This is a genomic window from Orbus sasakiae, assembly GCF_039542345.1.
GTDB lineage: Bacteria > Pseudomonadota > Gammaproteobacteria > Enterobacterales > Orbaceae > Orbus > Orbus sasakiae.
Genome location: NZ_BAABHY010000001.1, coordinates 1,441,790 through 1,499,460, shown reverse-complemented (window position 1 = coordinate 1,499,460; position 57,671 = coordinate 1,441,790). Strand labels below are relative to the sequence as shown.

Genomic DNA, 57,671 nt, shown 5'->3' with positions numbered 1-57,671 from the left:
TAAACTAAGTATCCCTTTATCCACAGCAAGAGACTTATCTGGTTTATTTTTAACAAATTGATCGTCAAACATTGTTACATATGGGTTATCTAAGAGATGTTGGTATTTTTTATCATCAGTAAACCAATGAGAAAAATCAATTGCAATTAAACCTAGTCGCTCTAAATTATCAAGGTAGCTTGTTATTAATTTTTTTTGTTCACATGAGACATTTTTATCTAAATCTGTAAATTTTTTCATGAAAAATTTCGTACCATTACCGTTTGTGCGTAAACCAAAATTAACTATAGGTAACGTGTGATTGTGTTTAAAAAAGGATAATAACTTTGCTTCATCAGCGGTTAATTGCTTGATGATTTCAACAAAACAAGGTAATGCTTTAGATGATTTATTTTTATTCATTGATGACGCTAATAGATTAAGAAATAGCTCATGAAGCTCTTCTTCTTATGCTGTATATCGTAATGCTTCGATTGTCGGTACTGCAATAGATGGTTTTGGCGTTTGTATATCTTCAGGAGCAACTGTTTCTAATTTATGAGTTAATTTGGTAGTTATTAGTTTTTTAATTTTTTCATAGCTCCAAACCATTCCTTTGAATGGTTCCAAAGCTAATAATGCCGTACTTGTTATCGTTTCTAAGCCTTCACCGATTTTTTTTGCCGAAGGATGCACAACATCTTGATAAAATGGCACTGCGATCTCCTTGGGAACCGTTTTAAGCGCGGTTTCTTTTAGTTCTTGAAGTTCGTTTTTATCTGACATATTGTACCTCACTAATATTCACTAAGTAGATTTTTAACTTGTAATGATGATTAAAAAATGAGCTATATTCTTTTTGAAATTCTTTTTATTCTTTTTTGAAGTTTTTCTTGAGATTTGATTATTGCTGTTACGCCTTGGGAGAGAATGGCGGAAGCGCAGAGATTCGAACTCTGGGAGGGTTACCCCTCGCCGGTTTTCAAGACCGGTGCCTTCAACCGCTCGGCCACACTTCCGCAATGGCTGTGAATATTAAAGGAGACCGATGGGTTTGTAAATAGTTAAATTGCTATTTTTTTTTGTTTGCTTTAATTTTCACCAAAAAGTTCAATTGATAAACGAATGTTTAGATAATTTTTATCTGCAAAGATGTTGTATTTTCTATATTCTTGTATAATGAGCGCTAATTTTATTAGGATTAGTCCATTATGTTAGTATTAAACAATAAATCGATAGCAACCGATGAAAGTGGATATTTGAAAGATTGGCAAGATTGGTCGCCTGAATTAATCGCGGTTTTAGCTAATCAAGAATCAATTGAATTAACCGAGTCTCACCTTGAGGTTGTCTACTTTGTGCGTGACTTTTATCTTGAATATAAAACATCACCCGCAATTAGGGCATTAGTTAAAGCGATGGAAAAAAAATTTGGACCAGAAAAAGGCAACAGTCGTTATTTATATCGATTATTTCCTGAAGGTCCTGCGAAACAAGCAACAAAACTTGCTGGTTTACCAAAACCAGTTAAGTGTATATAGGTGTGGTTTGAACGTGTTAGCAAAATGGAAATTACCAATTTTACTGCTTATCATATTGGCATATTTACAGTATGCACTTTGGTGTGGCAAAAATAATGTGTTTGACTATCGACAAAATCGTACCACTGTACAACTTATGCAAGTTGAAAATGATAAATTAAAATTGCGTAATGAGCAGATGTTTGCTGAAATTTCGAATCTTTATGATGGGTCTGATGCTATTGAAGAACGTTCTCGATATCATTTAGGTATGATCAAACCTGACGAACATTTTTATCGAATTGTGAGTGATTCATCTTCCCAGCTAAGAGATTAACAAGTCAAGCTATGAATAACGATAATAATACGATTGTTGCCATCGTTCCTGCGGCAGGAAGTGGGCAAAGAATGCAATCCACAATGCCGAAACAATATATTAAAATTGGTCATGCAACAATTTTAGAACATACATTGCAAAAACTCTTATCAATACCCCAAATTAGTCAAATTATTGTGGCAATTAGTTCTGATGATGACTATTTTTCAACGCTTGAAATAGCCAGTCACCCCAAAATTAAAACAACGATTGGTGGGGATACGCGAGCTGCTTCCGTACTTGCTGGCTTACGACTTGCTGATGAAACATCTTGGGCATTAGTGCATGATGCAGCAAGACCGTGTGTTTGTGTGTCAGATATCGAAATGTTAATTAAAACGGTATTTGATTATCAGCAAGGGGCCATATTAGCCACTAAAATTACTGACACCATTAAAAAGTCGATAAGCAGTACTGATTGCACACCAGTTCAAATTGAACAAACCTGCGATAGACGCTTTTTATGGGCGGCTGCAACACCACAAATGTTTAATGTGAAAGATTTAACAACATGCTTAATTCGTGCAGAGCAACAACATGTTGAATTGACCGATGAAGCGTCAGCAATTGAGTATGGAGGCGGACACCCAATATTAGTTGAATGTAAACGCGATAATATTAAAGTCACGCGTTTAGAAGATTTGCCATTGGCAACTTTGTATTTACAAGAACAAGGTTATATACAAAAATAGCATTTATTTTGATGTTATTTTAAACAGATATTAAGGTTAATATGATAAGAATTGGTCATGGTTTTGATGTCCATCGTTTTGGTGGTGATGGGCCGTTAACATTAGGCGGTGTAAAAGTTCCTTACTCACAAGGATTTATTGCTCATTCAGATGGTGATGTGGTATTACATGCCGTCACGGATGCGATGTTAGGGGCTTTAGCATTAGGGGATATTGGAAAGCATTTTCCTGATACCGATAATCAATATAAAGGTATTGATAGTCGTTTATTGCTTAGGAAAGCCTTTGAATTAATCAAATCTAAAGGGTATGTATTATCAAATCTTGATATTACGATTATTGCTCAAGAGCCCAAAATGCAGCCACATATTCCGCAAATGCGTATCAACATAGCAGAAGATTTGCAGGCGCATTTCGAACAGGTCAGTGTTAAAGCAACAACGACTGAAAATCTTGGTTTTACGGGGCGTAAAGAAGGGATTGCTTGTGAAGCGGTACTGCTTTTAAAAAAAATAACAGATAAATAAAAGGGGCTTGCGTGCTAGATTCGTTATGTTACTTATATGGTCAGCCTACCACTAAAGGTGTGTACAAGCAAAATGATGAAGATTTTTTTGTTAAAGAAGATTTAGGCTACGAGCCAGATGGTGATGGTGAACATGTTTTCGTCTATATTCGAAAACAAAATTGCAATACGGCTTTTGTTGCTGAACAACTCGCTAAATTTGCAGGGATTTCACCTAAATTAGTCGGATATGCTGGATTAAAAGATCGTAATGCCGTAACCGAACAGTGGTTTGGTTTACATATACCGGGTAAGTTTACGCCAGACTTTTCATTATTTTCACTTGATGGTTGTGAAATATTATTGGTTAAGCGCCACAGTAAGAAATTAAGAATCGGTAACTTAAAAGGTAACTTTTTTTCATTAGTCTTACGTGATATTGATAATCAAGCAGATGTCGAAAAGCGCCTTAACTTAATTCAAGCTCATGGTGTGCCTAATTACTTTGGTGAGCAGCGTTTTGGTCGTGAAAATAATAATATTGATCAAGCCATGCAGTGGGCTAAAGGTGACATTACTGTCAAAGACCGTAAAAAACGCAGTTTTTATTTATCTGCAGCTCGTAGTGCAATTTTTAATGGTATTGTGAGTGAGCGAATTGCACAAAAAATCAATGCAACAGTATTAAATGGCGATATTTTACAATTAGCAGACAGAGGAAGTTGGTTTGTTGCTCATCAAGATGAGCTCTGTGATTTACAGCAGCGTGTTACTAGTGCTGAACTCAATATTACCGCCCCAATGATGGGTGATAATGGACCTCAAACCACGGAAGATGCTTTCAGTTTTGAACACGGTTATATTGAGGCAAATTGGCCTGATTTTATTCAATTGTTTCGTCAGGAACGTGTTGAAACAATGCGTCGTTCAATACTATTAAGAGCTAAAGAGGTTAAGTGGGAATGGCAAAGTGCAGCAACCTTAAAAATTGAATTTTGGTTACCCGCGGGTTGTTATGCGACCACCGTACTACGAGAATTAATCGCTTAATTGAGTGTAAAGGTTAATATCGATGTCACATGTAAAAATGAAATCATTACTCTCTCAATTAAAAGATTTGGGAATAAAAGATGCTCAAGTGTTAAAAGCTATGGCATCTGTGCCAAGAGAACATTTTATTGATGAAGCATTGTCCCATCAAGCTTATGATAATCGTTCATTACCCATTGGGGCTGGTCAAACTATTTCACAGCCCTATATTGTGGCTAAAATGACAGAGCTACTACAGTTAAAACCATCGTCAAAAGTACTGGAAATCGGTACTGGATCCGGTTACCAAACCGCCGTGTTAGCTCACTTAGTTGAGCAGGTTTGTTCGGTAGAACGCATTAAAATTTTGCAATGGAATGCTAAGCGTCGTTTAAAACAGCTTGATATTCATAATGTATCAACGCGCCATGGTGATGGCTGGCAGGGTTGGTCAGAGCGTGCCCCTTTTGATGGGATTATTGTAACAGCAGCTGCCGCAGAGATCCCTAAAGATTTGGTTTATCAATTAGCTGACAAAGGTCGATTGGTTGTACCAGTGGGTGAAAGTGAGCAATCATTACAAGTGATTGAGCGCAATAATGATAAATTTAAAGTGAGTACTATTGAATCGGTTAAGTTTGTCCCTTTAATTAAAGGCGAACTATTGTAAGTTTAAGTGATAATTTGACTTTAAACTTGTACAAACAACTTATTAATTTTTTTTAATATTTTCACCTAGTACCATTCCAGCGTGTTTTTAATAGGAGCAGTGGATGTCAGACATCAAACAGGATGACAATTTAGAAAGTAAGCTACGCAAAGATATTGGTTTAGTCTCGGCATTATCATTAGTCGTCGGCATGGTGTTAGGTGCGGGTGCATTTATGAAACCGCCTGCCGTGTTAGAAATTGCGGGCGATTATCACTATGCACTTTTGGCTTGGATCATTGGCGGTATTTTTTCAATTTGTGGTGGTTTGACGTTATGTGAATTGGGTGTGATGTTTCCACGCACTGGTGGGCTATTAGTCTACTTAGAAAAAATTTATGGACCCAAGGTGGCTCATCTTTATGGTTGGATGATTACCGTATTATTTGCACCATCGTTAGTTGGTGCATTAGTGGGTTATTTTAGCTCGGTGTTTTGCCTATTATTTTCAATAGCTGATTCTTACCGTTTAGTCGTTGGCGCAGGTGTACTTGGGTTTATTGCATTTATCAATTCTATTGGTGTAAAAGAAGCCGGCTATTTGCAAACGATTGCTACCATCTGTAAGTTGATCCCAATTTTATTACTTGCTGTGTTTGGATTAGTCAAAGGCAGCGGCCAAGTGGCTTTGTTTAGTGCAAGTGGGCAGGGTATTGAGTCAGTAGCCCCCTTTGCTGTGGCCATTTTAGCAACACTGTTTGCATATGATGGATGGGCTCAAGTAGCTTCGGTAGCGGGTGAAATTAATAAGCCAGCTAAAATTTTACCCAAAGCAATTATCTGTGGCATCATCTTTTTGGTCATCGTTTATGCCAGTATTAATATAGCTTTGTTTAAAATTTTCCCTGTTCAAGAAATGGTGAGTCTAGGCCATGATGCTTCCGCTATTGCTTCCCAACGGATGTTTGGGCATTTCGGGGGCAACTTAGTTGCAGTTGGTATTATGGTCTCGATTTTAGGGGGAATTAATGGCTATATCATGACATTATCGCGAACCATTTTTGGTATGGGGGAACGTGGTAATATTATGGGGGCGAAGTGGCTGAGCACCATTGATGACGATAGTCGGTCACCGGTTAATGCCATTATCTTACTGGCTATTTTGGCCTTTTTATATTCAGCCTTACTTGATGCTGATCGTTTGTCTGAAATTTCGATGTTCTCAATCTGGGTGTTTTATTTACTGACATTTGTTGGCGTGATGATTGCGCGGACCAAATATCCGAATGTCCCAAGGCCGTATAAAGTGGTTGGTTACCCCGTTGTGCCACTTATTGCGATACTTGGGGCTGGTTATGTAATTTACGGGATGCTAGTTTATCAAACATTAAATGGTATTATCTCGATCATATTGACCCTAGTCGGATTACCGTTGTATTTTTATTATACTCGGCAATCGCTAAAAGTGGATTTGAGTCATGGGCAAACTAAACAATATCGATTAAAACGTTGTTATTTTGTTGCAATTAATTCACTACTGATTATAGTGGCACTTATCATTATTATTTTTTGTTTATATTAGTGGCTAGCATAAAAAAGAGATTAACGATTTTTACCCATCGTTAATCTCAATAGATAAACAAGATTTGTTATTATTTTAATTGTAAAATTTGTCTCGCTTCATCTGGCGTTGCGGCTTGTTTGTTCGCTTCTTTAATTAGTCTTACTGCACGTTCAACAAATTGACTGTTTGATTTTGCTAATTCACCTTTTGAGTAATAAACATTATCTTCCATACCAATACGGATATGACCACCCATTGCAATTGTTGTATAGAGGATCGGTAAATGATTCGCGCCAATACCAAAAGCAGACCATGTGCAATCTTCTGGCAGTAAATTTTTCAAAAAGACTAGATTTTCAATGGTTGCAGCAATACCACCGGGTGCCCCCATGCAAAGTTGGAAATGTAATGGTGCTTTTAATACGCCTTTTTTCAGGTAATAAAGTGCATTATAAATAAAACTTGCATCGAATACTTCAATTTCAGGTTTAACGTTATGCGCTTGCATATATAAACCTAATTTTTCTAAAAACGGTGGAGTATTATAAAAAACAGTAGAATGCATCCAGTTCATTGTCCCGCAATCGTATGAGGCCATTTCAGGTTTAACTTTTTCTAAGTGCATCATACGGGTATCATCTGTTGCATTAAGATCGCCAGATGTGGTGCAGTTAAGGACAATATCACAATCTGTTTTACGGATTAATGCAACGGTTTCTTCAAATTTTTCAACACTCATTGTGCCTGCACCATTTTCATCACGCATATGAAGATGGGCCACTGCAGCACCAGCCTTCCAACAGGCATAAACATCATCAGCGATTTCTTGTGGTGTCATCGGAATTGCTGGGTTATGTGCTTTAGTCGGAAATGCACCCGTTGTCGCAACGGTAATAATAACTTTATCTTTCATAATATAATCCTAATTTATTCAATTCGAGTGTTAGGTAAAAATAACATGGCGATAGCGGCTAAAAAGAAGAATATCGCACATATACCAATACCAATCGTTAAACCATAATTTGCAGCCACAAAACCTAATACAAACGGTGAAAATGCTGAAACGCCTCGTCCTACATTAAAACAAAATCCCGCACCCAATGTCCTAACACGCGTTGGGTAAAGTTCGCCAAAATATGAACCAAAAAGCCCCGCAAATGAGATGAAGAAAGCATACACAGGACCCAACAATAATAGGGCAGTTGAACTTTCTGACATCACGTAAATAGGGAGTGTAATGGTGGTACCGAGGAACGATAAAATAATGGCTTTTTTACGACCGATAATATCGGCGAGATAACCAAACAAGTTATAACCAACAAACATACCAATATTCAGAATTAAGAAGAAAATTGACATAGTTTGCATATCCAGACCGCGCTCTTTAATTAAAAAGGTCGGAATCCAGGTTGTTGAGCCCCAGTAAGCAACTAATGCGAAGCTTGCGGATAACGTTGCAAAAAAGGTAATTTTAATTAGATCTTTCGAAAATATTTCACTGATTGAGACATTAACGGCCTCACCTTTTTGTTGGCGTTCTTGACGTTGTTGTTTCCAGACTTCAGATTCAGGAACAAAAAAGTAAATGTAAAGTGCCGCCAATAATGAACCTGCACCAGCAATAAATAGACCACGCCAACCGTATGTCGGAATAATCACTGATGCTAGAAAGGCTGAAATACCGGCACCCGCGGGGAATGAACTTAGTACAAATGCAGCTGCACGTCCACGCTGCTTAGCTGGCCATGTTTCCGCAATATAAGCTGCAATAATTCCCCATACGCCCCCTAAACCCAAACCAGCTAAAAATCTGAGGATTAAAATAGTGATCCAGTTAGGACTTAGTCCTATTGCGGCAGTTAAAATACCAAAGAGGGCAAGGCTCCATATTAAGGCTTTGCGTCGTCCATAATTATCTGAATACCAACCTACTACAATGCTACTAATACCAACACCAAGTAGTGTCGCCGTGCCGAGAAGTCCGCCTTCTGACATTGTCATGTCGAGTTCTTTCATCATGACGGGTAGTGCAACGGCTAATAGCGTAATATCCATAGCATCAAACATGTAGCTAAAGAAACCACCAGTTAACACGTGCCATTTATTAATAATTTTTTGTTTCATCGTGTTATCCTATTATTCAGGCATGATTGCAACAGTACGCGTCCAGCCAGCACTACCATTTTTGACTTTGACTGGCAGACATGAGACTTTAAAACCAAATGGGGGTAAAGTTTCTAAATTAGTCAGTTTTTCAAGATGGTAATATTCTTTTTCGATGCCCGCAAAATGTCCTTCCCAAATCAGTGAAGAATCATGCGTTTGTTTGAATTTTTCAGCAACAAGCGGCAATGGGCTATCCCAACTCCAAGCATCAGTGCCAACAACTTTAATCCCTTGATTAAGTAAAAAGAGTGTTGCTTCACGGCCCATACCACAGCCTTTAACTAAATATTCTTTTGTTCCCCAATATTTTTGTGCGCCAGATTGAATTAATACGATATCTAATGGTTTTAATTGATAACCAATTCGATCAAGTTCATTCTGAATGTCTTCTGGAGTGACAACATGACCATCTGCAAAATGTGAAAAATCAAGCATTACGCCATCAGAGATACACCACTCAAGTGGCATATTATCGATTGTTCTGGCTTTTTCACCATTATTCATCGTTGGATGATAATGCCAAGGCGCATCCAAATGGGTACCACTGTGGGTTGTTAATTGCACGTACTCGATCGCCCAACCTAGTCCTTTGGGTAAATCATCATTGGTTGCTTCCGGGAAAAACGTTTTGATATGGTCAGCCCCTTTAGTATGGTCCCAATAGTCTATTTTTGTTGGCATAGAGGGGGGATCACAAGGCGTACAGTCTTCGATTGCTACACTAAGGTCGATAATTTTCATAATTAACCCAATTATTGTTAGTTTAAAATTGGTGCTAAATTACAATTATTTGAACGTACGTTCAATTAAATAATTCATGTAATATGATCTGGATCACAAAATTGGTCGGTCGACCAATTAATTTTTAAGAGGAGAATGCTTGATGTTTGTAATACACTCTTTACAAACATCCGTTTGCATTAAGCAAAGTTAGTCTTGTTCAAATGACTGTAATAGCGAAAAGGAGCGAGCAAAACAATAAGGCGGTTGGGTCAAGATGCCTTGTAATCCAGATGAGACATAGTTATAAAGATATTGACAGGCTTGTTGGGTTTGCTCGATTGAACATAAATCTTTTGATAGACTCTTTATACGGTCAACTTCGGCAAACGTACTGCACATTGATGCCACTAAAAAATCAAATCCCCATTGAATTTGTTGTTCATTGGCTTGTGGCACCGTTTTACGCATTTGGGCAATAAACTGTTCCGCATAAGGGTCAAATTGATCAAGTAAAATGGATAATGAAATAGCAGATCCCGATGAAAGTAAGCGAGCAACAATTTTAGCGTAAGATTTCCAGCCTTCTTCGCCATATAATGTGTTATATAAGTACGGTGTAATAAACGCATCAACAATATTGCCAAGCGGGATGGGCTTTTCTCCTGCACGAATGGCATGGTGTTGTAAGAGTTTAATACGGTCAGATCCCAGTTTACCGATACGGCGTTTAATCAATTCACGATAGAGTTCTTCTTTTGAACCAAAATGATAGTGGACTAAAGCAAGCTTTACACCAGCATCATCCGTAATTTGACGAATAGACACTTCATTATAGCTATATTCTGCAAATAATTTTTCTGCAGAATTTAGAATTTTTTCGGCTGTTTTATTGAGGGTTGTTTTTTTCATTACACGTTCTTATGTGGTCTCTTTAATTAATATCATAACAAATCATAATTAAAAATATACCTTATAGTGTATACAGTCAAGGCAACATTGTTTCGTTATTTTTTTGTTATAATAGGTGATTATAGTGTAAAAATAGTCTGCTAGTGGCTATTATCTTATTCATTTTATACAAAATGGTCTGAATGAGCGACTTAAAGTTAGATTGTTTTTTAAGTAAGGTGAATTTTTACAATTAAATACAACTTGTTGACATATATCTCAGCAAACACTTTTATAATATACTCATTGTTAAATAATGTGATTAGCAATGGGAAAGAGAATATGTTGTATGGTTTTGATATTGGTGGAACCAAAATAGAATTGTCGGTGTTTGATGACAATCTCGATGCGTTATGGACTAAGCGTATTGCAACGCCATTAACAAGCTATCAGGACTTTTTGAATTGTATTACCGATCTCGTGCATGAGGCGGATGATAAATTTTCACAACAGGGGCTAGTAGGAATTGGTATTCCTGGTTTTATCAACAATCATCAACGCACAATCTATACGACGAATATTGAGATTATTCAAAATAAGCCATTTGTCCAACAACTTGAGGACAACATTAGAAGGCCTGTTGTCATGAATAATGATGCGAATTGTTTTACATTATCTGAAGCATTTCATACTGATTTTCAAGGCTATCACACGGTACTCGGTGTGATTTTAGGAACTGGCTTGGGGGGGGGGATTGTTCATCAGCAGCAGATTATCTCAGGGGCGAATGGCTGTACGGGTGAATTTGGCCATATCCGTTTACCGATTGATGCATTGGATATTTTGGGGTGGGATATTCCGATAATTGTTTGTGGATGTGGGGCGAAAGGGTGTTGCGAAAAATACTTATCAGGAAATGGTTTTGAATGGTTATATGCTCATTTTTATCAGCATGCGTTAAGTGCACCAACTATTATCAAACATTATTACCAAGGTCAGGCAGAGTCTGTTGCTCATGTTGAACGCTATGTTGAACTATTATCTCTTTATTTAGCCCATTTAAATATGATTGTTGATGCTGATTTAATTGTGATTGGCGGGGGATTATCTCAATTTGATGCACTTTATCAACTCATCCCCAAATGTATTGCTAACTATATGTTAAAACAGATGATCGTCCCACGTATTGAAAAAGCCCGATATGGTGATGCTGGTGGCTCGCGTGGTGCTGCATTATTGTGTAAAAATAATAAATAAATATTAAAGAAAGGAACTCAAATGATGAAACTAAAATACGTAATACCATCAATATTATTATGTTCAACACCATTTATCGTACCGTATGCGGTAGCAGAGCAGATTGAGGCAAAAGTTGAATTGACTAAGGTGACCTTATTTTTAAAAGGGGCAGAACTACAAGGCCGCACGTCAATCCATGTCCCTAAAGGTGAAACTGAAATTTTGCTTACCAATTTAGCCAATAACATTGATGTGAATTCTATCAATGTAGGGTTAGATGATAAGGCGATGATTCTTTCAACCTCATTAGTGGATAACTATTTAGGCGAAAAAGTACAGTCTGATACACTTAAATCATTACATGCTGCTTTAAAACAATTAGAAGATGAAGAAACCAAACTCAATATTAAATTAATTGCGGTGAATGAAGAAATAGCATTACTAAAGGGTAACCGTATTGATGCTATCACCGCATCGAATGGTTCGTTAACGGATGCTAAACAAGCGATCAGTTTTGTGAAGGACAATTTGGTGAACGCCTTAACAGAACAATATTTACTACAAACTCAAACTGATGATTTAAAACAACGTATAGTACAATATCAATCTCAAATTGATTTAGAAAGTGGATCAGCTAGGCAAACACAAAAAGCCATTAAAGTAAAAATTTATACGGAGCACGATAACACATTACCCGTCGTATTATCTTACTTAACAGAGGATGCAGGTTGGCAGCCCACTTATGATGTTAGGGTTAAAGATATCAACTCACCACTATTGTTAACCTATAAAGCCAATGTTTATCAACATAGTGGACTGAATTGGGATAATATTGATTTTATCTTATCGACAGCCAACCCAAGCCAAGGGATCACAGCACCCGAGCCAACACCTTGGAATATTTACGTAAATGAAGGAAAATCATTTTATGGTTCAATGTCTAAATCAACGGCTGATTTGGCTACCATGCCGCAACCTGTAATGTATGAATTAAAAAGCAATACATTCAGTGATTATGTTGTGATGAATCACAACGGCTTGAATATGCAATTTAATGTTAAACTACCTTATAGCATTGCGGGTCAAAGCCGCGATAATGTTTTAACTTTAAAAGAGCAAGAAGTGGCCGCAACGTATCGTTATACTGCAACACCTAAACTTGATGATAATGCCTTTTTACAAGCACAAATCACTGACTGGGATAAATTATCGTTATTACCCGGTAAATCAACGGTATTTTATGCTGGTCATTACATTGGTGAGGGGTATATTACAACACAAGGTTTAAAAGATAATTTGAATATTTCGTTAGGCCGCGATAATGCAATTGTGGTTATGCGTAATCAGGATATCAATGAAACGTCTAAACCTTCTTTTTTTGGCAATGACGTTTCTCAAAAATTTGCATATACTATTCATATTCGAAATACAAAAGACGTGCCAATTGATATTACAATCTACGACCAGTTACCGGTGATTTTGAACAAAACGATCACACTGGAAGAGGCAAAATATCAAGGTGCAGATTATAAAAAAGACACGGGTCTATTAACATGGCAATTAAACATAAAAGCGAAAGAAGTTAAACAATTGCCATTTAGTTTTAAAGTGTCTTATCCAAAAGATAAGGCTGAAAATATTATTGGTTTATAATACGGTTAGGTACCCATCACATTAATGATGAATTCGATTACGCTGTTAGACAAACTCAAATCGAGTGGCATGATTGTGCCACTCGATTTGAGTTTAGCGATGTTCTTTACTCGTCAATCGACGTTAACTGACGCACTGGCCAAAGCAAGATTTGCATTTTTAATTACGTGGTTAAGTATTGAAGTAAGAGCTGGGCATGTCTGTATTAATATCGCCGATTTGAACAAGCAACATTTAGAATATCGTTTTGGTCGTGAACTGGCCAATCAAATATTAACTGATTTAGATTCACCTACCTTTGCCGATTGGATGCACTTAATCACACAACTTGGAATGGACATGATTAGTGATGGCAGCTTGCTTTCGCCATTCATACTCAATAGAAATCGTCTTTATTTCCAGCGTATGTGGCTTTATGAAACACATGTTGCTCAATATTTTAATCATAGCTTGCAAAATACCACTCCAAGTGATGCCGTGAAACAATGTTTAACATCGCTATTTGATGAGGAGGACGATAACGCTGAAATTGATTGGCAAAAAGTCGCGACAGCGACCGCAACGACTCGAAAAGTGACCATTATCTCTGGCGGTCCCGGAACCGGGAAAACGACGACGATCAGTAAAATTTTGGCAACATTAGTCGTGGTTCATCAACAACAATCATCGGTACCATTAAAAATTATTGCTGCAGCACCAACGGGTAAAGCTGCAGCAAGATTAACTGAATCATTAGCTAAAGCGATTGCAACGCTACCTGTCTCAGCATCAACTAAAGCTGCGATTCCGGTTGAAGCAATCACTTTGCACCGCTTACTCGGCGCAAAAGCTGGTAGCAATAAATATCGTTATGATGCTAACAATCCACTAAACCTTGATGTTTTATTAATTGATGAAGCGTCTATGATTGACTTGCCGATGATGTCGAGTGTGATTGCTGCATTACCCAAGCATGCACGTTTAATTTTACTTGGTGATAAAGAGCAGCTTTCCTCGGTTGAAGCCGGGGCCGTATTTGGTGATCTTTGTGAATTATTAACACGTGGTTATAGCTCTGAACATGTTGCATTAATTAAACAATTGACGGGATATGATTTAGCTGCCAAAGCAGATAAGTTGTCGATTGCGGATAGCATTTGTTTATTACAAAAAAGTTACCGTTTTGATAGCCAGTCAGGTATTGGCTTATTAGCAAATCTTATTAAAGAAGGGCAAGCAACAAAAGCATTAACGTTACTTAATGAAAATATTTATACTGATATTACATTAAATATAATGAACAATAACCATCAATATCAAGCAGCAATTGATTGGTGTTGCAAGGGGTATCAACATTATTTACAAACAATCAAATCGGCAGAGTATGATACAAAATATATTCTTTCTATTTTTAGCCAGTTTCGATTACTTTGTGCATTACGAGAGGGGCCATTTGGTGTACAAGGATTAAATAAAATTATTGAAAAAGGGCTTCATCAAAAAGGGATGGTTTCTATTAAGAAACATGACCCTTGGTATATTGGTAGGCCTGTTATGATTTTAAAAAATAGTTTTTCATTAGGACTGTTTAATGGTGATATTGGTATCACTTTACCGTCTGCAGACGATCATCATAAACTGAAAGTCTATTTTTTATTGCCCAATGGTGAGATAAAAGGTTTTACTCCATTCCGGTTGCCTGAACATGAAACAGCATATGCAATGACCATTCATAAATCGCAGGGCTCTGAATTTGAACATGTCGCAGTTATCTTACCCAATGAATATTCACCGTTACTCACGCGTTCACTACTGTATACTGCAATTACACGGGCTAAAGAGAACGTCACGATTTTTGCATCAACGGCAATTATCGAAACAACCATTCATAGCCAAATTAATCGGCAAAGCGGGTTAGTTGATTTATTGATATAAAATTGATGAGATAAAAAAAGCGAGTTATTCGAACCCGCTTTTTTATTTAGTGAATGATTTTTGCTAAAAAATCTTTTGCACGATCTGTTTGTGGATTATTAAAGAACTGTTCTTTAGAGGTATCTTCAATAATTTCACCGGCGTCCATAAAAATAACGCGATGGGCAACTTTACGAGCAAAGCCCATTTCATGCGTAACTACCATCATGGTCATGCCTTCATAGGCAAGTTCAACCATAACATCTAAAACTTCATTAACCATTTCAGGATCCAGTGCAGATGTAGGTTCGTCAAATAACATAACAACTGGGTCCATACATAACGCACGGGCAATCGCAACACGTTGTTGCTGACCGCCAGAAAGTTGACCTGGTAGTTTGTTTGCATGATCAGATAAGCCTACGCGCTCAAGTAAAGATAATGCTTTTTCTTTTGCTTCTTTATCTGAACGACCAAGCACTTTGACTTGTGCTAATGTCAGATTTTTTAATATGGTTAAATGTGGAAAGAGTTCAAAATGCTGGAAAACCATACCAACTTTAGAACGCAATTTAGCTAAGTCGGTTGATTTGTTAGTCACTTCGCTATCACCAATGAAAATTTGACCTTTTTGTACAGGTTCAAGCCCATTAACTGTTTTAATTAAGGTTGATTTTCCTGATCCAGACGGACCACAAACGACGACAACTTCGCCTTTGTTAACTTGGGTTGTACAGTCTTTTAATACTTGAAATTTACCGTACCATTTTGAAACATTTTTTAAGGAAATCATTTTTAGTCCTTCTTCATATAACTAACTAAACGTGATGCACCAAAGCAGATAATAAAATAACTTACCGCGGCAAATATCACCATTGAATATTTAGCAGTACCACCTTGAGCCATACCAATTTGTGTTACGCTTGCACCAAATAAATCGATCAAGCTCATGACATACACTAATGAGGTATCTTGGAATAAGATAATACCTTGCGTTAATAATAACGGTACCATGGCTCTAAAAGCTTGAGGCAATATAATTAGACGCATTGCTTGGCTTTTGGTCATACCCAGTGCAAACGCAGCGTGATATTGACCTTTATTCACCGCATTGATACCTGCACGAATTATTTCAGAGTAATATGCGGCTTCAAAAAGCGCAAATGCGATCATTGCTGATGCAATACGGACATCTGCATAAGGTGGCAGATTAAATAGATATTTAATTGCTTGCGGTAATGCCAAATAAAACCATAACAGCACTAATAAAAGTGGTATTGAGCGGAATAAATTCACATAACTACGCGCAAAAATATTTAATATTTTAACATTTGATAAACGCATTAACGCCAGAACAGTACCTAATGCAATACCGAATATTACCGCAGTAACCGTAATTTTGATCGTTAGCCATAAACCATCTAACAATAGTCCTGAATGATCAATAACAAGTGCAGGAATATTTGCAATCCATTCAAATAACTCCATATTAACCTCCACTCATCATGTTAGGTAAACGTGTTTTTTTCTCAACTAATCGCATAATGGTAATAACTGAGTAGTTAATAATCGCAAAGGCAATAGTTACACCACAGAGTATTTCGACAATACTATTGGTTGATTCATTTATACGATCTATTTGACCAATTAAGTCAATTAAACCAATCGTCGAAGCAACGGACGAGTTTTTAATAATATTCGTCATTTCTGATGTTAATGTTGGGACTATTTTACGATAAGCATTAGGTAATAATATATACCAATAAGTCTGAGTAAATGATAATCCTAACGCCAATGCAGCATATTTTTGGCCTTGTGGTAGGGTTTGAATTCCTGTGCGTACTTGCTCGGCAATACGTGCTGATGTAAATAGTCCAAGTGCAATAGCAGCAAGAATGAAACAGTGAATATTCGGATCTAGATCCTCCACAAACCAAGTTTTAAAAGGGCCAGACAGCATTTCTGGCATAAGCATATACCACAAAAACATTTGCACAAGTAACGGAATATTACGAAATAGCTCGATATAAGATTTAGCAAACCCTTTGATAAATCGATTATCGAGTGTACGCATGATACCGATTAAAGAACCAATGACAAAGGCAATAATCCATGCCGTCACTGCGAGTGAAACAGTAACAATAATACCGTCCCATAACCAGTCTAGATAAATACCATCACCATACGGCGTGGGTTCAAAGAACAATGTCCAATTAAAAGTCATAATCTATTATTTGTTCACTAATATTGAGTTGGTACTGAATGCTTTATTCAACATTCAGTACATTTTAGATAGTACAAAGCAAATTAATCTAACGCTTTATCATTCGGTGCAGCAAAAAGCTCAACCATTTTAGGCGAAATTTCAAGATCCATATTTGCCCCTTTAGGTGGAACAGGTTGTGTAAACCAACGGTTATACGATTCTAATGCTTTACCTGAAGTTTGTGCATCAGCAATGGTTTTATCCATTAATTTTTTAAATTGCTCATCACCTTTTCTTAGCATACAGCCATAGGCTTCATAAGATAAAGGTTCACCAATAATTTTCCATTCAGCGGGATTGATTGCTCTTGAGCGCTCACCTGCAAGTAATGCATCATCCATTAAGAATGCAACAGCTCGACCTGTTTCAAGTGCATTGAATGCATCACCATGATCTTTTGGTGTAATAATACGGATTTTAAGTTTATCTTTACTGTTAATTTGATTTAAACGAATTTCAGATGTTGTTCCAGCGGTTGTCGCAACATTTTTACCTTTAAGATCATCAATGCTGTTAATGTTGCTGTCAGCTTTGACTAAAAAGCGTGTACCGATAATAAAGATTGTATCAGAGAAATCGACAACTTTTTGGCGCTCAAGGTTATTGGTTGTCGAACCACATTCAAAGTCATACGTATAATTGTTTAATAATTGAATACGTGTTTTAGACGTTACCGGTAGGTACTTAACTTTAAGATCTGGTAGATTGAGTTCTTTTTTAACAGCGTCAACAATTAGGTTAGAATAGTCTTGTGAATAACCTATCACATTTTGATTATTATCATAATAAGAAAAAGGTATTGAGGATTCACGGTGGCCAACAACAATCACGCCTGTTTCTTTGATTTTAGCCAATGTCCCAGTTAATTCTTCAGCATTTGCTGCAGAGTGAACTAATCCAAGTAAAGCAAAAGATAACATTAACTTGCTTAATTTACTTTTGGATTTTTTTTGATTCATCATACTCATCTCCTATTTTCTAAGATTATATTGCCCTAAAAATATTGAATATTTTACCAGCAGCCGACTATTATAACTGATTTTTGCTTACAGATGTATTATTTTTGCATAATTATGCTTTTTGAGGCCTAGGATTACCTATCAATAACTGCCTCTATCATCAAAATATAAGCAAGAAATATGCCATAGATCGTATTAATGTTTTCGACGTAGAATAATGATGATAGCAAGTACCATTAAAGCGAAATAGTAAGGATAGTTCCCCCACTTAGCATAAGGTGTTAACCCGATACTTGGATTTACCGTCGTGGTTAATGTCGTTGTTTCGAATTGTGGGATTTGTTTGATAATGGTACCTTGCGGATTAATGACGACAGTTATGCCATTGTTGGTGCTACGCAGTAGGGTACGACCAAATTCTAAAGCTCGGGCTCGAGCCATTTGCAAATGTTGCCATGGTCCAATCGTATCACCAAACCAAGCATCATTTGAGACTGTTAATAGAAAGTCAGTGTCTGTCCCAAAGTTTTGCCAGACTAAATTGGATAAGATGACTTCATAACAAATTACAGTGGTAAATTTAAATCCCTTTATCTCGAGGGGTTTTTGAATTGCTGGCCCCTCTGTCATTGATGACATGGGGACACTTAATAAGTTGGCAATCGGCTTAAGGAGTGACTCTAATGGCGTATATTCACCAAACGGCACTAAATGATGTTTAAGGTATCGATTACGTGTTGGATATTGATAGGGGACATTATCTCCTAATACAATTAGTACATTGTAGATTTGATAATCATTAAACTGTCTTTCTAAATCAATAATGCCCACCGCTACCGCTGTATTATTAGCACTTGCGTATCGGTCAAGAGCAATAAGATACGCTTGTTGATTGACTTCAAAATCAGTAATTGCTGCTTCAGACCATATGACAATGTCGCTGCTTTTCATATTTTGCTCAGTCAGTGAGCGATAAGTATTTAGCGTATTATCTAATTGTTGACTATCCCAGCGAAGTGATTGAGCAATATTTCCTTGCGCGAGCGTAATTGTTGTTTGGCGGGTTGTATCAATTTGAGTCCAATGAATTTTATTGAGCCAAAATGACGCAAAAAAAATCACCAAAATCGCACACGTTGCACTAAAGTTGTGCAATTTTGGTCTATGACCAACTGCTTTGCGATATTTAATACCGTGATAAATAAGGTAGGCAAATAATCCACTGCAAATTGAAAAAAACAGATTAACACCGTTTATACCAATAACTGGAAATAGGCCGTTAAGAGGAGCATTTAGCTGAGTATAACCTAACTGTAACCAAGCAAAGCCATTTAATAAGGTACCACGTAAGAATTCTGTTATTTGCCAAAGTAATGGTGCCAAGATAATCAGTTGTTTGAATGAATAGGCTGGGCAAATTTTATGACATAATCGCAATAAAATCGCAAATAACATTGGGTAAAGCGATAAATAAGCAATTAATAGACTTAAAACAACCAGTGACAAAACGGTGGTTAGCTCACCATATTGCTTGATACTGACATATACCCAATGCACACCCGATACAAAATAACCAATCCCCCAAACAAAACCAATTAATGCTGCGCGTTTTGAGCTCGGTTGATTGGCGAGTAACAGTAATCCGATAAACGAAATAAAAGCAAGTGGCCATATATCAAAAGGTGAATAGCTAAAAACAGCTATCCCACCTAATAATAAACTGACTATTAACTGGATTAATAACGAGTTGGCCATCTTAATCATTATTTGTCTAAATCAGGTTCGGTTACACCATCGGGCAGTGTGACATGTAATTGAATGATACGGCGTTTATCAACTAATACAACTTTAAATTGATAACCTTGAATTGTCGTCGTTTCACCTTTAATAGGCAAGCGCCCAAATTGCTGCATGACAAGTCCGCCAACAGTATCGACATCCTCATCACTAAAACGGGTTTCAAAGATTTCATTGAACTCTTCAATTGGTGTTAAAGCTCGAACAGTGTATGCCGATGGAGCTAATTTACGTATATCACGATCTTCTATTTCGTCGTATTCATCTTCGATATCACCAACGATCAGCTCAAGAATATCTTCAATGGTGACCAGACCAGATACACCGCCAAATTCATCAATGGCAATTGCCATATGATAGCGTTGCATACGAAACTCTTTTAACATGTGATCAACACGTTTGCCTTCAGGTACGACGACGGCAGGTCTAAGAATTTTTGTAATATCAAATGATTCACTACCTTGTTTCATAAAAACGAGTAAATCTTTAGCTAATAAAATACCTTCAATATGGTCTCGGTCTTCACTGATAACAGGATATCGAGAGTGGCCATATTCAAAAATGACATCCAAACATTCATCAAGAGTATAATTGACTTTTATAGGAACGATTTGCGTGCGGGGAATCATAATATCGCGAACACGTTGCTCTGCAATATCCATAACACCTTCAATCATATCTAATGTGTCTGGATCGATAAGCTTATTTTCTTGCGCGTCACGAATGAGCTCAATGAGTTCATTACGATTTTGTGGCTCTGAATTGAATAATTGACTTAACCATAACGTAAATCCTTTTTTCGATCTCCGGTGATTGTCATCGTTCATTTTACTTTTTTCCTCTCAAGTGATGTTTGTTAATGTGTATAACCGTTATCATTCATTTTACGCATTCAGTTAAATATTAACTAAGTCAATATCCCTTTTGTTGGATTTGCGGTTTGAACGATTACGGGTATAAACATTTGGATGAAATAATATCAATATCACTAACTTACTGCAAGGTTGATTTATGCAGTATTTTCAGTATCGTGCAATTATAAATAGGCTTACTTAAAAATAAATTTACTTTTAAAGTTAGTCTAGAAATAATGACTTAAATCGTTTTAATTAATTATTCACGGGGAAGTTCAATTTAATTTATAGGGTAGTACTTTATTTACTACCCTTATTTTAAATGCTAATTACTGATTCAATAAACACCAAACCATTGCAGTTTTACTAGTAAAGCCAGCACCAGAGTTAGAACTATAAATACCTGATATAGACCATTCCCCCGTGATTCTGTAATAACCAAAACCAGCGCTTGAGGTTGAACCATATAGGTATTTAGGTCCTCGATCAGTTGACGTTTCACCTGTCACTGCATATATACCAGTACGTCCAAAATTAAAAAATAATTTATTTGATTGTGATGCGGTTGGATATGCGTAACCCGTTGGACATGAACCTATCCTTAAATTCATACCTTGATATCGCCAGTAGTTTGATAGATTCCAACGCCATAGACGAGATGGTTTTTTATCCGAGCCTGTATATGTCGCTAACACAAACATGGTCGTGATTTGTGACGTTGAAGTCGGTTCAGCTATGACCGATATCTTACCTGTTGTTGAATCAATGGATAACAATGAGGATGAAGTCGGCTGTAAATTTGGTTTAACAAAGGTATAGCTGTAATTACTGCGATCATTATTGCTGCTATCGGTTGGTGCATAAATCAATATTTTATCAGTGTTGACCATTCTATCAGATATATATGCTGGAGTGCCTGCATTACTTGGCCAACTAAGTTGACTTAAATTCGTTGTCACATAACCTTCAGCAGCTTGATACCAGAACGTGTAGACTAATTCGAGTTGTTCATAATCCACGACTGAGTTAGCACTATTAAGGACGTCAACTTGCAAGGTAGTTTTGCCATTGGTATAACTATTAACATAAAACGTTGCCAGTCCATCGGCATTTGTTTGTACTGTTAATGTTTGTACACTGTGTGAAGTATCGCCACTTGAACTATTGCTAATATAAGATTCTGCACCATTGGTTACGCTTAATCTTACTGATGCGGCGTTGGCTGGGGCTCCATTAATATCCACGATTTTAACCGAGACAGCACGCGTAGTTGTACCATCAGCCATCACATTTTTACCTGACGCATCAACCGATATAATATTGAGTTCAGATAATGATGATAAAAAGCGTACGGTTTTCGGATCATCAATTACTTTAAGCAATGCATTACTATAAGGGGTAATCGTCACTGACTCAGCAACAGTATCAGTCAGTAATAAACTGTAATTATTCGATTGACCATCAAATGTTATGGTGTTTGATGGGCTTAAGTTAGTATTGCCGCTTGATGAATTGAAAGTAATACTGCCACTGAGTTTATTACCGTAACTATCTTGTAAAAGCGGCATCAGATCAAAGTCCTGATTAATCGATCCAAGATTTGATTGATTACCCCATACAACAACGGGTGAATTGGCATCAGCAATAAATGACAAAGTTTTTGTTTCTGCGACATATTTACTTTTATCACTCGCTAATCCCAAATTAATATTGACATTTTTATCACCAATTGACGTTGCCGAGACATTAAATTGTGCCGCCGAGGTATTTGGAATATCACTCGTAATAAGCGAAATGCTAACATCAGATGTCCCGCTTACGGCGGACATTGAAGCCACTAAGTTATTAATATCACTGTTATCTTGGCTGTCACCTTGTGCGGAGAGTAAATACTTATTGTTATAAGCATCTTGATAAGTCACATTTAATGTATAAAAATCATCACTATTAGCGATCACACTTTCGGTTGGCGTAATTTGTACTGAAACTTTAGCTGTATTCGGGTTTGGCCTAATCTTAATCGTTTGGCTACCAAGACTTGAATTTTTAACAATAAAATTGACGGTATTAAAACCAACATATCGACCAGGGGCATAATCTAATGTGTAAACCCCTTGTGTCGCGGTTTCAGTCAAATTAGTAAACGTGCCGACTGTGGCTGTATCAGTTTTGTTTTTGCTGCCAGTTGTACCGCTTGAACCTGCATCTGCTTTAAAATAATAACTGAACGTTAAGTCATCTTCAGTGATATCGACCGGATTATTGTTTTGGTCTTTTGCGGTCAACGTACACGTTGCGGATCCTTCAGCGGTGTAGAATCGGTAATTATTACAGGTCAAACTTGATTTTGACGTATCAATATCACCACCAACAAAACTGACTAATTGTAACGTATTATTGCTGTCCACTTTTAATGTAGAATTATCTGTTTTGGTAAATGTACTTTCAATGGCGATATCTTTCACCGCCGTTGTGCTACTTGTCAGTGTAAATATCGCTTGCCCTTGACTATCGGTAGTCGTAGTGAGTGGGCTTAATACAACTTGTGCATCTGTGGGTAATAATACAACAGAGGTCAGTGTTGAACCGACAAATGGATTATTGTTTCCATCTGATAATTTGATAGTATAATTAAATGAGGAAACGCCATCGGCAATTTTTGATTGCACGGTATCATTAAGCGTTATAGTCATTATTGCACTCGCTTCACACTGACTTTTAAGTGCAGGGTCAAATCGATAGGTGGCTGATCCAGATCCATAATCAAAACTGTTAGGGTTACCATAAAGAGTATTAGTTTTAACACTATCTGCTTCTATAATTAATCGATAGGGACCACCACAAGTTGGTAATTTTTGGTCTAAATCGTCAACAGCATCTGCACCGATATACCATGTACCCGTCATTGAACCAGTTGGTGTACCTGAGTCATTATCATCGTCACGCTGTGCTGTGCTCGGGATAGTGTGTGCCGCGCCATCAGCAGTGACCAACATTAAAATATCAGCAAATTTCATGTTGGTTGGGATGGTTAAGGTAGTGTTTGCTTTATCAGCATCAATTTTTACCATATTGCCTTGCCCATCTGGCATGTTAAAACCGACAAGTTCATTCAACGTGCTGAGCTTGGTCTCATCAGACAAGACCAAATAGGGGGCACTACCAATGATACTGTTTGCTGTTGATACTCTCAGTGCTGCATGCAAATGACTAATTGAAGCAGCGAGTAGAAAATAGAACAAAAGATAAAATAAATAATTAAACCTACAATGGCATTCCTTATGGTTTGCAAAAAGCGATGTTTTTGCTTGTTGCCACCGAGTAGTGATTACTTTTTGCATAAATTGATTACCTTTTTATGTGATATTGATGATCCATTAGCGATGTGATCAAGGTTGATTCTTTATATAGCGGGAATTAGGTGCGGATATTCTATGATCTTTTTTAACGATCAATCAAATAGGTATTGATAGGTTTTAACTTATAATTATAGGGGCATCGATCTGTTGTTTAGATTAATCAAAAAGATAACTTGTTTAATGATTAGATAAAAGATGGATAAATTGAGATAAATTCAATCTGTATCAATATGAAAAATATATAGATATTGATTATTTGATTAGATAAACGATGTTGTACGAATAAACGGCTTTGGTTTAAAAAGGCGACAAAAAAATGTCATGTTTTCGTCGAAAATTTTTGTAAAGATTTGTAATTGACAATTGGGTGCATAAATAATGAGCAGATTACCGCTCATCCATTTTTACACTATAATTATAGGTTATGATAAAAAAATAACGAACACTGATCTTAAATTGGTTCGTAAGGATTACTGAATCCTAATTCTGCCATAATTTCAATTTCAAGGCCTTCCATCTCTTCAGCCTCATCGTCATCAATATGGTCATAACCAAGTAAATGAAGGCAACCATGCACTATCATGTGTGCCCAATGTGAAGTCAATGATTTATGTTGTTCTTGTGCTTCTTGTTCAATGATCTGTTTACAAATGATTAAATCGCCTAATAATGGTGTTTCCATTTCGACAGGGGACTCAAAAGGGAACGATAGTACATTTGTCGGTTTATTTTTTTGTCGATATGTATGATTAAGCTGCTGACTTTCCGCTTGATCAACAATTCGGATTGTGAGCTCAGCATTGGGCATAAAAGGGGGGAGAATAACATTTAGCCATTGATTAATTTGAGCTTCAGTTGGCAAGTTTTCATGATTTTCGCTGACTATTTGTAAGTCTAAAATAATTGAATTCATTATATTATTCTCGGTGATAAGGGTGATTAGTTGTAATGCTCCATGCTCGATATAAACTTTCAGCAACGATGACACGCACAAGTGGGTGTGGCAATGTCAATGGTGATAATGACCAGCTTTGTTCGGCAGCTGCTTTACATGCTGGTGACAACCCTTCAGGGCCACCAATAAGCAGACTTACATCACGACCATCTGTTTTCCATTTCTCAAGCTGCTGTGCCAAATCAGGGGTGGTATAAGGCTTGCCGGGAATATCGAGCGTAACTATACGGTTACCTTTACCACAGCTTGCTAGCATGTGTTCACCTTCTTTATCAAGAATACGCGCAATATCGGCATTTTTTGTTCGTTTACCAGCCGAAATTTCAATGAGTTCAAAAGGCATATCTTTTGGGAAGCGTGCTGAATAATCATCAAACGCTGTCGTTACCCACTTTGGCATTTTTGTACCAACGGCAACAAGCTGGATTTTCATCAGTTATTAGGCCCAGAGTTTTTCAAGTTCGTACAATTGTCGACTTTCTTGTTGCATGATGTGAACCATGACTGAATCCATGTCAACAACAACCCAATCTGCGTCATTTTGACCTTCAGAACCTAACACTAAATAACTGTTTTTTTTGGCTTCGTCAATTAAATGACCCGCTATTGAACCCACATGACGGCTCGACGTTCCTGTACAGATAATCATATAATCAGTAACACTTGATTTACCTCTTACGTCAACGGTGACGATATCTGTTCCTTTTAAATCATCAATTTTGTCAATGATAAAATCTTGAAGTGACTGGTGCAAAATAATCCTCTTTCGCTATAAATAAATTTCGCGACATCTTAGCATACTTTAAATCAGTAACAAAATAAGGGGCCAATTTAGCCCCTTTAATGTCATTGCAGTTAATTTTTATGTGAGATCATACTCGGTAATAAAATTATCATGATCAATGATAATGCATAAAGTGCAGCTAAAAATGTCATGGCAATTAGCATGGAATGATATTCTAAAAAATAGCCAATAATAAACGGTGAGAACCCGCCAATAGCACGGCCAGTATTGAATATCACATTGTTTGCGGTACTGCGAATTGCAGTCGGATAATGGTTGCTAATTAATGCACCATAACCAGCACTCATGCCATTCACAAAAAATCCAACAACCGTACCGCCTATTAATAATGCAACACTATTTGAAATATAAACATAGACAAAAATTGAAATACCCGCAGCAATTAAAAAGAGTGGATATGCACGTTTGGCACCTAATCTATCCATAATTTGACCAAAAGTAATCATACCAAGGCACATACCAACAATGGTACTTATCATCCAGAGTGAAGATCCTGTTACAGATAATCCAAGCTGTTTTTGTAAAATTGAGGGTAACCAATTCATTAAACCGTAATAGCCCGCGACTTGGACTGCCGCCATGACGGTTAAGGCTATTGTTGTGAAAGTGGTTTGAGGCGTGCAAAATAGGGTACTAATTGAGATTTGCTCGGTGACTTTCTTTTTGCGTTGATCAAGCCAAGCGGGTGTTTCTGCGAGGTGTTTACGGACAAAATAGATCCAAAATACCGGAACAATCCCAATAATAAATAATGCCCGCCAGCCTAGCCATGGAATAATAAAAGCAGCAAGGACAGCGGCGGCGACTGCCCCCGCTTGACCACCTAATGAAATCATTGAAGAGGCTCGCCCTCGTTTATTGGCAGCGTAGACATCTGCAACCATAGCCATACCTATCCCGAATTCGCCACCCCCACCAACACCCGCTAAAAAACGTAAAACATATACCCAATAAATATTAGTTGCAAACGCTGTTAATGCTGTTGCGATGGCAAATAAAAAAATTGTATATGTAAAAATTTTAACGCGACCATATTTATCGGCGAGTAAACCAAAAATAACACCACCAGCCAACATACCGAGATTGGTTACAGTAGCAATTAAACCCGCTTGAGCAGAACTAATGCCAAAGGTAGTAATAATTGATGATAGAGCAAATGACAGGAACATAATATCCATTCCTTCAAGTCCTAATCCCATCATTGCACTTCGTAATACCCGTCGTTGATAAGTCGGAGTAATATTTGACTGTTCAATTTTCTGTTGTTCCATTTTGTTAACCTTACTCAATAGAATTAATAATTGATTCAATGACTGCTTTTGCAGCGGCTTTATGTAGAGTTTGATAATCTAAATCTGCAACCCATGCATTATCTTTACGAGTAACGTGAGCGACAAGGCAGTTTGCTGCTGGAATGCCATAAAGAGATGCAAGTAAGTAGATTACTGCCGTTTCCATTTCAGCATTTAATATTCGACGCATTTTCCAGTATTCCAGCTGTTGTTGCGCTTCTTGCTGACCAAATAAATTCAGATCCCGACCTTGTGATTGATAAAATCCCTCAGTCGTCAAACCAATACCACTATGTACCGTACGACCTTGCGATATTAATGTTTGATAAATTGTGTTAAATAAAATGGGACAAGCTGCGGCAGGGTAGCTATCAGGTACATAACTGTTTAGCATGCCAGACGTTCTTGCCATTGCATTATTCATGATGATATCACCAGGATGAACATGATCTTGCCATGCGCCACAACCACCAACCCTAACTAAGCGTTTTGCACCACAGGCAATTAATTCAATGACGGCTATTTCAGTTGAACCGCTTCCTATTCCTGTCGACATTATTGAAACCGGTTTACCAGAAAATAGGCCGCTGACGCCAACAAATTCTCTATTATTGACAATGGTTTGTGGATTAGTTAAAAGTTCTGTAAAGAGGGTTACTCTAGCGGGATCGCCGACTAAAATGGTGAGCTCGCCAGCATGTTGTTTTGAAAATCCCTTTAAATGATGGTTTGGCTTATACATTGACATATCGGTTTGCATTTAGGCAATAAAAGGTGATGCTTATCATAGCATATATCGATGAAAGTAAAATCATCGGTTATAGGTATAATCGTCTGCAATAGCAAGCTTTTGGCTATTTTTTTGTTTAAAATTAAAGCATTAATTATACATTATTAAATTATTATCGCTCATTGTGAAGAGTGACTTTCATCTCGGTTTGAATAATCAGCTAACAAGTGTTCATGTTTCTTGATAATTTGATTTTATCAATAAAGTGAATCTTTACGTGGTTTAAAGGGAATCATTTGTATAAAATTTAAAAAAATAAATCGTAATTGTGGTTGTTCAGCTTACAAGTGTACGCTATAATTAGCACAATTTTTGATACATGAGATGTATTATCTTTAATTAAGCGGAGCTTTAAGTTAATGAAACGAGTTGTGATAACCGGTTTAGGTATTTTGTCAAGTATTGGTAATAATAAAGAAGAAGTATTAGCGTCGTTAAAAGTAGGTAAAAGCGGAATTACGTTCTCACAAGAGATGAAAGACAGCGGTATGCGTAGTCATGTGTGGGGGAATGTCAAACTTGATACAACAGGTTTAATTGACCGTAAAATCGTTCGTTTTATGAACGATGCTTCAATCTATGGTTATCTTGCAATGCAACAAGCTATTGAAGATTCTAAGTTAACACCAGAACAAGTATCAAATCCAAGAACAGGCTTAATTGCCGGTTACGGTGGTTCAACAAAAACACAATATGCTGTTGTGGCGGGCATGAAAGAAAAGGGGCTACGAGGCGTTGGACCTTATGCAGTTACCAAATCAATGTCATCAGCAATTTCGGCTTGTCTTGCAACACCATTCCAAATTAAAGGTGTGAGTTATTCAATGACGTCAGCTTGTGCAACATCAGTACACTGTATTGGGCATGCTGCAGAATTGATTCAATTAGGGAAACAAGATGTGGTATTTGCTGGCGGCGGTGAAGAGCTTTGCTGGGAAATGTCTTGTGAATTTGATGCAATGGGCGCGCTTTCTACCAAATATAATGACACGCCAGAAAAAGCATCACGCGCTTATGATGCAAACCGAGATGGGTTTGTTATTGCTGGCGGGGCAGGCATGGTTGTTGTCGAAGAGCTTGAACATGCACTTGCTCGTGGTGCGCACATTTATGGTGAAATTGTCGGGTATGCTGCTACATCAGATGGTTATGATATGGTTTCACCATCAGGTGAAGGTGCACTACGTTGTATGCAACTTGCTACAGCAGATGTTGACACACCAATTGATTATATTAATACGCATGGTACATCAACGCCAGTTGGTGATGTGAAAGAGTTATGGGCAATTAAAGAGGCTTTTGGTGATAATGTTCCTGCAATTTCATCAACCAAATCAATGACTGGTCATTCATTAAGTGCGACAGGTGCACAAGAAGTGATTTACTCATTATTAATGCTAGAAAATAACTTCATTACACCAAGTATCAATATTGATGAACTTGATGAAGCTGCCAAAGGTATGAACGTAATTACTGAACCAACGCAACGTGAGCTGACAACCGTAATGTCAAATAGCTTTGGTTTTGGTGGTACGAATGCTACGATTGTATTGAGAAAAGTGGCTAAATAAGGCTTATCTATTGTGTATGATTAAGGTGCTTTTATTAAGCACCTTTTTTATGTCGTGATGACTAACATCATTTGATGAGTAGGTCGGCCGTTTCATATGGTTAAATTGACCATTGACGATAGTACAGTGAACGAATCAATCACAGGTTTTTATCGTTATTTATGTGTTAACTTGCTAAATTGCATAAATATAAATGAGATTAATTTGAATAATTCTGTTTTCTGGTTTATTTTATTGCATTAAATTTATTGATATAGATAGGTATTTTAAGGAATAGTATGCAGCTCTCATTTAAAGAAAGACAACAACGAATCTCTTTTGTGAAATCATTTTTTGCTCAAGAACTTGCCGATAAACTATCACTCATCGAAGTGCAGGCTCCGATTTTGAGCCAAATTGGTGATGGTGTGCAAGACAATCTATCCGGTAGCGAAAAAGCCGTACAGGTAAAAGTAAAATGTATTCCAGACGCGAGTTTTGAAGTCGTTCACTCATTAGCAAAATGGAAACGTAAAACACTAAGTCTTAATCATTTCTCTGTGGGTGAAGGCTTATATACCAATATGAAAGCATTACGTCCTGACGAAGATATGTTATCACCAATTCATTCTGTATACGTTGATCAATGGGATTGGGAAAAAGTTATTTCAGCTCAAGATCGTACTATTGCGTTTTTAAAATCAACCGTTGAAAACATTTACCAAGCGTTAAAACAAACAGAAGCAAAAGTGGCTCAACAATACGGATTAACACCATTTTTACCACAAACTATTACATTTATAGATAGCGAAAGTTTATTACAACGTTATCCTACTTTTTCGGCAAAAGAACGTGAAAATGCGATTGCTAAAGAGTATGGTGCTGTCTTTATCATTGGGATTGGTGGTGATTTATCGAATAATGAAAAGCATGATGTTCGTGCTCCCGATTATGATGACTGGAGTACTAAAAATGAAGAAGGTCATTTAGGGTTAAATGGCGATATTATTGTTTGGAATCCGGTTCTTAATAGTGCTTTTGAAGTTTCATCTATGGGAATTCGCGTCGATCCTGCCGCATTGGAAAAACAGCTCAAATTAACGAATGATGAAGGCCGTTTACAATATGATTGGCACAAAGCGTTAATGAATGGTCAATTATTACAAACAATTGGTGGTGGTATTGGACAATCACGACTTGCTATGTTACTTCTCCAATTAAAACATATTGGTCAAGTTCAATCGAGTGTTTGGGATACTAACACTAAGCAGCAGTATAGCGATTTATTGTAATTTATTTTTTTGATGACCAATATAAAATGGGCGCTGATTTCAAGCGCCCATTCTTTTGTCTTTATTTTATGTCTGAACAATTTAAACAGTAAACATATCGATTTTGTGGGTCTGTCAAATTATCCCAAAAAGCAAGATGCTGTTGTAATTGGTGAGAAGCTGGTAGTTGCTGATAAATAAGCTCTAACGCTGATTTTGGTAAAAGCGCAGAGTAGCCACCAAATAGTTCAACCAGTAAACTACTTTCTTGTTTTTGCCAATCGATAGTATACTCTGATAAACCTGCTAATTCCGCCGCTTTCACAATTGCGTCATCAAAATCACCTAATTGATCAACAAGGCCAATTGATTTTGCTTCTTGCCCAAGCCATACTTGACCTTGTGCAATGTGATCAACACTGTCATATGACATCATGCGGGATTCTGCCACTAATGAGACAAAATTATCATAACCATTTTCGATGTTCATTTGAATAAGTTGGTTAACTTCATCAGGCAAGTCTTGTGCAACATTGACATCAGCCAAGGGGGATGTTGAAACGCCATCGGTGTAAACACCAATATGAGCTAATGATTTTTCAAACGTTGGTATAACACCAAATATACCAATTGAACCCGTTATGGTATTAGGGTTAGCAATGATATAATCAGATTGAGTGGCAATCCAATATCCGCCAGATGCAGCCATCCCCCCCATTGAGACTACAACAGGAATGTCTTTTTGTCTTAAACTCACAATTTCACTTCTAATTGCTTCAGAAGCATAAACACCACCGCCCGGGCTATTAATTCGTAAAACAACGGCATGAACATTATTGTTATTACCAATTTCTCTTAATTGATTGGCGATAGTATCACTACCAGCAATATTACTAGCCGATTTTCCAGTACTTATCGTACCATCAACAAATACCACTGCAATAAGAGGTTTAGTCACTTTTGATGATGTTAATTGGTTGTTAAATGAGCGCATTCTGTTTGGAAACAGCTGGTAGTTGTAAATACTGAGCTGTGGGGCATAGTTAAAACTGGCATCTAAAATTGTATTCGCTTGATAAGATGAAAGCACTTTATCAACAATACCATTGTCCAATGCATACTCACTCATACTACCAGATACGGATTTTAAACGAGATAACATTATTTTTGGCGCAGGCACTAAATCATCGGTTTCTAAACCTCGATAATCAGCGATTTCATGTAAATAATTGCCCCACATTGTGGTTAGCCAACGCGTAGTATTTTGTTTTGCAGCATCAGACATGTCGTCGCGAATAAAAGGCTCAATGGCTGATTTATAGGTGCCAACTCTAAATACATGGGTATTAATTTTCAAGTTATCAAATAACGATTTAAAATAGAAATTATTTGTCGCAAAACCATACAACGATACGCTACCTTGATTGATTAAATAGATCTCGTTTGCAATACTTGCTAGATAATACTGTTTTTGATCAAAACTACTACCAACAGCATAAATCGGTTTACCCGCATCTTTGAATGCCATTAAATATTTAGCTAAATATTGTAAGGCAGGGAGATCTGCTCCTGCAAAATTATCTAATTTTAATATAATCCCCTTAATTCCGGGATCATTCGTTGCTTGATCAATTTTTTGAGTAAGTTCAAATAAACTATTTTCACGAGTCAAATCAGGTTTATCATTATTGAGTTTTTTAGTGATATTATAAAGTTCTTGATCACTTGTTGTGACATCAACAATAATCCCTTCAATATCCAGTACTAATACACCATTTTGTGGTGTTGAGCTGGTACCGCTTGAATCGCTTAACAGCCCTATCAGCATTAAAATAATAACAAAAAATATGAGATTTAAAAAAATCTCTCTAATTACGTTAATGGTTTTCCAAATATATTTAATACCGGTTCCAATTGCGCGCCAAAAAGACATAGTAAAACCCTATCAAGTCATCGTTATTATGAAGATTCCCAATGTTGTCAAAATAATATGTTAAAGGATGTTTTTGACACAATTTGGGGTAAGTCTTTCGACTTACAGCCTATTGTTTTATTTATTGTTACAATAATTGTGTGAAGATAACACAACCACCTTTCATGAGCATCCTATCATAGATAAGCGTAACGCAGAAATTTATTGTGTAGGAAGGTGTCGATATTCGTTATTTTAGTTTAATCAAATTTATGATCTTTATTACGTTTCTTAAAATATTGCTTATCTTCCCATCTTAGGCAAGTAAGCTTTCCTCCCCAACAGCAACCTGTATCAAGCGCATAGATTTGTTCAGGCGTTCCTTTACCTTTTAACGAGGCCCAGTGACCAAATGCTATACTATATTGGGATGGAATTTTTGAAGGTAATAAAAACCATGGTTTTAATTTACTTGGTGCATCAGCCGGTGAATCTTTGCAATAAAAATCAAGTCGACCGTCTTCATAGCAATAGCGCATTCTTGTAAACGCATTTGCAATATAACGCAATCGGTCAAGGCCACTTAATTCATCACTCCAAGAATCTGGGAAATCACCATACATCGCATCAAGAAAAACCGGATAGGTATCGCTTGATAATACGAGACTAAGATCTCTGGCACATTTTAATGCTGTTTCCAAATCCCATTGTGGTGAAATTCCAGCGTGTGCCATGATTAAATTTAACGATTCATCAACCTGTATTAAGGGCTGCTTGCGTAACCAATCAATTAATTCATCACAGTCTTCAGCGGCAAAAATTTGACTAATGTGATCTTTTTTATGGTTTTTTGCAATCCCAGCATAAACGGCGAGAAGATGAATATCATGATTCCCTAATGTTAAGCGAATTTGCTGGCTATGTTGTTTAACAAAACGAAGAACATCAAGTGAATTTGGACCTCTTGCCACTAAGTCACCAGTTAACCAAATAGTATCATTCTGGTTAAAATCTGCTTTTTCTAGCACACGCATAAACTCATTATAACAACCGTGAATATCACCAATGAGTAAATTTGCCATGATTATTGGCTCATTGCGCTATGTGCATTAGCCAATTCGCAATATTGCTGTAGGCTAAGATTTTCGGCTCGCAAATCAAGGTTAATATTAAGCTTAGTTAATTGCTCTGCATTAAAAAAGTGTTCTAAACTATTTCTAATCGTTTTACGACGTTGATTAAATGCAGCTGTTGTTATGCGTGATAAAGACTTAATATCCTCAACAGGGTATGGAATATTTTTATGTGGAATTAATTTCACTACTGCTGAATCAACTTTCGGTGCAGGCTTGAATGCTGAAGGTGGAACTTCAAGTACTGGAATAATTTGGCAATAATATTGAGCCATCACACTAAGCCGACCATACGTTTTTGAATTAGGTGCAGCAACTAAGCGGTTAACTACTTCTTTTTGTAACATGAAATGCATATCGCTAATAGCATGTGTGTATTCAAATAAATGAAACATAAGTGGTGTTGAAATGTTATAAGGTAAATTACCAAATACTCTCAACGGTTGACCTAGTTTTTTTGATAACGCTGTAAAATCTATGGTCATAGCATCTTGTTCAATGACGGTTAATTTATTTTTTAAAAATGGATTTTCAATTAATCGAGTGGCTAGGTCTCTATCAATTTCAATCACAGTGAGATGATCAATGCGATCACTGACCGGTAGCGTAAGGGCAGCAAGGCCTGGGCCAATTTCAACAAGCGCTTGATCATTTTTAGGTTGAATAGCTGCTACAATGTTTTCAATGACGGAATCATCTTGTAAAAAATTTTGGCCAAATCGCTTGCGAGCGAAATGGCCTTGGTGTACACGTTTATTCATTATTAATTTTCTTCGCCTATAATTTTAATGTAGGCATCACCCCGAAGTTCTTGAACCCATACTTGCAATTCTTCTGTAAACTTACGATTAAATATCAAACGATAAGCCTGATCTTTTTGAGCCAGATCAGTTCGGTCAACATTGCGTCTATCAATAAGTTCAATTAAATGCCAGCCAAAAGCAGATTTGATTGGTTGACTAATTTCACCTTTCTTTAGTTTAGCTAAACCTTTTTTAAATGCTGGATCATATCGATCTGGGTTATTCCAACCTAGTGCGCCACCTTTATCTGCTGAACCAGGGTCTTCTGAGTAAGTTTTAGCTGCTGATTCAAATGTGGTTGTTCCATCTTTAATCGATTGGCGGATATCAAGGAGTTTTTGTTTAGCCATTTCATCCGTCACTAAGACATTCGTTTTAATGAGAATATGTTTAGCATTAACTTCTTGTACAGTAACCGTTTTTGCTGCTTCAGCGCGTGTGCCATCAACTTTTAAAATATGATAACCAACACCTGAACGTAATGGGCCAATAATATCGCCTTTTTGAGCACGTACTAATCGTTCTTCAAAGATTGATGGTAATTCATTGAGTTTATGCCAACCCATACTACCACCTTTTAGCGCATTATCATCATTAGAATATGATGCTGCAAGTTTAGCAAAGCTTTCGCCTTTTTGTAGACGAGTTATCACATCTTTTGCTTTGGCTGTCGCATCATCAAGCTGTTTTTTAGTCGGGTTTTCAGGAATTGAAATCAGGATATGACTAATATTGATTTCACGGTTATTCGTTGGTTGTTTTGCAATGGTATTGGCTAAATCTTCAACTTCTTTATCACTGATAGTGATTCGTTGTCGAACTTCATTCATCCGTGTATGATCAATCATCATATCGGTACGCATTTTATCACGATAACTTGAATAACTCACACCAACACTTGATAAATAACCACGTAATTCATCAAGTGTCATCCCATTTTCTTTAGCAATATTTCGGATTGTTTCCGTTAATTCTTCATCACTTACGGTGATTTTTGATTTACTTGCTTGCTGTAAAATAAGATTTTCAATAATTAAACGTTCAATAATTTGATGTTTTAATGTTGCGTCATCGGGTAAGTTTTTAGGGTCGGTGGTTGCTTTGATATTTTTGAGCATATCATTAACATCACTTTCTAAAATCACATTATTGTTAACTACTGCAACGACACTCTCAACGACACGAGGTGCAGCATTAACAGTTAAAGGTATAAACAAAGTCACAAACAAAATAGCGAGTAATTTTTTAGTCATTTTCTGTAGTTTTATCATGTTAATATCATAATTAATTAGACAACAAATTGATTAATTAGTTCCGTAATCTTCTTCAAATGCGGTTTTATACGGTAGTAGACCAAAATCCAACATCTTTGCTGTCGAGTTATTGTTTTTGGTTAGTCCACGCAGCTCAAAATTAATCGAGAATTTATTTTCATACTGACTTTCCCTTGAAACATTATTCCAGTCAGTAATTTTACGACCATATTGCAGGCTCACCCCCCAACAACAGTCGGCATAATGAACACCGACAAAGCTATCTGCAGTTTGACCATTATTTAAATCATAAAATAATGAACCTACAACACTCACACTCTCAGTGATTGGCCATGCTGACATAATACCCATTTGCGAGATATTTTGTTGGTGGTAAGGTGTCGATTTATTGGAAATACCAATGCTATCAATATAGTTTTTGTTCGCATAGCGGTAAGATAATTGGATTAATTTGTCTTCTGCTTTGCGATATTCAAAAATCGCATTTGCCAGTGCGACTTCATTAATACGTGTATCATATTGCATACCACTACGGAAAATCATATCTTTATTGATTCGCCAAAATGCATCTGTCGCCCACGTAACACTACCCGTATCACTATTGCGATCAAGATAGGAAGCACTATCGCCCGTTCTTGATTTTTCAAAATAATAAATTTGCCCTATGGATAAATTAAATTTTTCAACTTTGTTTTCGTTATAAAAACGAGTTGTCACACCTGTTGACAGTTTATTTGCAGAAGCAATGCGGTCTAAACCACTGTACGACAGATCTCTAAATAAGCCAATATAATCAGATTGTAGTAATGAAGAATCATAATTACCAATTTGTGATTGGTCACGATATGGAATGTAAAGGTATTTAATTCGTGGTTCTAAAGTTTGAGTGTAACCATCAAAGAAGCTCGTATCACGCTCGAAAATAACCTTACCATCAATACCAAATTTAGGCATAATACGGTTCACATCTTTTTTCAAATTGGCATTTTGGCTAGCATCTGTAAAGTCTTGATTATAATGGGTCGCCAATATCCCTGCTTGTGTCGTCACCGATGCCCATGAGGATAATAGGGTGTAGTCAACAGTGGGCTCAATATGAAAACGCCATGTTTTAGGATTATCTTTACCCGCACTAACAAAATGCGATACTTGACCAAAAGCATTAAAACTAAAATCCTCAATATCATTATTATAATAGCGAATATTTAATTGTGGCTCGGTATGATAGAGATCATCTTTTATGTTATCTCTTAACGCTTGGAAATATTTATAACTTAAACCTACATCCCAATATTCATCAGTATAACCAATTTGGTAATGTTGTGTTAAATAGCCATCTGTTTCTGACGCATACTTAGAACCTAAATCATTGATATATTGGTTGTCACTTACTCTTGTTGCATCGACAGAAAAACGCCAGTTATAGTTAATTAATTCTTCATTTTTCCAGTGGAATAACCAGCGATAGTTATTATTACTATAACCACTTTTGTTAGTGTCTTTGCGGTCTTTGCTATAAAGATCATCGTGTTCTAGCCAGTCAAATGCAAGTGTTCCAAGTCCCAAATAATTCAAATATCGCATTTCAGTCTGTAACTGCACCCCACGGCGTTGAATAAAACGTGGCGTAAATGTGGCATCATAATTTGGTGCAATATTCCAATATAATGGTAATGTAACATCAAGACCATCAATACTATCATAAGATAGGGTAGGCATTAATAACCCTGAACGACGTTTATCACCTGTTGGTAATTGTAGGTAAGGAGAATAGAGCACGGGTACACGGCCAACTCTAAATACCGCATTCCAAACCTCTAACAGTTGTTCTTGATTGTCATGAATAATCTCAGAACCTTCAATGCTCCAACTACTGTTATTGATTGGGCAAGAAGTAAAACTACCATTATTTAAAACAATATAACGATTGTCAGTAAACTGCATATTATCTGCACTACCTCGACCCAATCGACCAACCAAATGATATTGACTATTTTGAATTTGAATATCATTTGTATCCAGATTCATTTCGGCTTGTTCACCTTTCATTTGGATTAAATCGTCTTGATAAGCAATATGGCCGTTAATAACAATATTTCTATTTTTGTTATCGGATTGATCTAAAATAAGTTGGTCTGAATTAACTGTACGATTACCTTGTATTACCGAAACATTACCTTTATAAATCGCTTGATTTGGTAAGGATACTTCGAAAGTATCTGAGGACACTTCGACGGGTAGGTTATTAACATCACCTTTAACAAGGGGGCGATTGTAAACAGGAACATCAACAAGACATTGGTTAGTCGATACTGTCTTAATAACAGAATTTGCAAAACTATCCTGACTATAAATCGATAGACATACCGTGACAGCAATAAAAGATGGCGTTAATTTTTTCATTCGTAATTAGCTATAATCACCTCGTAAATTCAATCGCGACATTATAGCGTTAAATTGTTAAAGTGATAACTAATAACTTTGCCATCTGACAATTTTTATTTATTGACTACTTTTATTGGTTGAGCGTGCCCGGGTATTTTTAGACTTTCGGTATTTATTATTGTGCTTCTTTTCAGCGCTAATGACTTGTGTAATCATCTGTTCTCGATTACTTTGTTCACTGTGCTGATATTCATCCCACCAAGTTGCTAATTCAAGTAATTCACCTTTTTCAATCGATGCGCGTAACTCAAGTAAATCATAACCTGCTCGAAATTTAGGATGCTCAAAAACGGCTTTCACTCGTTTTAAACTACGTTTATTCAAACGAAGTTGTAATCGCCAAATATCGCACATGACCGCTGTGAGTCGTTTTGGTATAGAAATGGTTGAACACTGTTCACCAAGTATATCATGCATAGCAAGATCAAAAGCATCATGATAAGTGAGTCCACTTTCTAAAATCAGTGATTGAGTCTGCTCTGATAATGGATACCACAGCATTGCTGCAAATAAAAATGCGGGGTTAATTCGTTGATTATTTCTAATACGATAATCTGTATTTTTAAGCGTTTGTTCAATCATCTGTTCAGCATGACTTAAATGCAATTTTGTGTGTTGCTCGGGACTTGATAATAAACGCGATATTGTTGGGAAAAGTGGCGAAAATAACCCATATTTTCTTAACAATAAATACGTTTGATAACCATAACCCGTTTGCAGTAATTTAAGCGATTCATCAAATAAACGCGCTGAAGGAATATTTTTTAGTAAAGGTGCTAAATTTTTAATCGGTGCAGCCGACTGAGCATCAATGGTCATATCCAATTTTGCGGCAAAACGAATCGCTCGCAACATACGCACTGGATCTTCCTGATAACGTGTTTTAGGATCGCCAATTAAGCGAATAACCCCATTTTTGAGATCGTCGACACCATTGCAGTAATCTCTGATCGAAAAATCTTTGACACTATAATATAAACTGTTAATGGTAAAATCGCGGCGAACTGCATCTTGTTCTATTGTTCCATAAACATTATCACGCAGTAACATTCCTGCCTGTGATCGTTTTGATGCATTAGTATCTAATTGCGTTTCACTTGCGTTATCATTTAAATCGGCATGTTCACCCCGAAATGTAGCCACTTCAATGATCTCTTTACCAAACATAATATGCGCTAAGCGAAATCGTCGACCAACTAAACGACAATTACGGAATGACTTTTGGACCTGTTCTGGCGTTGCATTTGTTGCGATATCGAAATCTTTAGGCGTCTTACCTAACAGTAAATCGCGTACACAGCCCCCAACGAGATAGGCTTCATATCCTTGTTTATTTAAGCGGTACAAAACTTTTAAGGCATTTTCGCTAATCGATTGCCGAGAGATATTATGTTGTGAACGCGTAATAATCTTCATTACAGGTGAACTTTCAACTGATAAAGATGGCAGAGTTGAGAGTGTTTCCATGGATGATTTTTCGGCAATTTGAGGGCTAAAAAGCTTACGATAAACTTGTGATACGCGCTTAAAAATAATGAACTCCAGAAGCAATAATTAGGTCTGTAATAAAATTACTGCTAATTATAGCTCAACATATTTAATTAGCAAAATATCTTTCAAGATAGATAATTATTATTGCTTTGCATTGCCTTTGTAAAATTCTGTACTAAAATAGAAATTTCCGATCTTTGTTAACGACTTATGATTTTATTAAACGGGCTGCATAATATGAAAACGTATAATTTTAGTGCGGGGCCAGCTATCCTTCCCCAAGAAGTATTAAAACAAGCACAAGCTGAATTTTTAGATTGGAACAATACGGGAGCATCCGTAATGGAACTCAGTCATCGAGGTAAAGATTTTGATGAGTGTGCAATTGAGGCTACACAAGATTTACGCGATATTTTGCAGATTCCACACAACTATAAAGTGTTATTTTTACAAGGTGGTGCTAGAGCGCAATTTGCGGCTGTCCCGTTAAACATTTTAGGCAACAAAACCAGTGCAGATTATATTGATAGCGGTTATTGGAGTAAATGTGCTGCCGATGAAGCGGAAAAATATTGTAAAGCCAATCGTATTGATATTAAAACGGTACACGAGAGTAAAATTGCCTTACAAACTATGGCTAATTGGAACGTCAATTCTGATGCAGGTTATATACATTATTGCCCCAATGAAACAATTGATGGTTTAGCGATTTTTGAAGAACCCAATTATAACGATAAAATCGTTGTAGCAGACTATTCTTCATGCATTTTATCAAAACCAATCGATGTCTCACGTTATGGGATTATTTATGCAGGTGCACAAAAAAATATTGGGCCATCGGGTATTACAATCGTTATTGTTCGTGATGATTTATTGGGGAAAGCCAATAAAATGTTGCCGTCAGTGTTAGATTATACTGTTGAAACAAAACATGACTCAATGTTCAATACACCCCCAACATTTGCTTGGTATATGTCTGGTCTTGTTTTTAAATGGATCAAGCGACTTGGGGGGTTAGCTGAAATGGAAAAACGCAATCAACATAAAGCATCAATGCTTTACCAGTATATTGATAGTTCTGATTTTTATCATAACAACATTGCTACCGCTAATCGTTCTATTATGAATGTTCCTTTTGTTGCGCCAACTGAAGAATTGAATAAATTGTTTGTCAGTGAGGCAACTAAAGCTGGAATTATTGGTATAAAAGGACATCGGATTGTCGGTGGTATGCGTGCATCTCTTTATAATGCAATGGATATTAAAGGGGTTAGTTATTTGGTTGATTTCATGAAGCAATTTGAAAAAACACACGGTTAATTGAATCGTTTTTATATTTATTTAAATCAAAATTTGCCCGCTATGCGGGCTATTTTATATTAAATGTTTGAGTAAACGCTAAATGCAACGTCAATTACTTTACTGGCTACTGTTATGTAGCAGTGTACTATTTTTTGTGGGATGTTCAGATAAGTCATTACATGGCTATAGCGTTGCGCCATCACTAGAAGGGAAAACGTCCATTAAAATATTTCATTCAAAAAAATTGGGTGATTACAAATTATCGATTTATAGTCCATCAGTTAAAGCTCCCTCTCAAGGCTGGCCAGTGATTTATTTACTTGATGGCGATAGTTTTTTTAAGCATGCCAGTGAGATGATTCGTCAACAAGCAATTATAGTTTCAATTGATTACCCAACAACAAGTCGTAGAGATTTAGATTATTTACCTAAACCGCCAGAGCTGTCACTCGAAATTTTATCAAATGGCCAAATTAATATTCCTAAAGCATTTGGTGGTGCAGATGAATTTTTAGCATTTTTGCAAACAGAATTAAAACCATTTGTTTATAAAAATTATCATGTTAATGATCATAAGCAAATTATCTTCGGTCATTCCTATGGTGGGCTATTTGTATTACATACTTTATTCACCCAACCCGATGCATTCTCTGATTATATTGCATCAAGTCCATCAATTTGGTTTAGTGGACGTTACATTATGAAAGAAGCGACTTATTTTCTTGAGCAATTACATGTACAGCAATTGAATACATCTGTGACTTTACATCTTTCAGTAGGGGAGTATGAGCAGTCATTAACAGGACAAGAGGGGTTTAGATCTGATATTGAAAAGCAGTTACGGTTAAAACATATGCAAAATCGTCGAATGGTTGATAATACAAAGGAGCTTGCGCAAATGCTTATACAAGCTAATAATCCTAATCTTGAGGTGACTTATCACGTTTATCCGCAACAAACCCACCAATCCGTCCCAGTACTTGTGTTACAAGACCGTTTGCCTCACATGTTAAAAAAATAGGAGGCTGTGCCTCCTATTTAGTTCAATGAAAACCATGCTAAAACGAAATGTTGGTACTGATATAAAATGTACGGCCAGGTTCATTGTACGTAGCCGCGCCAGCGCCATCAATCGTTGTCACACCCGCACTATTTTTTACTGCAGCGGCATTACCAGATCTAAATAAACGCTTATCAAATATATTATCAATGCCTGCTGTGACAGCAATATTCTTATTAAATTGATATTGTCCGCTTAAATTAACAATTGAATAGGGGCTTAATTGATTAGATGAGCTTCCACTCACTGGATCACCATTAAAGTCATATTTTTTTGGTTTTTGACGACCATACCATGTGATAGATGTTTTTAATGATAGCGCATCAGTAGCTTGCCAACTTAGCGATGAGTTTAATGTGAATTTAGGGATAATTGATAGATAATCACCAGTTAGTTTATTTTTGGTTTTTAACATCCAAGTTAAATTATTACTCCAATTAAGTCGATTGGTAATTGGTAAAGTGAAATTACCTTCAAGACCTTCAACTACAGCTCGAGGTACATTACTCCACTGGAATATATTGGCATTTGCATAGTTAGGGTTAGTCCCACCTTCTGCTTGACCAATAGCAGTTAAACCCGACTCAATTTTATTATGATAATCATTACGGAAATAGGTTATTCCAGCTACTAAAACGTCATTATTGTGAAATTCTATACCGATCTCTTTATTAACACTGGTCTCTGGACTTAAATTTTCATTACCGATTAAATAACAGCTTTTACTACTCCCACCAGGACAACCTTGACCACGACTATAAAGCAAGTAGTTAGGATTTGATTGGTATAGATTTGGTGATTTATAAGCTCTAGCAATGCCCAGTTTCAAAGTAAAATAGTCACCTAACTCTTGAGATAGATTAAGCGCAGGGCTCCAATTACTACCAGATAGACTATTATAGTCAAATCGCAGTTCAGGCGTTAAAATCGTTGTAGATGTTAATTCAATATTATTTTCTACAAACATTGCATAAGCACTAGCCGAAGATTTTGTTGATCGGTTTGTATCACTTATCCAACTCACAGAACCTGCTTCCGTTGTCGTTTGAGTATTCGATGTTGGATCATCTAATTTTTGATAATTATATTCAATACCAATTGTAATGGTTTGTGGTTTAAATAAAATTAAAGGTATATTGGTTTCATTATGTAAGGTGAGGTTAGTATACTGGCTCGTGCTCAATTTATTTGAAGCAAAGATACCTTCAGTTCCTCCAGCTAAACCTTCATTTACTCGGCTGTTATTAGTCTTTTCATATTGGATATAAGATAACGAACTAACACCACTTTCCCAATAACCGCGATGCGTTATTGAATAATTTTGACGGTATAAACGATTTGTCTCTTGATCATACAAGCCTTTAACATATGAATTAGTGTTTGTATTTTGTGTATCTCCTGCATAAATATTGCCTTGACGACTGTAACCTGCTTCAAAGTCTATCGATTGGGTGTCGCTAATATCCCAACGGATTAAACCATTAATATCTTTATTTCGTACACCTTCTCGGCCTGCAGGAAACGTTCCTAGATTAGTCCCTGTTCGCGTTGATTCATGACCTTGGTTAATATCCCATGCATCGGCATCTGTTTTATTTAAGTTACCATATAATCTAAAACTCAATTGATCAGTTAACCCACCGGTTAACATAAAGTCAGTGCGTTTTGTAGCACCTTCCTTACTATGACTAGGAAAACTTAGATAGCTATTGATTGAACCGTGAAACTCGCCTGTGGGTTGTTTTGTCACAATATTTACAACACCACCAGCCGCACCATCACCATAACGAGCTGCAGCCGGACCACGGATAACATCAATGCGTTCGACCAGATCTGCGGGTACCCAGTTAGTATCTCCACGTGTATCACGCTCACCGCGCCAGCCATAGCGTACCGACATACGGCTCTTAACAGGTTTACCATCAATTAAAATTAACGTATTTTCAGGCCCCATACCTCGAATATCAATTTGGCGATTATTACCACGTTGACCGCTGGTTGAATTACCAGTTAAATTAACGCCAGGCATGGTCCGAATAATTTCAGATAGATCATTTTTAGGTGGTGATTTTTGAATATCTTGCGCTGTGATGGTCGATGCACCCAGTGCTTGACGCGTTTGTTCCGCGGCTGTTATCACTATGACATCATCTGGTTCCGTATTTTCAATATCTTGAGCGTAAGCACTACCACAACTCAGACTGATTAGTAATGATAAAAAGTAAGTTGATTTAAGTTTAGACACGACTATAACCCTATTATGTAAATAATAATCGTTCTCATTATCTTTAAAAAAAAAGAAATGTAAATAACAATTTAGCGTAATCTTTTATAACTATTTATGCTGTTTGATGTCAAATATCTAATCGATAGGGTGAATTTTTCCGTTAACAAAATTATCGTAAATACTATTGTATAAAAAAGACCTCATCGAGGCCTTATATTTGATATTATTTAGGTTTATTATTTTGGGGCCAATCATCATCGTCATCATATGGAATGGGTTTAATTCCTTTTTTCTTTTTCAAGTATTCTTTAAAACTGAGTTTATTTAAATCTTTAATGGTATTAATGAAAACACCCAATAATATAATTAAAATAATCCACCAATAGTCTTTTAACCATTCCATGATATTACTCGCTAAATAATCGTTCTAAAATTTGTTGATAAATGGCTTTTAATTTGACAATTTGATCACAATGCACATGTTCATTAACTTTATGAATAGTGGCATTGATTACACCGAGCTCAATCACCTGACAACCCATTTTAGCGATAAAACGTCCATCAGAAGTACCACCACTCGTCGATAGTATTGGATTAATATGCACAATATTATTAATTGCTTGGCTTGCTGTTTCTGTCAGCTTACCTTGCTTTGTCAAAAATGGTTGACCAGATAAACGCCAATTCAATGTATAGTTTAAATGATATTTTTTAAGAATTGTCTCAACGCGTTCTTTAATGATTTGATCCGTTAATTCACTGCTAAAGCGAAAATTGAATTGGACCTTTAAATCACCTGGAATCACGTTTTCTGCACCTGTACCGCCATTAATATTGGCGATTTGCATCGATGTTGGTGGAAAATATTGATTGCCTTGATCCCATATAGTATTGACTAATTCATTTAAAGCCGGTGCGAATCGATGAACAGGATTGTCGGCTAAATGAGGATAGGCAACATGACCTTGTATTCCATGTACCACTAAATTAGCTGTAATTGAACCTCTGCGACCATTTTTAATTTGATCGCCGACAGTTTTTTCACTAGACGGTTCACCCACGATACAGTAATTAATCTGTTCTTGGCGCTGAATTAGTGCTTCCACCACTTTAACGGTACCATCAAGCGCATCGGCTTCTTCATCAGAAGTTAATAAAAAGGCAATACGTCCTTTGTGATATGGATATTGTTTAACATAATCTTCAGCAGCACATACCATCGCAGCAACACCACTTTTCATATCGGCAGCACCACGTCCGTATAAATTTCCTTCATCATCAATCGTGGGTTGGTAAGGCGGGAAACGCCATTTTGATTCGTCGCCAGCCGGAACAACATCAGTGTGGCCTGCAAACATCAATGTTTCACCTTCACCATGATAAGCCCATAAGTTTTTAGTCTGGTTAAAATTAAGCTCTTCAATCGTAAAGCCCAATGCTTTTAACCGAGCGATAATGATTTCCTGACATGATTTGTCATCTGGACTTACTGATTTTTGTGCAATCAGTTGTTTAGTTAATTCTATTACAGATTCAGACATAGATTAGTTCTCAAAGAATTGTTGATAACGTTCAGCAGAAAACCCGGCAATCGCATTTTGACCATGGACTAAAATAGGGCGTTTAATTATCGATGTATTTTCAAGCATGACCGCTTTTGCTGTTGTTTCATCAACGACGCTATTACGCGATGCTTCATCAAGTTTACGCCAAGTCGTGCCTTTTGTGTTCAGTAATGTTTGCCAGCCAAGTAAGTCTAATAAAGTTTGTAACTGTTCAGCATTGAGTCCATCGGTTTTATAATTATGAAAATGGTAATCAATATGTTGTTCATCAAGCCAATTAAACGCTTTTTTCATTGTGTCACAATTTTTAATACCATAAATTGTTATCACCAGATTACTCCTTATTAAATTGTGTTATTAATCTATCTAATTGGTTTGCAAATTGCTCCCGATCTTTTGCTGAAAAAGGCGCTGGACCACCAGACTGGATACCACTTGCCCGCATTGTTTCCATAAAATCACGCATTACTAAGCGTTCTTTTATTGTTTCAAGTGTATAACGTTCACCTCTCGGGGTTAATACATTTGCGTGTTTATTTAATACATCAGCCGCTAAGGGAATGTCAGATGTTACTACCAAATCATTGGGTTGAACAAGTTTAACGATTTGATTATCAGCAATATCAAAGCCTTTTTCTACCTGCATCATTTTTATATAAGGTGATGGAGGGAGTTTCAACCATTGATTAGCAACTAATGTCACCAAAATCTGTTTACGATTGGCTGCGCGGTAGATAATGTCTTTTATCGGATTCGGACAGGCATCGGCATCGATCCATATTTGCATAATATCCCTTAATTTTAAATTATAAATAATTATAACAGTTGGTAGATATAAAACCAATAAAGTCGATACGGACAATACGATATCCATCATTAGTGGTAGGGTAATGGGCTGATAGTGTGAATAGTCATGCTAACCAAAAAATTAGCACCTAATTTAAGCATGTTGTACTTAACAATTTTAATTTAATCATTATAATTCTATCTATTCTTAATCAATAAACATGCTCTTATCATTTGAAAAGAGTCATATTGGAGGCAGGCATGGCAAAATTGTCAGGCGCAGAGATGGTAATTCAATCCTTGGTTGATCAGGGAGTTAAACAAGTTTTTGGTTATCCAGGTGGTAGTGTTCTTGATATTTATGATGCTTTGCATACGTTAGGCGGTATTGAGCATGTTTTGGTTAGGCATGAACAAGCAGCAGTCCATATGGCTGATGGTTATGCAAGAGCAACTGGCGATGTTGGTGTAGTGTTAGTCACTTCGGGGCCTGGTGCAACCAATACAATAACGGGCATTGCAACAGCTTATATGGATTCCGTTCCGATGGTTGTGATTTCAGGCCAAGTCGCTAGTCATTTGATTGGTTATGATGCTTTCCAAGAATGTGACATGATTGGTATTTCACGTCCAGTTGTAAAGCACAGTTTTTTGGTAAAGAAAACGGAAGATATTCCTGAAACAATAAAAAAAGCGTTTTATATTGCTTCAACAGGTCGACCTGGCCCCGTCGTTATTGATTTACCCAAAGATGTGATGAATCCTGCATTAAAGTATACTTACCACTATCCTGAGTCGATAACCATGCGTTCTTATAACCCGACCGTCCAAGGACATAAAGGGCAAATTAAAAAAGCGCTAAAAGTCTTAATTAATGCTAAAAAACCAGTGTTCTACATTGGTGGCGGGGTGATTACGGCGGATGCGACTAGTGCTGTTAAAAAACTAGCTGAAAAACTGAATCTGCCTGTTACAACAACATTAATGGGAATTAGTGCTTTCCCTGGTACGCATAAACAAAATTTGGGTATGCTTGGTATGCACGGTGTTTACGAAGCAAATATGGCAATGCATAATGCAGATGTGATTTTAGCCGTTGGAGTCCGTTTTGATGATCGTACGACTAATAATTTAGCAAAATATTGCCCAGAAGCAAAAATTTTACATGTTGATATTGACCCAACCTCAATTTCAAAAACCGTTATGGCAACCGTACCAGTTGTAGGAGATGCCAAATTTGTTGTTGAAAATATGCTAGAACAATTGGCTGATGAAACGCCTAACCGTGATTTAGATGCATTAGTTAACTGGTGGAATCAAATTGAACATTGGCGTGCAAAGCACTGTTTATCATATAGTCATGATGGTGATTTAATTAAACCACAAGAAGCCATCGAAGTCCTTTATAAGCTGACCAAAGGCGATGCCTACGTTACAACGGATGTTGGCCAACATCAAATGTTTGCTGCTCTTTATTACCCATTTGATAAACCTCGCCATTTTATTACGTCTGGTGGTTTAGGTACGATGGGTTTTGGTTTTCCTGCTGCGTTAGGTGTGAAGTTGGCATTCCCTAAAAAATGCGTTGTTTGTATTACGGGCGATGGTAGCATCCAGATGAATATCCAAGAGCTTTCGACTGCCTTACAGTACGATTTACCTGTCATCATTTTAAATTTGAATAATCGTTTTTTAGGTATGGTAAAACAGTGGCAAGACATGATTTACGCAGGGCGTCACTCTAGTTCTTATATGGAATCATTACCTGATTTTGCAAAAATTGCACAGGCATATGGTCATGTCGGTATCTCAATTAAAAAACGCAGTGATTTAGAGCCAATGATGAAAGAGGCTTTGGCAATCAAAAATAAACTAGTGTTCATTGATGTTATGACTGATGCAACAGAGCACGTTTACCCAATGCAAATTCGTGGTGGGGCTATGAATGAAATGTGGTTAAGTAAAACGGAGAGAACATAATGCGTTATATTTTATCGATACTTATTGAAAATGAACCTGGCGCGTTATCTCGTATTATTGGGTTATTTTCTCAGCGCGGTTTTAATATTGAAAGTGTTACCGTTGCACCTACAGAAGATCCAACGATGTCACGCATGACAATTCAAACAAGTGGTGATGCTCATGTACTTGAACAAATTCAGAAACAGTTACATAAGTTAGTCGATGTATATCGTGTTTATGATTTAACTGAAGGGCCACACGTTGAACGTGAAATTATGCTCATTAAAGTTGCAGCAAAAAGCTCACAAGCTCGTGATGAAGTTAAACGCTGTGTTGATATATTTCGTGGTTCAATCGTTGATGTTAAAGCAACCCAATATATAGTTCAATTGGCAGGAACAAGCGAAAAACTAGAGTCATTTTTAAATGCGATTCGTGAAACTTGTGAAATCATTGAAATGGTACGATCGGGGATTGTTGGATTATCACGAAGTGATAAAACAGCGAAATAACGAATGTTAAAGATTAAATGATAAGAAGGCGCGTTTAGCGCCTTTTTTAATGACTAATTTGATCTTTGATCGACTCATCAAAAAGTTGACGAAAGGGAACGCCGCTACGACTACACAACCAATCACCATCTTTAAAATCAAAATGGTATCCTTGTCTACGCGTCGCCATCCAGATCTGTAATAATGGCTCTTGTGTATTAATAATAATTTTACTTTGGTTTTCAAAGGTAATGGCAATCACATTACCATGGCTCTCGTAGTCAATATCAGTATCATACTGCTCTGCATATTCATCAAGTTGTTGCTCAATGTCTTGAAAAAGTTGGTCAGAACGCTCATGAAATTCGGTTATATCCATGCTATATCTCATTATTTGTCATACTATTTGAGATTATTTTAACATAGTTCGATGACTTTGTATTAAAGACAATTGCGATTCACCATCGTTATTAATAATCGTTGAGATTATGATTAACGCATTATTTTCAAGTGATTGATATAAAATTGTAATAATTCATTAAAGAGTGTAATGCTCATTTTAATCACAAGAAAAATTAGTGTTATAATCTTGTTAATGGATTCATATATATTTTTAATAGGAGCGAATAGAACGTGCCAACAATTAAGGATATTGCAACAATGGCAGGTGTTTCGCATGGTACAGTATCAAATGTACTTAATGGGCGAGGAAATGTCAGTGCCAAAAAAATTAAACTTGTTGAAGATGCGGCGCAAAAGCTAGGCTACCAACTTAATTTGCAAGCTAAAATCTTAAAAGAAGGATCGGCGAAAACCATTTCAGTCGTGTTACCTAATATTACCTCCGAGCAGTACTCAAATTTATATGATGGCTTATTTAGTAATTTAAATTTAAAAGGCTACGAGTTAGCACTGTATTTAACACATGATGCAAAAGAACTTGAGTTAAAGTTTATTCAGACTATTGCGACTAAACGTGATTCCGCAATTATTGTTGTTACTTGCTTAGACAGTGCTGAAGATTATTATCAAACGATCAAAACAGATAAAAATAAAATTATCTTTGTTTATCGAAAGCCTGTTGATGCAGAACAGTTTATTTCTTTAAATTTTGAACAGGCTGGTAAAGATATTGCTGATGCAATCATTCGAAACGGCTATCATAATATTGGCGTATTTACCAATTCCGATAAAAAGAGTTATTCTAATTTATTAAAAAAAGGCTTAATAGATCAGTTTAAACAGTTAAATTATCCATTTAATTTGCATAAAACAGAGTCATTGCCCGTTGAAAGTAATTACAGTTTAGCATTTAGTTTTTTTGCAGAACAAAGCGAAAAACTTGATGCGATAGTGACGAGTGATATCGAACGAGCTCACTATATTCGTAATGCTAACTATTTTGGCAGTCTCAATCCGTGTCCACCGATTTATACGTTATCAAATAAAAATTTGTTTTTAGAAGATAGCTTTTATCAATATCAAATGAATTATGCCATGCTGAGTATTAGCATTGTTGATATGATTGAAGGCAAGTCGCTTGTGCCGCTAGATAATCAGGGTTTTTTAGCTTTACCTGAAAAATCGCCGGCATTAGATTGTAATCAGACGATTAATTTTTTAATTTTACCAAGTCCATCAACCGAAGCTGTACGAAAATTATTACCGCATTTTAAGAAAGTCAGCGGTATTGATGTCAATCTTATCGTTAAACCATTTGATGAAATTTATCGGTTAGTTAGTGAATTGGAACAGCATAAAAATATTGATATTATTCGTATTGATATGGCAAGTTTACCATGGTTTGCCCGTTCGTCTTTTAAGCCACTTAATGAATTAAATATTGATTTGAATGAGATGCTAAGCCATTATTCAACAGAAATTATTGAGCGCTTTAGTTATATTCATGAGACAGTATACGCGATACCATTTGATCCGAGTATCCAAATACTGTTTTATCGACGTGATCTGTTCAATGATCCATTAATAAAGCGACTTTATTTTGAACGGTATCGGCAAAATCTGGATATTCCAACAAATTTTACTGAATTTGGTAAGGTTGCAGAATTTTTCAATCAACAACTTAACGGTGAATCACCAGTTGAATTTGGGAGTTGTGTCACACTAGGGAACACAGAGATTGTCGCTTCAGAGTTTTTACTACGTTACTATGCCCATGGCGGTAAACTAATAGAAAATGAACATATTATATTAAACCAGGATATCGCGTTAAAAACTTTGCAAGAATTTAGTCAATTTAATCAGATTGCTAAAAATTTGGATGCTAGTTGGTGGCAAGAGTCAGTGAAACAATTTGAACAAGGTCATTTAGCCATGTTAATTGTTTATATGAACTTATTTTCCTATATTTCTTGTAAAAATATTTTACCGTTAATTGGTTATACGGCAGTGCCGGGTAATACACCATTGTTTGGTGGTGGGTCTTTAAGTATGTCTAAATATAGCCAAAAAAATGCGGCTGTTGCTAAATTTTTTAACTGGTTCTTTTCTGAAGAGATTAGTGAACAGATTGCGCTATTAGGCGGTTCGACAGCTCGCGACAATATTTTTCAAAATCAGCAAATTATGAATAGTTATCCTTGGTTTAATATTGCCCATGAAAATTACCCTAATGGTATTCGAGAAAATCATTTGGCAAATGGTAAATGTATCGATCTTCGTCAAGTTGAAAACATTATCGGTAAACATATTAAGATGTGGGTTAAGCAAGCGTTTAGCAGCGAGCAAACGATCGAATTATTAAATGAGGAATTGAGTCAAAATAGTGAGTTATTAATTCATTAATTTAATATGTTAAAAAAGAAAAATTGCTAATAACCCATGAAATTATTAGCAATTTAAGTTACTTCCTTGTAACAAGGCGTTTATTATTATTGTTATTTTTTTATTATTATTGAGTCCAAATTTTCATCATGTTGCAAATTCATTAAGAATTTGCTTCTTCTTTTGGTTTCATTAGGACATCTTTATCATTAAAGAAAATCCAGAAACCAATGGTCACTACTACAGCAACAATTGCCGGATAAATCCAGAACTCTTGCCATTGTGATGCTGCTGCTGGCATAGCTTTTTCAGTAACAACACGGTTATTGATAAAGCCACATACTGATGCTGCCATAAATACACCAAAGCCATTAGATACGATAAAACGTAAGCCTTGTGCCTGTGCTTTAATACCCGGTCCTGCTTTTTTATCTACATAAATATCACCTGCAGTAAAGAAGAAGTCCCAACATAACCCTTGTAGTAATAATGCGCCAACGATGTATAAGAAGTAATGATCTGACACTGCCGCTTGAGATAAGATTAAGCTTCGAATAATCCAGCTGATTGCGCCAAATAAAATGACCTTTTTAAAGCCAAAACGACCAAGTAAGAATGATAAAAACACCATAAAGATAACTTCAGTTGCAATAGCAATTTGCATCATTGTTGCTGGGTCTAAATTCAATACAGGTAAGTAAACTGGTAAATATGCACTATAAGCTGTTTTCGGAATCATTAAAATAAACGTTGAAAACATAAAGATTGAGAAATATTTATCTTTGAATAGTGATAATGCATCTAAACATAAAATTTCACGCATAGAGATTTTTTTGTTTTTAGCAGATGGCGGTGTATTCGGCAATGTAAAGCAGTATAGACCATACAGTACAGAAGCCCCTGCAGCTAAAGTAAAGGTATTGGTAGTTTTCGCAATATCAAGTACTTTATCACCCATTGTGAAACCAACAGTCATAAAACCTATTGTGCCAAATACACGTACGATAGGGAACCATTTCACGCCATCAATATGTCTAAAGCTAACACTGTTTGCTAAAGCAGTCGTTGGATAGAATAGCAAGCCAACAATGAAAATCATCATTAAGAAGCCACTTTCATTATGGTTAACGACAAAGCTAGGTAATAAGAATAAAACACCAGCATTGATAATATGCAATATACCCATCACTTTTTGTGATGCAATAAAGCGGTCAGCAATCATACCAACAAAAAGCGGGGAAATGATGGTTGCAATACCCAACATTGAATAAGTTGAGCCTACAATTTCTTTTAATCCATAAGCGGCAAGTACTGCTCCGATCACCATATTCCATGCTCCCTGCACGAAATATTGTAAAAACATCATAACCAGTAAACGAGGTAATTTAAACATAGTTAATTCCATTATTATTAAATTGTTTTGATCAAGCCATCATAGGCTACTTCAATATTGTGTGGTTTAAAAATTTCAACAAGTTCATCATGCATAAAGCCACTGCTATGTGAATGATGAGATGTTAATAACTGAGTTTCACTATGGAAAATACCATCATCAAGCATACGTTTTTGTGCAGATAAAACGGTTTCAATACTCATGTGATTATCAGTGCGATCATTGTGTTTATACCCATAGGTACATTCAAAAATTGCTAAGTCAATTTTCTTACCACTGTTTTTTAACCATTGCCATGTCAATTCAGGAAAGTATCCAGAATCATGACCATAAAGCATGGTTTTACCATCTTTCTCAATAAGATAGATAAAACAAAATTCCCATTTTGCATGGTTAGAAAGCAGGGCTGTTACTTGATAACCACTTGAAGTCGTTACGGTTTGGTAAGGGACCATTAAGTTAAATACAAAACGTTCTTTACTGTAGCCAGGTAAAACAGCCAATGTGCCATTTATTGCAATATCATTGCCATAGATATAAAGAGGGTGAGTAATATTGAATCCGTAATCAACCATGCGACTGAACAGATCACCAACATTAAAATGATCAGGGTGGGTATGTGTAAAAAGTAGATCTTTTATTTTGGTTACGTCAACATTTTCACGCATTACTTGATAACTGAATTCTGGTGCTAAATCAATTTGCATTACATCATCAATTACCAATGCGCTACGAGTTCGTATATTTTTTCCTTTTAAACTGCGCGTTTTTTCACAAATTTCACATTTGCAAAACGGGTTTGGAATCCCCTCAGATGCCGCAGTTCCTAAGAATTGAAGTCTCACATTGCTCTCCTATTTATTGAGAAATGTCATTATATTTTATTTTTATGACACTTTTATGAAAAAATTGGAACGTTTCAATTTTGTGGCAAGAATAATATAAATTACGTAAAAATAAAAACAAATTTTTTACATTTGTGAGCTTGATCAAAAAAGTAAACACCGATTTTAGGTCCATATGCGGTAGCGTTAATAGGGGGTTAATTTTATTTATCCTATTGATTAATAGCATTTATTTTTATTTCTTGGTTGTTTTAGATTAAAAAAAAGTTTGAAATTTAATAAATTAAATAAATCGTTAAAATATACAAAAAAAAATCGTATAAGAGCGTTATTTAGTAGATTTATCATTTATAATAGAAAAACAATCTCCTTAATAAAAGGATACTTACATGCTAGAATTCTTTAGTACAGGTAATATACTTGTTCATATTCCGCTAGGATCGGGCGGATATGATCTGTCTTATATTGAAGCTATTGGGACGATTTGCGGCCTGCTGTGTATTTATTTAGCAAGTATTGAAAAAACCATCAATTATTTGTTTGGATTATTAAATGTAAGTTTATTTGCAATTATTTTTTTCCAAATTAACTTATATGCCAGTTTATTACTACAAATTTTCTTTTTTGCTGCAAATATTTATGGTTGGTATGCATGGACACGCGTCAAGCAAGATACACAAGAAGTTACTCTTAAAACGCGCTGGATGTCATTACCGAAAATGTTAATATGGTTGGTAATCAGTCTCATCTCGATAATTCTACTAACATTCTATATTGATCCTGTTTTTGCGTGTTTTACTGATATTACTGTCAATGTATTAAATACAGTTGGGTTTAATATTGATACACCCACATTAGCCCCCGATGCTTATCCATTTTGGGATTCAAGTTTAATGGTATTGTCTATCGTCGCTCAAATTTTGATGACGCGTAAGTATGTTGAAAATTGGATTTTATGGATAATGATTAATGTAATCTCTGTTGTGATTTTTGCACTACAAGGCGTTTATGCTATGGCGATTGAATATACTATTTTAATGTTCATTGCGATTAACGGCGTTAGAATGTGGACTAAGTCTGCTAAAATGAATCAAATAAATTAATCTTTATATCGACGCTTATAAATGGACTTATGACATCTTGGTGTTATCAGTCCATTGCCTTATTTAAACTATCTTATCCTATTTAGCTATGTCATCGTTGCTACTTCTGTTGTGATCATGTTAACAAATTCATAAAAATGAGGCATAGAACATTTGCTTCGGACTTATGTCCTAGTTGAAAGAAAAACACCCTCATTATAATTGTGCTGAAATCTTCAATTACTTAGGAAATATTATGACAGCACATATTAATGCTCAAAAAAATGACTTTGCTCAAACTGTTATCATGCCAGGAGATCCGCTACGAGCTAAATTCATTGCCGAAACTTATTTAACCAATGCAAAACAAATCTGTAATGTGCGTAATATGTTAGGTTATACAGGCATGTATAATGGTATTCCCGTTTCAGTCATGGGACATGGTATGGGAATTCCTTCGATCACGCTTTATGCACATGAATTAATCAATGATTTTAATGTGAAACGTATTATTCGGATTGGAAGTTTAGGGGCAACACAGCATGACGTCAAAATGCGTGATGTTATTTTAGCGGTCGCCGCAGGAACAGATTCAGTTACAAATCAAAAAAGGGCAAATGGTTATAACATTGCTACTTCAGCGACTTTTTCATTATTACACCGTGCTTATGAAATTGCCAAAAAAATGGATTTACCCGTTAAAGCCGGTAATGTTTTTAGTGGTGATCTTTATTATGATCCTGACGAAACGTTAATGAGTACGTTAGAAAAATCAGGAGTTTTAGGTATCGATATGGAAGTTGCAGGTCTTTATGGTATTGCTCAACAATTTAATATTGAATCTTTGGCTATTTTAACGGTTTCTGATCACTGCTTAACGGGCGAGGAAACAACGGCTGAAGAACGACAGTTGACATTTAACAATATGATTCAGCTAGCTTTACAAGTCGCCATTAAACCTTAACTCCACGTTGTATAATTTTTCTGGACAATATTATGAAGAATAAATTATCGCTCACAATCATTAGTTTCTTAGCTAATTTTATTATGGCTGGCTTTGCTAGCCAGTTTGGTATGTTAATTGAACCGATCGCACACAGTTTTAATGCTGATGTGAATCAAGTTGCTCTTATTTTCTCTTTACTTAATGGCGGGGCATTAGTTGGTACAATTTTAGCATTTTTCTTGATTGATATTATTGGTATTAAGCGTATTACACTACTCAGCTATAGTATTATTGTTGCTTGTACCTTAATGATATATCTCACTGACTCATTAATGCTGCTCAATATTGGGATGACATTGATTGGACTATGCGGCGGTATTGGGTTGTGTATCGCTGGTACTATCGTTGTTTCAATTTGGCAAAATAAAGTACAAAGTGCAATGTTAGTGGTACAAGATGCAACATTTAATATTGCTGGTGTGATTTTCCCGTTAATCACGACATATGCTTTAACGCATGCTTTGTCTTGGGCAAGTAGCTACTTAACTGTCGGTTTTATTGCCGTATTGATGTTAGTTGTTATTGTATTAACAAATTTTGATTTAATTGCTGCACCAAAAACGGTTGAACAGCAGCAATATCATCAAAAGTCAGAATGGAATTTTGGTATCCTATCAGCGGGCTTGGGATTATTTTTAGCCATGCTTGCTTTATATACCTTTTTAACTTGGGCACCACTGTTTGTCAGTCAAAAATTTGCGATTACATTTGAAGACGCCGGCAATATTATTACCCAATATTGGGCTGCAGCGTTAATTGGTGCATTAGTGTCAACGGTCATCGTTTCACGCGTTAAAATCCATTACTTTTTTATGGCAATTATCTCTTTAGCTTTTGTCATGACGGTTGCAGTCGTTAATACCGAAAATCTTAATCATATTAGCTACTTTACTTATGGTTATGGATTCGTTTGTTCTGCACTTTATAACTCGTTTGTCGCTTATGGTGTCACGTTTGTTAAAAATGCATCAAGTAAGAACGTATCTTTTATTCTGGTCAGTGGGAGTGCTGGTGCAATGTTTAGCCCTGCAATAAGTTCTTTATTCCAAGAATATTTTGGTACCCAAATCATTATGAATGCTATTCCGGTATTTTATGCGGTAATTATTTTAATGCTGATTATCTCATTATTCTTAAAACGAAAAACAATCATTTCAATTGAAGGCTAATACTATGCTGAATTATAAATTTTTAAAATCGATTCTGAGTACACTTTTAATTTGTGTTAGCGTCTCATATGTTCAGGCTGCAGATTATAAAGATGGCGATTTGCATAAAAATGATTATGGTTGGTTACAACTCAATCTCATGCAAAGTGTTAATGCAAAGCTTCCTT

At 36.3% G+C, this 57,671-nt stretch carries 52 protein-coding genes, 1 tRNA gene and 1 pseudogene (2 of these 54 running past the window's edge); 21 read left to right on the top strand and 33 right to left on the bottom strand.

Annotation, left to right across the window (positions count from 1 at the left end; all coding sequences use genetic code 11):
• The 3 genes and pseudogenes from ABEA36_RS06530 to ABEA36_RS06520 all read right to left on the bottom strand — a co-directional run.
• A pseudogene (locus ABEA36_RS06530) lies at positions 1-435 on the bottom strand (DUF4393 domain-containing protein) (its annotated part extends 81 nt beyond the left edge of the window); the annotation flags it as partial.
• Positions 436-447: 12 nt separating this feature from the next.
• The gene (locus ABEA36_RS06525) at positions 448-765 is read right to left on the bottom strand and encodes a hypothetical protein (RefSeq protein WP_345490035.1); all 318 of its coding nucleotides are present in this window, start codon (positions 763-765) and stop codon (positions 448-450) included.
• A 145-nt stretch (positions 766-910) separates the two neighbouring features.
• Positions 911-998 (bottom strand) — tRNA-Ser (locus ABEA36_RS06520).
• A 192-nt stretch (positions 999-1,190) separates the two neighbouring features.
• On the opposite strand from ABEA36_RS06520, the gene ABEA36_RS06515 reads away from it, so the two are divergent.
• The 7 genes from ABEA36_RS06515 (at position 1,191) to ABEA36_RS06485 (ending at position 6,332) form a co-directional block, all read left to right on the top strand.
• Entirely contained in the window at positions 1,191-1,520 is a 330-nt protein-coding gene (locus ABEA36_RS06515) for a TusE/DsrC/DsvC family sulfur relay protein (protein ID WP_345490033.1), read from the top strand.
• A gap of 13 nt (positions 1,521-1,533) precedes the next feature.
• Positions 1,534-1,836, top strand: a complete 303-nt coding sequence (ftsB, locus tag ABEA36_RS06510) for a cell division protein FtsB (protein ID WP_345490031.1) — start codon at positions 1,534-1,536, stop codon at positions 1,834-1,836.
• Positions 1,837-1,847: 11 nt separating this feature from the next.
• Positions 1,848-2,567, top strand: a complete 720-nt coding sequence (gene ispD / locus ABEA36_RS06505; RefSeq protein WP_345490028.1) for a 2-C-methyl-D-erythritol 4-phosphate cytidylyltransferase — start codon at positions 1,848-1,850, stop codon at positions 2,565-2,567.
• A gap of 44 nt (positions 2,568-2,611) precedes the next feature.
• The gene (gene ispF, locus ABEA36_RS06500) at positions 2,612-3,094 is read left to right on the top strand and encodes a 2-C-methyl-D-erythritol 2,4-cyclodiphosphate synthase (protein WP_345490899.1); all 483 of its coding nucleotides are present in this window, start codon (positions 2,612-2,614) and stop codon (positions 3,092-3,094) included.
• A gap of 11 nt (positions 3,095-3,105) precedes the next feature.
• Entirely contained in the window at positions 3,106-4,122 is a 1,017-nt protein-coding gene (gene truD / locus ABEA36_RS06495) for a tRNA pseudouridine(13) synthase TruD (protein ID WP_345490026.1), read from the top strand.
• Positions 4,123-4,144: 22 nt separating this feature from the next.
• Positions 4,145-4,771: a protein-L-isoaspartate(D-aspartate) O-methyltransferase gene (locus ABEA36_RS06490; RefSeq protein ID WP_345490024.1), complete on the top strand. Its 627-nt coding sequence runs from the start codon at positions 4,145-4,147 to the stop codon at positions 4,769-4,771.
• Positions 4,772-4,874: 103 nt separating this feature from the next.
• Positions 4,875-6,332, top strand: a complete 1,458-nt coding sequence (locus ABEA36_RS06485) for an APC family permease (RefSeq protein ID WP_345490022.1) — start codon at positions 4,875-4,877, stop codon at positions 6,330-6,332.
• A 70-nt stretch (positions 6,333-6,402) separates the two neighbouring features.
• Here ABEA36_RS06485 and ABEA36_RS06480 read toward each other — a convergent pair whose 3' ends face one another.
• The 4 genes from ABEA36_RS06480 to ABEA36_RS06465 all read right to left on the bottom strand — a co-directional run bounded on the left by ABEA36_RS06480 (position 6,403) and on the right by ABEA36_RS06465 (position 10,112).
• Positions 6,403-7,227, bottom strand: a complete 825-nt coding sequence (locus ABEA36_RS06480) for a beta-keto acid cleavage family enzyme (RefSeq protein WP_345490020.1) — start codon at positions 7,225-7,227, stop codon at positions 6,403-6,405.
• 14 nt (positions 7,228-7,241) lie between these two features.
• The gene (locus tag ABEA36_RS06475) at positions 7,242-8,438 is read right to left on the bottom strand and encodes an MFS transporter (protein WP_345490018.1); all 1,197 of its coding nucleotides are present in this window, start codon (positions 8,436-8,438) and stop codon (positions 7,242-7,244) included.
• A gap of 12 nt (positions 8,439-8,450) precedes the next feature.
• Positions 8,451-9,221: a cyclase family protein gene (locus ABEA36_RS06470; RefSeq protein WP_345490016.1), complete on the bottom strand. Its 771-nt coding sequence runs from the start codon at positions 9,219-9,221 to the stop codon at positions 8,451-8,453.
• Positions 9,222-9,410: 189 nt separating this feature from the next.
• Positions 9,411-10,112 carry a TetR/AcrR family transcriptional regulator gene (locus ABEA36_RS06465; protein ID WP_345490014.1) on the bottom strand — a complete coding sequence of 234 codons (702 nt, stop codon included), beginning with the start codon at positions 10,110-10,112 and terminating at the stop codon, positions 9,411-9,413.
• A gap of 321 nt (positions 10,113-10,433) precedes the next feature.
• Here ABEA36_RS06465 and nagK point away from each other — a divergent pair, with 321 nt between their 5' ends.
• The 3 genes from nagK to recD are packed head-to-tail and all read left to right on the top strand — an operon-like array spanning position 10,434 to position 14,897.
• The gene (gene nagK / locus ABEA36_RS06460; RefSeq protein ID WP_345490012.1) at positions 10,434-11,348 is read left to right on the top strand and encodes an N-acetylglucosamine kinase; all 915 of its coding nucleotides are present in this window, start codon (positions 10,434-10,436) and stop codon (positions 11,346-11,348) included.
• A 21-nt stretch (positions 11,349-11,369) separates the two neighbouring features.
• On the top strand, positions 11,370-12,983 hold the full coding sequence (locus ABEA36_RS06455; protein ID WP_345490010.1) for a DUF4139 domain-containing protein: 1,614 nt from the start codon (positions 11,370-11,372) through the stop codon (positions 12,981-12,983).
• A gap of 24 nt (positions 12,984-13,007) precedes the next feature.
• Positions 13,008-14,897 (top strand): exodeoxyribonuclease V subunit alpha, encoded by a 1,890-nt coding sequence (recD, locus tag ABEA36_RS06450; RefSeq protein ID WP_345490008.1) that lies wholly within the window; start codon positions 13,008-13,010, stop codon positions 14,895-14,897.
• Positions 14,898-14,943: 46 nt separating this feature from the next.
• Here recD and ABEA36_RS06445 read toward each other — a convergent pair whose 3' ends face one another.
• From ABEA36_RS06445 to ABEA36_RS06390, 12 genes are all read right to left on the bottom strand, one after another.
• Positions 14,944-15,669: an amino acid ABC transporter ATP-binding protein gene (locus ABEA36_RS06445; RefSeq protein WP_345490006.1), complete on the bottom strand. Its 726-nt coding sequence runs from the start codon at positions 15,667-15,669 to the stop codon at positions 14,944-14,946.
• Positions 15,670-15,671: 2 nt separating this feature from the next.
• On the bottom strand, positions 15,672-16,364 hold the full coding sequence (locus ABEA36_RS06440) for an ABC transporter permease subunit (RefSeq protein WP_345490004.1): 693 nt from the start codon (positions 16,362-16,364) through the stop codon (positions 15,672-15,674).
• Between the two features lies 1 nt (position 16,365).
• The gene (locus ABEA36_RS06435; protein WP_345490002.1) at positions 16,366-17,100 is read right to left on the bottom strand and encodes an amino acid ABC transporter permease; all 735 of its coding nucleotides are present in this window, start codon (positions 17,098-17,100) and stop codon (positions 16,366-16,368) included.
• 83 nt (positions 17,101-17,183) lie between these two features.
• The gene (locus ABEA36_RS06430) at positions 17,184-18,104 is read right to left on the bottom strand and encodes a glutamate/aspartate ABC transporter substrate-binding protein (RefSeq protein ID WP_425571864.1); all 921 of its coding nucleotides are present in this window, start codon (positions 18,102-18,104) and stop codon (positions 17,184-17,186) included.
• A 192-nt stretch (positions 18,105-18,296) separates the two neighbouring features.
• Positions 18,297-19,856: an apolipoprotein N-acyltransferase gene (lnt, locus tag ABEA36_RS06425; protein ID WP_345489998.1), complete on the bottom strand. Its 1,560-nt coding sequence runs from the start codon at positions 19,854-19,856 to the stop codon at positions 18,297-18,299.
• A gap of 8 nt (positions 19,857-19,864) precedes the next feature.
• Complete coding sequence (gene corC / locus ABEA36_RS06420; protein WP_345489996.1) at positions 19,865-20,725, bottom strand: CNNM family magnesium/cobalt transport protein CorC; 861 nt, start codon at positions 20,723-20,725, stop codon at positions 19,865-19,867.
• A 356-nt stretch (positions 20,726-21,081) separates the two neighbouring features.
• On the bottom strand, positions 21,082-24,093 hold the full coding sequence (locus ABEA36_RS06415) for a hypothetical protein (protein WP_345489994.1): 3,012 nt from the start codon (positions 24,091-24,093) through the stop codon (positions 21,082-21,084).
• Between the two features lie 469 nt (positions 24,094-24,562).
• Positions 24,563-25,024 (bottom strand): rRNA maturation RNase YbeY, encoded by a 462-nt coding sequence (gene ybeY, locus ABEA36_RS06410; protein WP_345489992.1) that lies wholly within the window; start codon positions 25,022-25,024, stop codon positions 24,563-24,565.
• Positions 25,025-25,028: 4 nt separating this feature from the next.
• Positions 25,029-25,499, bottom strand: coding sequence for a 23S rRNA (pseudouridine(1915)-N(3))-methyltransferase RlmH (gene rlmH, locus ABEA36_RS06405; RefSeq protein WP_345489991.1), 471 nt, complete (start codon positions 25,497-25,499; stop codon positions 25,029-25,031).
• 6 nt (positions 25,500-25,505) lie between these two features.
• A complete protein-coding gene (gene rsfS, locus ABEA36_RS06400; RefSeq protein WP_345490897.1) occupies positions 25,506-25,823 on the bottom strand; it encodes a ribosome silencing factor in 318 nt (105 codons plus the stop codon).
• A 98-nt stretch (positions 25,824-25,921) separates the two neighbouring features.
• Positions 25,922-27,142: an MFS transporter gene (locus ABEA36_RS06395; RefSeq protein ID WP_345489990.1), complete on the bottom strand. Its 1,221-nt coding sequence runs from the start codon at positions 27,140-27,142 to the stop codon at positions 25,922-25,924.
• 10 nt (positions 27,143-27,152) lie between these two features.
• Positions 27,153-27,911, bottom strand: a complete 759-nt coding sequence (locus ABEA36_RS06390; RefSeq protein ID WP_345489988.1) for a nucleoside phosphorylase — start codon at positions 27,909-27,911, stop codon at positions 27,153-27,155.
• A gap of 401 nt (positions 27,912-28,312) precedes the next feature.
• On the opposite strand from ABEA36_RS06390, the gene fabB reads away from it, so the two are divergent.
• Together fabB and asnA are read left to right on the top strand one after the other, a co-directional pair.
• The gene (gene fabB / locus ABEA36_RS06385) at positions 28,313-29,524 is read left to right on the top strand and encodes a beta-ketoacyl-ACP synthase I (RefSeq protein ID WP_345489986.1); all 1,212 of its coding nucleotides are present in this window, start codon (positions 28,313-28,315) and stop codon (positions 29,522-29,524) included.
• A gap of 278 nt (positions 29,525-29,802) precedes the next feature.
• Entirely contained in the window at positions 29,803-30,795 is a 993-nt protein-coding gene (asnA, locus tag ABEA36_RS06380; RefSeq protein WP_345489984.1) for an aspartate--ammonia ligase, read from the top strand.
• Positions 30,796-30,856: 61 nt separating this feature from the next.
• Here the strand turns inward: asnA and sppA are convergent, their stop codons facing one another.
• The 6 genes from sppA to pcnB form a co-directional block, all read right to left on the bottom strand.
• On the bottom strand, positions 30,857-32,707 hold the full coding sequence (gene sppA / locus ABEA36_RS06375; protein ID WP_345489982.1) for a signal peptide peptidase SppA: 1,851 nt from the start codon (positions 32,705-32,707) through the stop codon (positions 30,857-30,859).
• A 239-nt stretch (positions 32,708-32,946) separates the two neighbouring features.
• Entirely contained in the window at positions 32,947-33,768 is an 822-nt protein-coding gene (gene apaH, locus ABEA36_RS06370) for a bis(5'-nucleosyl)-tetraphosphatase (symmetrical) ApaH (protein ID WP_345489979.1), read from the bottom strand.
• 2 nt (positions 33,769-33,770) lie between these two features.
• Positions 33,771-34,580, bottom strand: coding sequence for a 16S rRNA (adenine(1518)-N(6)/adenine(1519)-N(6))-dimethyltransferase RsmA (rsmA, locus tag ABEA36_RS06365; protein WP_345489977.1), 810 nt, complete (start codon positions 34,578-34,580; stop codon positions 33,771-33,773).
• A gap of 2 nt (positions 34,581-34,582) precedes the next feature.
• Entirely contained in the window at positions 34,583-35,875 is a 1,293-nt protein-coding gene (surA, locus tag ABEA36_RS06360) for a peptidylprolyl isomerase SurA (RefSeq protein WP_345490895.1), read from the bottom strand.
• A gap of 51 nt (positions 35,876-35,926) precedes the next feature.
• The gene (gene lptD / locus ABEA36_RS06355) at positions 35,927-38,299 is read right to left on the bottom strand and encodes an LPS assembly protein LptD (RefSeq protein WP_345489975.1); all 2,373 of its coding nucleotides are present in this window, start codon (positions 38,297-38,299) and stop codon (positions 35,927-35,929) included.
• A gap of 99 nt (positions 38,300-38,398) precedes the next feature.
• Positions 38,399-39,808: a polynucleotide adenylyltransferase PcnB gene (gene pcnB, locus ABEA36_RS06350; protein WP_345489973.1), complete on the bottom strand. Its 1,410-nt coding sequence runs from the start codon at positions 39,806-39,808 to the stop codon at positions 38,399-38,401.
• Between the two features lie 261 nt (positions 39,809-40,069).
• Here pcnB and serC point away from each other — a divergent pair, with 261 nt between their 5' ends.
• Positions 40,070-41,152, top strand: a complete 1,083-nt coding sequence (serC, locus tag ABEA36_RS06345) for a 3-phosphoserine/phosphohydroxythreonine transaminase (RefSeq protein WP_345489971.1) — start codon at positions 40,070-40,072, stop codon at positions 41,150-41,152.
• A gap of 82 nt (positions 41,153-41,234) precedes the next feature.
• Complete coding sequence (locus ABEA36_RS06340; RefSeq protein WP_345489969.1) at positions 41,235-42,155, top strand: alpha/beta hydrolase; 921 nt, start codon at positions 41,235-41,237, stop codon at positions 42,153-42,155.
• Positions 42,156-42,192: 37 nt separating this feature from the next.
• On the opposite strand, the gene ABEA36_RS06335 is transcribed toward ABEA36_RS06340, so the two are convergent.
• The 5 genes from ABEA36_RS06335 to ABEA36_RS06315 all read right to left on the bottom strand — a co-directional run bounded on the left by ABEA36_RS06335 (position 42,193) and on the right by ABEA36_RS06315 (position 46,773).
• The gene (locus tag ABEA36_RS06335) at positions 42,193-44,400 is read right to left on the bottom strand and encodes a TonB-dependent siderophore receptor (protein WP_425571896.1); all 2,208 of its coding nucleotides are present in this window, start codon (positions 44,398-44,400) and stop codon (positions 42,193-42,195) included.
• A 244-nt stretch (positions 44,401-44,644) separates the two neighbouring features.
• Positions 44,645-44,824, bottom strand: a complete 180-nt coding sequence (locus ABEA36_RS06330) for a hypothetical protein (protein WP_345489967.1) — start codon at positions 44,822-44,824, stop codon at positions 44,645-44,647.
• 4 nt (positions 44,825-44,828) lie between these two features.
• Entirely contained in the window at positions 44,829-45,962 is a 1,134-nt protein-coding gene (gene dapE, locus ABEA36_RS06325) for a succinyl-diaminopimelate desuccinylase (RefSeq protein ID WP_345489965.1), read from the bottom strand.
• 3 nt (positions 45,963-45,965) lie between these two features.
• Complete coding sequence (locus ABEA36_RS06320; RefSeq protein ID WP_345489962.1) at positions 45,966-46,316, bottom strand: ArsC family reductase; 351 nt, start codon at positions 46,314-46,316, stop codon at positions 45,966-45,968.
• A 4-nt stretch (positions 46,317-46,320) separates the two neighbouring features.
• A complete protein-coding gene (locus ABEA36_RS06315; protein ID WP_345489960.1) occupies positions 46,321-46,773 on the bottom strand; it encodes a YaiI/YqxD family protein in 453 nt (150 codons plus the stop codon).
• A gap of 260 nt (positions 46,774-47,033) precedes the next feature.
• On the opposite strand from ABEA36_RS06315, the gene ilvI reads away from it, so the two are divergent.
• The gene (gene ilvI / locus ABEA36_RS06310; protein WP_345489958.1) at positions 47,034-48,752 is read left to right on the top strand and encodes an acetolactate synthase 3 large subunit; all 1,719 of its coding nucleotides are present in this window, start codon (positions 47,034-47,036) and stop codon (positions 48,750-48,752) included.
• On the top strand, positions 48,749-49,246 hold the full coding sequence (gene ilvN / locus ABEA36_RS06305) for an acetolactate synthase small subunit (protein ID WP_345490890.1): 498 nt from the start codon (positions 48,749-48,751) through the stop codon (positions 49,244-49,246). The genes ilvI and ilvN overlap by 4 nt, the downstream gene beginning before the upstream one ends.
• Before the next feature lie 46 nt (positions 49,247-49,292).
• On the opposite strand, the gene cyaY is transcribed toward ilvN, so the two are convergent.
• Positions 49,293-49,604 carry an iron donor protein CyaY gene (cyaY, locus tag ABEA36_RS06300; protein WP_345489956.1) on the bottom strand — a complete coding sequence of 104 codons (312 nt, stop codon included), beginning with the start codon at positions 49,602-49,604 and terminating at the stop codon, positions 49,293-49,295.
• Between the two features lie 254 nt (positions 49,605-49,858).
• Here cyaY and ABEA36_RS06295 point away from each other — a divergent pair, with 254 nt between their 5' ends.
• Positions 49,859-52,030 carry an extracellular solute-binding protein gene (locus ABEA36_RS06295; protein ID WP_345489954.1) on the top strand — a complete coding sequence of 724 codons (2,172 nt, stop codon included), beginning with the start codon at positions 49,859-49,861 and terminating at the stop codon, positions 52,028-52,030.
• 142 nt (positions 52,031-52,172) lie between these two features.
• On the opposite strand, the gene ABEA36_RS06290 is transcribed toward ABEA36_RS06295, so the two are convergent.
• Positions 52,173-53,402: an MFS transporter gene (locus ABEA36_RS06290; RefSeq protein ID WP_345489952.1), complete on the bottom strand. Its 1,230-nt coding sequence runs from the start codon at positions 53,400-53,402 to the stop codon at positions 52,173-52,175.
• Positions 53,403-53,419: 17 nt separating this feature from the next.
• Positions 53,420-54,247 carry an MBL fold metallo-hydrolase gene (locus tag ABEA36_RS06285; RefSeq protein ID WP_345489950.1) on the bottom strand — a complete coding sequence of 276 codons (828 nt, stop codon included), beginning with the start codon at positions 54,245-54,247 and terminating at the stop codon, positions 53,420-53,422.
• Positions 54,248-54,636: 389 nt separating this feature from the next.
• On the opposite strand from ABEA36_RS06285, the gene pnuC reads away from it, so the two are divergent.
• From pnuC to ABEA36_RS06265, 4 genes are all read left to right on the top strand, one after another.
• A complete protein-coding gene (gene pnuC, locus ABEA36_RS06280; RefSeq protein WP_345489948.1) occupies positions 54,637-55,350 on the top strand; it encodes a nicotinamide riboside transporter PnuC in 714 nt (237 codons plus the stop codon).
• 235 nt (positions 55,351-55,585) lie between these two features.
• Positions 55,586-56,293, top strand: a complete 708-nt coding sequence (gene deoD, locus ABEA36_RS06275) for a purine-nucleoside phosphorylase (protein ID WP_345489946.1) — start codon at positions 55,586-55,588, stop codon at positions 56,291-56,293.
• Positions 56,294-56,325: 32 nt separating this feature from the next.
• A complete protein-coding gene (tsgA, locus tag ABEA36_RS06270) occupies positions 56,326-57,504 on the top strand; it encodes an MFS transporter TsgA (RefSeq protein ID WP_345489944.1) in 1,179 nt (392 codons plus the stop codon).
• Between the two features lie 4 nt (positions 57,505-57,508).
• On the top strand, positions 57,509-57,671 hold the start of the coding sequence (locus ABEA36_RS06265) for a nucleoside-specific channel-forming Tsx family protein (protein ID WP_345489942.1). Its footprint extends 668 nt past the window's final position; the window shows 163 of its 831 coding nt (coding positions 1-163); the start codon lies at positions 57,509-57,511; its stop codon lies beyond the right edge, outside the window.

Excerpts from the sequence above, each read along its gene's own strand:
- ABEA36_RS06525 (WP_345490035.1), bottom strand. The coding sequence starts at position 765 with ATGTCAGATAAAAACGAACTTCAAGAACTAAAAGAAACCGCGCTTAAA.
- ABEA36_RS06455 (WP_345490010.1), top strand. The coding sequence starts at position 11,370 with ATGATGAAACTAAAATACGTAATACCATCAATATTATTATGTTCAACA.
- deoD (WP_345489946.1), top strand. The coding sequence starts at position 55,586 with ATGACAGCACATATTAATGCTCAAAAAAATGACTTTGCTCAAACTGTT.
- recD (WP_345490008.1), top strand. The coding sequence starts at position 13,008 with ATGATGAATTCGATTACGCTGTTAGACAAACTCAAATCGAGTGGCATG.
- ABEA36_RS06465 (WP_345490014.1), bottom strand. The coding sequence starts at position 10,112 with ATGAAAAAAACAACCCTCAATAAAACAGCCGAAAAAATTCTAAATTCT.
- ABEA36_RS06315 (WP_345489960.1), bottom strand. The coding sequence starts at position 46,773 with ATGCAAATATGGATCGATGCCGATGCCTGTCCGAATCCGATAAAAGAC.
- ABEA36_RS06485 (WP_345490022.1), top strand. The coding sequence starts at position 4,875 with ATGTCAGACATCAAACAGGATGACAATTTAGAAAGTAAGCTACGCAAA.
- dapE (WP_345489965.1), bottom strand. The coding sequence starts at position 45,962 with ATGTCTGAATCTGTAATAGAATTAACTAAACAACTGATTGCACAAAAA.
- ABEA36_RS06390 (WP_345489988.1), bottom strand. The coding sequence starts at position 27,911 with ATGTCAATGTATAAGCCAAACCATCATTTAAAGGGATTTTCAAAACAA.
- lnt (WP_345489998.1), bottom strand. The coding sequence starts at position 19,856 with ATGGCCAACTCGTTATTAATCCAGTTAATAGTCAGTTTATTATTAGGT.
- ABEA36_RS06290 (WP_345489952.1), bottom strand. The coding sequence starts at position 53,402 with ATGTTTAAATTACCTCGTTTACTGGTTATGATGTTTTTACAATATTTC.
- corC (WP_345489996.1), bottom strand. The coding sequence starts at position 20,725 with ATGAACGATGACAATCACCGGAGATCGAAAAAAGGATTTACGTTATGG.
- ybeY (WP_345489992.1), bottom strand. The coding sequence starts at position 25,024 with ATGAATTCAATTATTTTAGACTTACAAATAGTCAGCGAAAATCATGAA.
- ABEA36_RS06480 (WP_345490020.1), bottom strand. The coding sequence starts at position 7,227 with ATGAAAGATAAAGTTATTATTACCGTTGCGACAACGGGTGCATTTCCG.
- asnA (WP_345489984.1), top strand. The coding sequence starts at position 29,803 with ATGCAGCTCTCATTTAAAGAAAGACAACAACGAATCTCTTTTGTGAAA.
- ABEA36_RS06490 (WP_345490024.1), top strand. The coding sequence starts at position 4,145 with ATGTCACATGTAAAAATGAAATCATTACTCTCTCAATTAAAAGATTTG.
- rlmH (WP_345489991.1), bottom strand. The coding sequence starts at position 25,499 with ATGAAAATCCAGCTTGTTGCCGTTGGTACAAAAATGCCAAAGTGGGTA.
- ABEA36_RS06445 (WP_345490006.1), bottom strand. The coding sequence starts at position 15,669 with ATGATTTCCTTAAAAAATGTTTCAAAATGGTACGGTAAATTTCAAGTA.
- ABEA36_RS06440 (WP_345490004.1), bottom strand. The coding sequence starts at position 16,364 with ATGGAGTTATTTGAATGGATTGCAAATATTCCTGCACTTGTTATTGAT.
- ABEA36_RS06415 (WP_345489994.1), bottom strand. The coding sequence starts at position 24,093 with ATGCAAAAAGTAATCACTACTCGGTGGCAACAAGCAAAAACATCGCTT.
- ilvI (WP_345489958.1), top strand. The coding sequence starts at position 47,034 with ATGGCAAAATTGTCAGGCGCAGAGATGGTAATTCAATCCTTGGTTGAT.
- tsgA (WP_345489944.1), top strand. The coding sequence starts at position 56,326 with ATGAAGAATAAATTATCGCTCACAATCATTAGTTTCTTAGCTAATTTT.
- ABEA36_RS06515 (WP_345490033.1), top strand. The coding sequence starts at position 1,191 with ATGTTAGTATTAAACAATAAATCGATAGCAACCGATGAAAGTGGATAT.
- cyaY (WP_345489956.1), bottom strand. The coding sequence starts at position 49,604 with ATGGATATAACCGAATTTCATGAGCGTTCTGACCAACTTTTTCAAGAC.
- apaH (WP_345489979.1), bottom strand. The coding sequence starts at position 33,768 with ATGGCAAATTTACTCATTGGTGATATTCACGGTTGTTATAATGAGTTT.
- pnuC (WP_345489948.1), top strand. The coding sequence starts at position 54,637 with ATGCTAGAATTCTTTAGTACAGGTAATATACTTGTTCATATTCCGCTA.
- surA (WP_345490895.1), bottom strand. The coding sequence starts at position 35,875 with ATGACTAAAAAATTACTCGCTATTTTGTTTGTGACTTTGTTTATACCT.
- ABEA36_RS06430 (WP_425571864.1), bottom strand. The coding sequence starts at position 18,104 with ATGATGAATCAAAAAAAATCCAAAAGTAAATTAAGCAAGTTAATGTTA.
- ispD (WP_345490028.1), top strand. The coding sequence starts at position 1,848 with ATGAATAACGATAATAATACGATTGTTGCCATCGTTCCTGCGGCAGGA.
- sppA (WP_345489982.1), bottom strand. The coding sequence starts at position 32,707 with ATGTCTTTTTGGCGCGCAATTGGAACCGGTATTAAATATATTTGGAAA.
- rsmA (WP_345489977.1), bottom strand. The coding sequence starts at position 34,580 with ATGAATAAACGTGTACACCAAGGCCATTTCGCTCGCAAGCGATTTGGC.
- ABEA36_RS06330 (WP_345489967.1), bottom strand. The coding sequence starts at position 44,824 with ATGGAATGGTTAAAAGACTATTGGTGGATTATTTTAATTATATTATTG.
- ABEA36_RS06340 (WP_345489969.1), top strand. The coding sequence starts at position 41,235 with ATGCAACGTCAATTACTTTACTGGCTACTGTTATGTAGCAGTGTACTA.
- ABEA36_RS06435 (WP_345490002.1), bottom strand. The coding sequence starts at position 17,100 with ATGACTTTTAATTGGACATTGTTCTTTGAACCCACGCCGTATGGTGAT.
- ABEA36_RS06470 (WP_345490016.1), bottom strand. The coding sequence starts at position 9,221 with ATGAAAATTATCGACCTTAGTGTAGCAATCGAAGACTGTACGCCTTGT.
- fabB (WP_345489986.1), top strand. The coding sequence starts at position 28,313 with ATGAAACGAGTTGTGATAACCGGTTTAGGTATTTTGTCAAGTATTGGT.
- ABEA36_RS06475 (WP_345490018.1), bottom strand. The coding sequence starts at position 8,438 with ATGAAACAAAAAATTATTAATAAATGGCACGTGTTAACTGGTGGTTTC.
- lptD (WP_345489975.1), bottom strand. The coding sequence starts at position 38,299 with ATGAAAAAATTAACGCCATCTTTTATTGCTGTCACGGTATGTCTATCG.
- serC (WP_345489971.1), top strand. The coding sequence starts at position 40,070 with ATGAAAACGTATAATTTTAGTGCGGGGCCAGCTATCCTTCCCCAAGAA.
- nagK (WP_345490012.1), top strand. The coding sequence starts at position 10,434 with ATGTTGTATGGTTTTGATATTGGTGGAACCAAAATAGAATTGTCGGTG.
- pcnB (WP_345489973.1), bottom strand. The coding sequence starts at position 39,808 with ATGGAAACACTCTCAACTCTGCCATCTTTATCAGTTGAAAGTTCACCT.
- ABEA36_RS06395 (WP_345489990.1), bottom strand. The coding sequence starts at position 27,142 with ATGGAACAACAGAAAATTGAACAGTCAAATATTACTCCGACTTATCAA.